This is a genomic window from Micromonospora reichwaldensis, assembly GCF_031845925.1.
Lineage (GTDB): Bacteria > Actinomycetota > Actinomycetes > Mycobacteriales > Micromonosporaceae > Micromonospora > Micromonospora reichwaldensis.
Map to the genome: position 1 here is coordinate 1 of NZ_JAVRFL010000012.1, position 57,671 is coordinate 57,671.

The following is a 57,671-nucleotide window of genomic DNA, read 5'->3' on the forward strand; positions in this document are numbered from 1 at the left end:
GGCGAGGGCGGTGGTGACGGGGCCGGCGATGGCGCCGCCGGTGAAGGCGAGCCCGGCAGCGGTCAGGGCGGTCTTACGCAGGATGTCGGTACGCATGATGGCAGCACCTTTCGATCGGGGGTACGCGGGACGCGCGGGGGAGCGGCGTGCCGCGAGGGGGGAGTCAGAACGGATCGCTCCGGCGGTGGGGGGCCTGCTCGGGCGTCCGGGATGTCTCAACGACCCGGGTCGGCCAGTCATTCCGCCGGCCGCTCGGGCCACCGTGGCGCGGGGGAGCGCCGTGGGTATGCCATGTTCAACGACCCGCACCGGCCCACGATTCCGCCGCCGAGGTGGCGCCGGCCACGGGACGCACCGGACAGCGGCGACATCCAGGCACGGACCCGGACACCGCGAAGCGGACAAAACTCCCACGACTCCGAGCCCGCCGCAGTCCGCCGCAGTCCGCCGCAGTCGGTCGTCGAGTGCAGCATGGGGCGGCGGGCGCGTTGTCGAGCTGATGTCGTAGACGACTCACGCTGCCCCGACGACACGAACCGCGACTTCTTTCCGCGCCAATCTCCACGCCTCTCCGGCCTGGGACGGACGGCCACCGCTGAATCGTCTACGACATCAGCTCGACAGCGCCCGAGGAGCGCATCCGTCCGCCTGTCCGCGTGCCCGCCAGCAATGGGCACCACGGCAACCGGCGGTACCTGCCCTGCGTGACGCGTCAGGTGGAACCGCCTGACCCCGAGATCGAGAGGCATCCGCGACGGCGATGGCGACGGCCCGTGACCGTCACGGCACCCGTGACCGCCACGGTGTCCGCGACCGCGACCGCGACCGCGACCGCGACGGCAGCGGCGACCGCCACCGCCCCGTCCCTGCGCCGGGCACGGCGGGCCACACCCGTCGGTGCCCGCTCTCGCGTCCGTCCGCTGGGCTCCTACCGGAGATCTTGGTGAGAAACCGCCCCTCCAGGGGCCATCTCGTACCAAGATCTCCACCGGTGATCCGGTGATCCGGTGATCCGGTGATCCGGTGATCCGGTGATCCGGTGATCCGGTGATCCGGTGGACCCGTGAACCCGGGTGACCCGGTAACCGGGGTGAGCCAGTTGACCCGGTGACGACCGCGATGGCGGCGGCGACCGCCACCGCGGCGGGGATGGGGGCGTCGGGCGTGGGCGTCAGGCGGACGGGCCTGGCGCGGGGGCCTCCTCGGGACCGGTCTGGGTGGGGATGGCCGTTTGCGGCGCGCTGGGAGTCGGGTGGTCGGCCTGGGTGGGGATCGCCGCCTGCCGCTTTGTGGGAGTTGGCCGCTCGGCGGGCCAGGGGATCTCCGGCGAGCGGTGGAAGGCCATGCCGGCCGCGGCCCAGCGCGGGCCGTGGCCGGCCAGCCGGTCGCGGAACCCCGCCCAGTCGTGCGTCGCGCGGGGCGACCAGCCCAGCTCGGCGATCGCGGGCAGGCGCGGGAAGAGCATGAACTCGACCTCGGCCCGCGAGGTGACCGACTCGGTCCACAGCGGCGCCTCCACGCCGAGCACCGCGTCGGCCGGCACGCCGGCCACGTGGGTGCCGGGATCCCAGTCGTACGCCCGCCGCACGTCGATCATGCCGGCCCAGTCGTGCCCGATGGGGGTGTCCGGGGCGTACTTCATGTCGAGGTAGGCGTGGTTGCCGGGGGAGAGCACGAGTCGCGCCCCCCGGTGGACGGCGTCCGCCGTGACCGGGTCCTCGCCCTTGGTGCCCCACCACTGGAGCACCCGCCCCTCGGCGTGCGCGACCGGCGCGATCTGGTGCCAGCCCACCACCGTCTTGCCGGTTGCGGCGACGACGCGCTGGGTCCGCTCGACGAAGGCCGCGTACGCGTCGGGACGTACCTTGAACGCCTCGTCGCCCCCGATGTGCAGCCACGGCCCGGGGGTGAGCGCCGCGATCTCGCCCAGCACGTCGGCGACGAACTCGTACGTCCGCTCGTTGGTGGGGTCGACGTAGCTGAAGCCGACCTCGGTGCCGGTGTACGGCGGCGGCGCGACACCGTCCGGAGCCAGCTCGCCGTACGCGGTCAGCGCGGCGTTGGTGTGCCCCGGCAGATCGATCTCCGGCACCACGGTGACGTGCCGCTCGGCGGCGTAGGCGACGATCCGCCGGTAGTCGTCGCGCGTGTAGTGCCCGCCCGGGCCGCCGCCCACCTCGACCGCCCCGCCGACCTCCGCGAGCCGGGGCCAGGAGTCGATCGCGATCCGCCAGCCCTGGTCGTCGGTGAGGTGCAGGTGCAGGTGGTTGAGCTTGTAGCGGGCCAGGTGGTCGATCACCCGCAGCACGTCCGGTACGCCGAAGAAGTGCCGGGCCACGTCGAGCATCGCCCCCCGGTAGGAGAACCGGGGCCGGTCGGTGATCGAACCGCCGGGCAGCGCCCAGTGCTCGGCGACCGGCAGCGGACTCTCGATGGTGGCGGGCAGGAGCTGCCGCAGCGTCTGTACGCCGTGGAAGAGCCCGGCCGGGGTGGCGGCTTCGATCCGTACGCCGTCGGGCGTCACGTCGAGCCGGTAGCCCTCCGGCCCGTGGTCGGCGGAGGCGGCCAGCGTCAGGGTGATGCCGCCGGCCGGCTCCGGCCGGGTGGCGTCGGTCACCGGCAGCGGGTAGCCGGTGGCCGGACGGAGCAGGGCGGCCAGCTGACCGGCGACGGCGCGGGCGTCGTCGCCGCTCACCCGGATCGCCGCGTCGGGAGTGAGGACGAAGTCGGCGCCCGGGACCGGCGTGACCCGCTCCGGGGCGGGCACGACGTCGCCCAGCCGGACCCGGGCCGGCGGGACGGGCCGGTCGTCGGCGGCCCCGGACGGCGGGGCGGGCCGGTCGTCGCTGGCCCCGGACGGCGGGGCGAGCAGGTCGTCGGCGGCCCGGGTGGCCGCCCGGGCCAGCTCGGCGGCGGCCGGTTCGTGGACCGGCAGGGCGTGGTGGCCGGGCTCCCGCTCGTCCACCCCGGCGGCGCGGGACGGGTCGAGCGGCTCCGGGGCGGCGGTGGGAACGGCTGGCACGGCGTCGGCTCCGAGGGGTGTATTTGCGGCGGTTATGGCAAAGGTGAGGTTCACCGAAAAGCGTGCGGCCAAGGATACGAGGCGGAGCCGGAAATGCGTGATCGTGCGCGTGGAAGCGTTCCCAAAAACCGGTACGAACGCGGATAGTCGGGATGGCTGTGCCTATTGTCACCGAACGGTCCCGAGCCCCTCGATGTTCGCTTAGCCTTCGCCCACCGGCCGGCTTGGCACCGGGATTGCCGGTGGCCCGTCCCGGGGTATGAGAGCGACTGAACCTTCGTTAAGTGTCGGACCGGCGCGCGTGGGAGGGCTCTGGTGGCAAAGCAGGAGACGGTGGAACACAAGTACGTGTACGCCTTCGCCGAGGGCAACAAGGATCTCAAGGAACTGCTCGGTGGCAAGGGGGCCAACCTGGCCGAGATGACCAATCTCGGCCTGCCGGTCCCACCGGGCTTCACGATCACCACGGAGGCCTGCAAGGCGTACCTCGCCACGGGGGAGGAGCCGGACGGCCTGGCCGACCAGATCGCCGCGCACCTCGCGTCGCTGGAGCAGGCGATGGGCAAGCGCCTCGGTGACCCGGAGGACCCGCTGCTGGTGTCCGTCCGCTCCGGCGCCAAGTTCTCCATGCCCGGCATGATGGAGACCGTCCTCAACGTCGGCCTCAACGACCGCAGCGTCCAGGGGCTCGCGCGACAGGCCAGCGGCGCGGACGCGCAGACCTCCGGCGGCGCGGACCGGTTCGCCTGGGACTCCTACCGCCGCCTGATCCAGATGTTCGGCAAGACGGTGTGCGAGGTGCCGGGCGAGGAGTTCGAGCACGCGCTCGACGACGCCAAGCGGGCCAAGGGCACCCACGACGACCTCGACCTCGACGCCGACGACCTGCGGGGGCTGGTCGACGCGTACAAGAAGATCTTCTTCAAGCACACCGGGCGGGAGTTCCCGCAGGAGCCGCGCGAGCAGCTCGACCTGGCCATCCGCGCGGTCTTCGAGTCGTGGAACGCCGAGCGCGCGGTGCTCTACCGCCGCCAGGAGCGGATCCCGGCCGACCTGGGCACGGCGGTCAACGTGGTGGCGATGGTCTTCGGCAACCTCGGCCCGGACTCCGGCACCGGCGTCGCGTTCACCCGCGACCCCGCCAGCGGCGCCCAGGGCATCTACGGCGACTACCTGGCCAACGCCCAGGGCGAGGACGTGGTCGCGGGCATCCGCAACACCGTGCCGTTGCAGGAGCTGGAGCGGCTGGACAAGAAGTCCTACGACGAACTGCTCGGCATCATGGCCCGGCTGGAGGGCCACTACAAGGACCTCTGCGACATCGAGTTCACCATCGAGCGCGGCAAGCTCTGGATGCTCCAGACCCGCGTCGGCAAGCGCACCGCCGCCGCGGCGTTCGTCATCGCCGGACAGCTCGTCGACGAGGGCCTGATCGACCTCGACGAGGCGCTGCACCGGGTCAACGGCGCGCAGCTCGCCCAGCTGATGTTCCCCCGGTTCCGGCTCGACCACGAGTTCCAGCCGGTGGCGAAGGGCATCGGGGCGTCGCCGGGCGCGGCGTCGGGCAAGGTGGTCTTCACCTCCGCGCGCGCGGTCGAACTGGCCGCCGAGGGCGAGTCGGTGATCCTGGTCCGGCGCGAGACCAACCCCGACGACCTCAACGGCATGATCGCCGCCCAGGGCATCCTCACCTCGCGTGGCGGCAAGACCAGCCACGCCGCCGTGGTGGCGCGGGGGATGGGCAAGACCTGTGTCTCCGGCGCCGACGAGATCGAGGTCAACGTCCCGCAGCGCCGGTTCGTCGTCGGCGGGCAGACCGTCGTCGAGGGCGACGTCGTCTCGATCGACGGCACCACCGGCAAGGTCTACCTCGGCGAGGTGCCGGTCATGCCGTCGGAGGTGGTGCAGTACTTCGAGGGCAGCCTCGACCCCGAGCACGTCGACAATCCGCTGGTGCGGGCCGTACACCGGATCATGTCGCACGCCGACGGCAGGCGGCGGCTGGCCGTCCGCACGAACGCCGACACCGGCGCGGACGCCGCCCGGGCCCGGCGCTTCGGCGCGGAGGGCATCGGCCTGTGCCGCACCGAGCACATGTTCCTCGGCGACCGGCGCGAGCTGGTCGAGCGGCTGATCCTGGCCCGGGACAACACCGAGCGGGAGGCCGCGCTGGCCGCGCTGCTCCCGTTGCAGCGCGCCGACTTCGAGGAGATCTTCCGGGAGATGGACGGGATGCCCGTCACCGTCCGGCTGATCGACCCGCCGCTGCACGAGTTCCTGCCCCCGCTGGAGCAGCTCGCGGTCAACGTGGCGGTCGCCCAGGAACGCGGCGAGGACGTGGCGCAGGAGGAGGCGCTGCTCGCCGCCGTCCGGCGGATGCACGAGGAGAACCCGATGCTGGGCCTGCGTGGCGTCCGCCTCGGCCTGGTCATCCCCGGTCTGTTCGCCATGCAGGTCCGGGCGATCGCGGAGGCCGCGGTCACCGTCACCCGCAGCGGCGCGGTGGCCCGGCCGGAGATCATGGTCCCGCTGGTCGGCGCGGTGCAGGAGCTGGAGACGGTCCGCGCCGAGGCCGAGAAGATCATCGCCGAGGTGGTCGGGGACAGCGGCGTCGAGGTGCTGATCGGCACGATGATCGAGGTGCCCCGGGCGGCGCTGACCGCCGGCCAGATCGCCGAGGCGGCGCAGTTCTTCTCCTTCGGCACCAACGACCTGACCCAGATGGGCTGGGGGTTCTCCCGCGACGACGTCGAGGGCGCGTTCTTCTGGCGCTACCTGGAACTGGGCATCTTCGGCATCTCGCCGTTCGAGTCGATCGACCGCGACGGCGTGGGCCGGCTGGTGCGCATCGCCGCGGAGGAGGGCCGGGCGGCCCGGCCGGAGCTGAAGCTCGGCGTCTGCGGGGAGCACGGGGGCGACCCGGAGTCGGTGCACTTCTTCCACGAGGTCGGCCTGGACTACGTGTCCTGCTCGCCCTTCCGGGTGCCCGTCGCCCGGTTGGAGGCCGGCCGCGCGGCGGTGGAGACGGACGGCTCCGACAGCCGCTGACGCGCGAGGACGACAGGCCGGCGGCGGACCCGGGGGAGCGGATCCGCCGCCGCTGCCGTGCGGGCGGCCCGTGCCGGCGCGACCGCACCGTGGGTCGGGAGGCGGTCGTGGACCGACTCCCGGGGGTTGCTCAGACCGGCGGGCGGCGCCAGGTGTGGGGGGTGACGCGCCGGGGCAGCCTGCCGCCCGAGGTGCGGGCCGAGAGCCGGGCGTGCGCCTCGGGCACCGTCGCCGCCCCGATCAGGCGGCTGGTGTCCAGCACCGAGCCGGTGCGCCGGGCCACCGCCCGCGCGTCGGCGTGCAGCTCGTCCAGGTCGGCGCTGGCGTCGGCGACCAGCGTCAACAGGGCGTTGCGCCCGGCGGGATAGGTGACGACGGCGCCGGTCGACGTGCGGACCACCGATTCCCGGAACTCGCCGTGCCGCACGGTGTCGGCCACCCGGTGGCCGAGGCCGAAGCTGGCCGCCGCGAGCGCGGCCAGGTGGGTGGCGTCCGTCGTCGGCAGGTCGCTGGAGATCAGCAGGCCGTCGGTGCCGGCCAGCACCGTGCCCGCCACCTCCGGGCGGCGCCGGCGCAACTCCGACAGTTCCGTTCCCATCATCGTGTCCGCGTTCACGGGCGTCTCCCCACCGTCGGGCCCTCAGTCTGGTCACGTTCCGCGCTGGGAACGCTACCGCCGGCCATGCCGGACCGCGATCCCGTAACCGTCGGCGATCGGCCGACAACTCTCGCCTGTTCGGAGGTTGCGTAGCCGTCGGGCGCGCGCCGGCGGCGCGCCGTTCGCGGCGCGCGGGCGTAACCTGATCGGCATGAGCAGCGCCTGGGAGAGCCTGACCGTCGACGCCCGGGACCCCGCCCGGCTCGCCCGCTGGTGGGCTGAGGCGCTGGGCTACCAGGTGGTCACCGAGCAGCCGGACGAGGTGGAGATCCGCCGGTCCGCCGACCGGCTGCCGGGCATCGTCTTCGTACCGGTGACCGACGAGAAGACGACCAAGAACCGGCTGCACATCGACCTGCGTCCCGACGACCGGGAGGCCGAGGTCGAGCGGCTGGTCGACATGGGGGCCCGGCACGTCGACGTGGGACAGGGCGACAGCGGGTGGACCGTGCTGGCCGATCCGGAGGGCAACGAGTTCTGCGTGCTGCGGCAGCGTGAGGACTGAGCCTGCCGGGCCGGACGATCCGGACGTCGCCCGCTGGGTCGAGGAGCCGCCGAAGGACACCGGTCACGGGCGGTCGGCGTACGAGCGGGACCGCGCCCGGGTGCTGCACTCGGCGGCGTTCCGGCGGCTGGCCGCGAAGACCCAGGTGCACACGGCCGGCACGGACGACTTCCTGCGTACCCGGCTGACCCACTCGCTGGAGGTCGCGCAGATCGCCCGCGAGATGGGGGCCCGGCTGGGCTGCGACCCGGACGTGGTCGACACCGCGGGGCTCGCCCACGACCTCGGTCACCCGCCGTTCGGGCACAACGGCGAGGACGCGCTGGACGACCTCGCGGCCGGGTGCGGCGGCTTCGAGGGCAACGCGCAGACGCTGCGGGTGCTGACCCGCCTGGAGGCCAAGGTGGTGGCCCCGGACGGGAGGTCCGCCGGCCTCAACCTGACCCGGGCCTCGCTCGACGCGGTCAGCAAGTACCCGTGGACCCGCCGCCGGGAGCAGCGCAAGTTCGGGGTGTACGACGACGACCTCCCGCTCTTCGCCTGGCTGCGCACGGCCGGCCCGGGTGACGACCGGCGCTGCCTGGAGGCGCAGGTGATGGACTGGGCGGACGACGTCGCGTACTCGGTGCACGACGTCGAGGACGGCATCCACGGCGGGTACGTGACGCTGCGTACGCTGCTGCGCGACCCCGACGAGCGGGCCGCACTCTGCGCCGACGTCGCCGCCACGTACTCCGGCGAGTCCCCGGCCGACCTCGGTGACGTGCTGCTGGAACTGCTCGACGACCCGGTGCTCGCCCCGCTGGCCGGGTACGACGGCAGCCACCGCGCGCAGGCGGCGCTGAAGGCCACCACCAGCGTGCTGACCGGCCGCTTCGTCTCGACGGTGGTGGCGGCCACGCAGGAGCGGTACGGTCCCCGGCCGCTCCGCCGCTACGCCGCCGACCTGGTGGTGCCCCGGCGGATCCGGGCGCAGTGCGCGCTGCTCAAGGGCATCGCCCTGCGGTACGTGATGCGTCGACCCGGCGCGGGGGACCGCTACCGGCGGCAGCGGGAGGTGCTGGCGGAGCTGGTGCACGCGCTGGCCGACCGGGCGCCGGACGGGCTGGATCCCGTCTTCGCCCCGCTCTGGTCGGCCGCGCCGGACGACGCGGCCCGGCTCCGGGTGGTGGTCGACCAGGTGGCCTCGCTGACCGACCCGGCGGCTGTCGCCTGGCACGAGCGGGTGGTGCGCGGTGGGCGCGGGCACCCGCCGACGGCGGATCAGGGATGGGCAGGCGCGCGGACTTAGGCTAGCCTAACCGGCATGACGGAGCGCCCCATCAAGGTCACCACCGCCCGGGTACTGCGCACCGAGCGGCCCACCCCCCACGTCGTCCGGCTGGTGCTCGGGGGTGAGGAGCTGGCCGGCCTGCCGGTGGGCGAGTTCACCGACCACTACATCAAGATCGTCTTCCCGGCGCCGGGGACGGGGTACCCGATCCCGGCGGATCTCAACGCGCTCCGCCGTGACCTGCCCCGGGAGCAGTGGCCCCGGCTGCGCGCGTACACGGTGCGGGCCTGGGACGCGTCGGTCGGCGAGCTGACCGTCGACATCGTGCACCACGGTGACGTCGGGCTGGGCGGGCCGTGGGCGGCCGCGCTGCGCCCCGGCGACCCGGTGCCCTTCGTCGGCCCCGGCGGGGAGTACGCCCCCAGCCCCGACGCCGACTGGCACCTGCTGGTGGGCGACGAGAGCGCGCTGCCGGCCATCGCCGCCGCCCTGGAGCGGCTGCCCGCCGGCGCCCCGGCCACCGTCTTCGTCGAGGTCGCCGACCCGACCGAGGAGCAGCCGCTGGCCAGCCCGGGCGCGGTGCGCCTGACCTGGCTGCACCGGGGCGACCGCCCGGTCGGGGAGGCCCTGGTCGCGGCCGTCCGCGCCCTGGAGTTCCCGCCCGGCGACGTGCAGGCCTTCGTGCACGGCGAGGCCACCTTCGTCAAGGAGTTGCGCCGCCTGCTCCGCGTCGAGCGCGCCGTGCCCCGCGGGCGGCTCTCCATCTCCGGCTACTGGCGCCGGGGCATGGACGACGAGGGCTGGCGCGCCAGCAAGCCCGACTGGAAGCGGCAGGTGGAGGCCGAGGAGGCCGCCGCCGTCCCGGCCTGACCGACCCCTGCCGGGCAGGTTCGCCCGATATCGCCGTGTGCCGCCCTCCTGCCCAGCAGGATGGGCAGGGGGTGGCGCATGAGCGGGCAGGTACGGGACCAGGCCGTGGGCGGGATCGACCGCACGGTGCTGACGCTCAGCGTCGGCGGCGTACTGGCCGTGGTGGCGTGGGGCGTGCTGGCCCGGGGCTCCCTGGCCGGCTTCGGCGAGTCCGGGCTGGCCTGGGTCATCGACACCTTCGGCTGGTTCTTCGTGGTGGCCGCCGACGCCTTCCTGGTGCTCTCGGTGATCATCGCGGCGACGAAGTTCGGCCGGATCCGGCTCGGCGCCGACGACGACGAGCCGGAGTTCAGCACGCTGGCCTGGGTGGCCATGATGTTCAGCGCCGGCATGGGGATCGGCCTGGTCTTCTTCGCCGTAGCCGAACCCATCCAGCACTACGCCGCGCCTCCGCCGGCCACCGGCGTCGCACCGCAGACCGGCGCGGCCGGCGCGACGGCGATGCAGTACACCCTCTTCCACTGGACGCTGCACCCCTGGGGGATCTACGCGGTCGTGGCGCTCGCGCTGGCGTACTCGACCTTCCGCAAGGGCCGGGAGAACCGGATCTCGGCGGCCTTCCATCCCGTGCTCGGGGATCGTGCCGACGGCGCGGCCGGGCGCGCGATCGACCTGCTGGCCGTCTTCGCCACCGTGTTCGGCTCGGCGACCAGCCTCGGCCTCGGCGCGCTCCAGGTCGCCGCCGGCCTCGACCTGGTGGCGGGGATTCCGGACACGACCGCGGTGGAGCTGGTGGTGATCGGCGCGCTCACCCTGGCCTTCGTCATCTCCGCCTTCTCCGGGCTGCACCGGGGCATCAAGTGGCTCTCCACCACCAACGTGCTGTTGGCGGTGCTGCTGATGCTCTTCGTCTTCGCGGTCGGGCCGACCATCTACACGCTGGAGGTCCTGCCGGCCTCGGTCGGCGACTACCTGAGCAACCTGGTCTTCATGTCCACCCGCACCGGGGCCTTCTCCGATCCGTCCTGGCTCGGCTCCTGGACGATCTTCTACTGGGCGTGGTGGATCTCCTGGGCGCCCTTCGTGGGCACCTTCATCGCCCGCATCTCCCGGGGCCGCACGGTCCGGCAGTTCGTCGTCGGGGTGCTGCTGGTGCCGAGCGGGGCCAGCGCGGTCTGGTTCGCCGTGATGGGCGGGAGCGGGCTGCGGGCGCAGGCCACCGGAGCCCGGGACCTGGTCGCCGACGTCGGGGCGGGCACCGAGCAGGCTCTCTTCGGCCTGCTGGACGCGCTGCCGCTGGCGACGTTGACCAGCGTGCTGGCCATGGTGCTGATCGCGCTGTACTTCGTCACCAGCGCCGACTCGGCGTCCCTGGTGCTCGGCTCGCTGACCTCCCGGGGCGCGCTGCGCCCGCACCGCGTGCTGGTGGTGGTCTGGGGCGTGCTGATCGGCGCGGTCGCCGCCGTACTGCTGCTGGTGGGCGGGCTGGACGCGCTGCAACAGGCGACCATCCTCGTCGCCCTGCCCTTCGTCGTGGTGATGCTCGGCCTGGCCGTCGCGCTGGTCCGGGACATGGCCCGGGACCCGGCGGTCAACCCGCCGCCGCGGGTCCGCCGCTCCGGCCTGGCCGCGGCCGTCCGGGCGGCCCGGTCGTACGACGAGGAGGACCCGCCGCCGGTGCGGCGCTACCTGCGGCGCCCGCGCTGAGCCGGCGCAGCGCCGCGCCGGGCGGCCGTGACCCGGCCGGGCGGGGGCGGCCGTCGCGGGCGCGAGCGCCGAGGTGACGGCGGTGGTCGCCACACGCGGCGTCCCCCGGCGGCACGGCGTCGGTGCGGCAGGGCAGGATGTACGCCGAGGGGGTGGCGGACATGGCTGGGCGGATCCGGGACGAGGACATCGCGCTGGTCCGGGAACGCAGCTCGATCGCCGACGTCATCTCCGAGACGGTGACCCTGAGGTCGGCCGGCAGCGGCAACCTCAAGGGGCTGTGCCCGTTCCACGACGAGAAGAGCCCGTCGTTCAACGTCTCGCCCGCCCGCAACGTCTGGTACTGCTTCGGCTGCGGCGCCGGCGGCGACGCGATCAAGTTCCTGATGGACGCCGAGCACCTCAGCTTCGTCGAGTCGGTCGAGCGGCTCGCCGACCGCGCCGGCCTCCAGCTGCGCTACGTCGAGAACGACTCCGCCGCGCCGCGCCCGCGCCCGCAGCAGGGGCAGCGGCAGCGTCTCGTCGCCGCGCACGCCGCCGCCGTCGAGTTCTACCGCGGCCAGCTCACCACCGCCGGCGCGCGTCCGGCCCGGGAGTTCCTGGCCCGGCGCGGCTTCGACCGGGCCGCCGCCGAGCGTTACGGCTGCGGCTTCGCACCCGACGCCTGGGACCTGCTCACCAAGCACCTGCGCCAGCAGGGCTTCAGCCACGACGAGCTGGTCACCGCCGGGCTGTCCCGCCCGTCGCGCTCCGGCACGCTGATCGACCGGTTCCGCCGCCGGCTGATGTGGCCGATCCGCGACCTGACCGGCGACGTGATCGGCTTCGGCGCCCGCAAGCTCTTCGACGACGACGACGGCCCGAAGTACCTGAACACCCCCGAGACGCCGATCTACAAGAAGTCGCACGTCCTCTACGGGATCGACCAGGCCAAGCGGGAGATCGCCAAGCAGGGCAAGGTGGTGGTGGTCGAGGGCTACACCGACGTGATGGCCTGCCACCTGGCCGGGGTCCCGACGGCTGTGGCGACCTGCGGCACGGCGTTCGGCGGGGACCACATCGGGGTGCTGCGCCGGCTGCTGATGGACACCGACGACGTGGCCGGCGAGATCATCTTCACCTTCGACGGGGACGCCGCCGGCCAGAAGGCCGCCCTGCGCGCCTTCGAGGACGACCAGCGCTTCGTCGGGCGTACCTTCATCGCGGTCAGCCCCGACAACATGGATCCCTGCGACCTGCGGCTGGCCAAGGGCGACCTGGCCGTCCGCGACCTGGTGGCCCGCCGCGAGCCGCTTGTCGACTTCGCGCTGCGGCACGTGATCAACCGCTTCGACCTCGACACCGTCGACGGCCGGGTCGAGGCGATGCGCCGGGCCGCGCCGCTGGTCGCCAAGCTCAAGGACCGGGAGAAGCGCCCGGAGTACGTGCGCAAGCTCGCCGGTGACCTCGGCATGGAGATCGAGCCGGTGCAGCGGGCCGTGCTCGCCGCCGCGTCGCCCACCCCCGGCCGGGAGGCCGCGCCGGCGCCCCGACCCGCCCGGCCGGAGCCGGTCGTCGACAACCCGCACTCGATGGTCGAGCGGGAGGCGCTGAAGCTCGCCCTCCAGGAGCCGGTGCTGGCCGGGCCGATGTTCGACGCGGTCGAGGCGTCGGAGTACCGGCACCCCGTGCACGTGGCGGTGCGGGCGGCCGTCGCGGCGGTCGGCGGGGTCGCCACGGCCACCGGCGGCGCGGTCTGGATCGAGTCGGTCCGCGACGCCTGCGAGGACCTGGCCGCCCGGGCGCTCGTCGGCGAGCTGGCCGTGGAGCCGCTGCGCATCGACGGCGAGCCCGACCCGCGCTACGTCTCGGTCACCATGGCCCGGTTGCAGTGGGGCTCGGTGACCAGCCGGATCAGGGACCTGAAGTCCCGGATCCAGCGGATCAACCCGGTCAACAACAAGGACGAGTACTTCGCCGCCTTCGGGGAGCTGCTGTCGCTGGAACAGCACGCCCGGGCGTTGCGCGAGCAGGCCGCGGGAGGACTGTAGATGGGACTGTTCCGCCGCAAGCCGAAGCTGCCCGCGGCCCAGCGGCCGCCGCTCGCCGCCGAGGAGCGGGTGCTCGCCTGGGCCGCCGTCGGCGACGGCCAGGGCGACGGGGTCGTCGTGGCCAGCAACCTCGGCCTATGGCTGCCCGGCCGGGCGGAGAGGCTGGGCTGGCACGACATCCTCAAGGCGGTCTGGTCCGGCCGGCAGCTCACGGTGACCCCGGCCGAGGTGTCCGCCGAGCGCGACGGCTACCTGGTGGTGGCCGACGGCCCGGCCGAGAGCCACCTGCTGCTCGACCCAGGGGAGCTGCCGCACCAGGTGCGGGAGCGGGTCACCCGGTCGGTGGCGTACACGCAGCACCGCCCGGTGCCCGGCGGCGCCGGCCGGGTCGCGGCGCGCCGGGTGCCCGGGGTGGACGGCCTGACGTGGACGGTCCGTCTCGACCCCGGCACCCCGGCCGACGACCCCGAGGTGCTCGCCGAGACCGACCGCCTCGTGGCGGAGGCCCGCGCCGCCACCGCCCCGGCGGACGTCTGACCGGCGCGGGTCACCCGCGCTGGTAGAACCGCGCGGCCCCGGGGTGCAGCGGGATCGGGTCGGTGCCCGAGGCGCTCTGCTGGGTGAAGTTGCCGGCCTCGGGGTGCACCTTGACCAGGTCGGCCTGGTAGGCGAAGAGCAGCCGGGTCAGGTCGTACGCCAGCTGTTCGGGCATGTCGGCGCTGACCAGGATGACGTTCGCCACCGTGACCGTCGGCGTGCCGCTCCTCGTCTTGTAGACCTCCTTCGGCAGCTCCGCCGTGGTGTAGACCGAGCCGTGGCGCGCGGTGAGCGGCTCCATCAGGTCGACGATCGGCAGCAGCGCGTACCTGCCGGGTGCGCTGGCCAGCAGGTCGGCGATGCCCGGCGTGGGCAGGCCACCCGAGAAGAACATCGCGTCGAGCGTGCCGGCCCGCATCCGCTTCACGGTCTCCGGCAGGGAGAGCGTGGCCCGGACGACGTCCCGGTCCGGGTCGAGGCCGGCGGCGGTCAGCAGACGCCCGGCGATGATGTCCGTGCCGGACTTCGGCGAGCCGGTGGAGACCCGCTTCCCGCGCAGTCCCGACAGCCTGGTGACCTTCGCGTCGGCGCGGACGATGACGTGGGTGTAGTTGCTGTAGACCCGGGCCAACGCCCGCACCGGCTGGGGCTGGCCGTCGAAGGCCCCGCGCCCCGCGGCGGCGTCGGCCGCCGTGTCGGCGAGGCTGAAGGCGATCTCCATGTCGCCGCTGGCCAGGCGGTTGATGTTCTCCACCGACGCGCCGGTCGGCTCGGCCCGTGCCTCGTAGCCGGGCAGGTGCCGGCTGATCACGTCCGCGTAGCCGCCGCCGAGCTGGTAGTAGACGCCGGTGGTGTTGCCGGTGGCGAGGAAGATCCGGCCACCGTGCCAGGGCTGCGGCCCGGCCTCGGTCGCGCCGCAACCGGCGACGAGCACGGCCGCCAGCAGGGCCGCCAGCAACCGGGAGGACCGTCCGATCACGCCCGGACCGCCGGCTCCAGGGCCTCCGCCACCCGCTGGACCAGCATGGCGGTCTCGTAGCCGATCTGGCCGAGGTCGCAGCCGGGCGCGGCGAGCACCCCGACGAGCGCGCGCTCGCCGACCGCCATCACCAGCATCACCCCGCCGTCCATGTCGACGATCTGCTGGCGTACGCGGCCCGCCGACATCAGCCGGGCGGCACCGACGGTCAGGCTGGCCAGGCCGCTGATCACGGCGGAGAGCTGGTCCACCTGGTCGGGCGCGAGGTGGGGTGAGGCCGCCAGCCGCAGCCCGTCGCCGGAGACCGCGAGGGCGTGCGACACGTCCGGCACCTGTTCGGCGAAGTTGGCCAGGAGCCAGTCCAGGCCGGCGCTCACGGATGGGGTCATGGGATTCTCCTGGGGGGTGTCGTCTGGGTACGTCGGGTCGCCGCGGCCACTCCCTCGGCGAGCGAGGACAGCCGGGACCGCACGACCTCGGGGTCGAGCAGGTCGCCCGCCGGCCGCGCCGTCGGGGCCTCGTGCAGCGCGGCCGGCAGCTGGCCGCCCCGGGTGCGGCGTGGCAGCCCGGCCCCGGTGAGCGGGGGCGGCGCGGGCGGGGCCGACGCGGGACGGGACGGCGGCATCGCGGCGCCGCCACCCGACCCGGTCGGGCGCGCGCCGAGCACCGGGAGCGTGATCGTCGGCGCGTGGTGGACGCTGGTCAGGTCGGGCAGGGTGGCGGGACCGCCGGCCCCGGTCCGGGGCCGGAACCAGGCCGTCTGGGCGGGGACGACCGGCGCCTGCGTACGCACGGGCGGCGGCGCCTGCGCGGGCACCGTCCGGACGGGTGGCGCCGGCGCGCGCACCTGCGGGGCGGCCTGCGCGGGGGCCCGTACCTCCGGGGCGGTACGCGGGGCGACGTCCTCGACGCGGGTCAGTGCCGACTCCGGGATCTCCACCTGCGCGACGGTGCCCGCGCCGCTGTTGCGCAGCTGCACCCGCACCCCGTGCCGGGCCGCCAGGTGGGCCACCACGTGCAGGCCCATGCTGCCGGCGGAGGCGCTGGAGAGCATCGCGGGGGCGAGCAACCGCTCGTTGATCGAGGCGAGGCGGCTGTCGCTGATGCCGATGCCCTGGTCGTGCACGCGCAGCGTGAGGCCGTCGATCGTGCGCCGGCCATCGACGTGCACCGGGGAGTTCGGCGGGGAGTAGACGGTGGCGTTCTCCAGCAGCTCGGCGAGGAGGTGGACCAGGTTGCCCACGGCGGCCCCGTGCACCGCGGCGGTCGGCACGTCGACCTCCACCCGCGGGTAGTCCTCGATCTCGGAGGCGGCCGCCCGCACCACGTCGGCGAGCAGGTGGGCGCCGTCGTGCGTACGGCCGGGCTCGCCACCCGCGAGCACCAGCAGGTTCTCGCCGTTGCGCCGCATGCGGGCGGCGAGGTGGTCCAGCGCGAAGAGCCGGGCCAGCGCGTCCGGGTCGGTCTCCTCGCGTTCGAACTCGTCGAGCAGCCGCAGCTGCCGGGTGATCAGGGTACGGATGCGCCGGGCCAGGGCCTCGGCCATCCGGGTCACGTCCATCCGCACCTCGGCCTGTTCACCGGCCAGGCGCAGAGCGGCCCGGTTCACCGTGTCGAAGGCCTGGGCGACCTGGGCGATCTCGTCCCGGCCCTGCCCGATGCCGGCGGTCAACCGGGTGGCCGCGCCGTCGGTCGGCGCGCCGTCACCGGAGGCGATGGCGGTGATCCGCTCCGGCAGCTCGCGGTGCGCCATGGCGAGCGCCGCGACCCGCAGCCGGCGCAGGCGACGGCTGGTGCGGACGGCGAGCAGCACGGCGGCGGTCAACGACGCCAGCGCGACGGCGGTGGTCGCGCCACCGGTGACCAGGGCCCGCCGCTGGGCGTCGCGGGCCAGCCCGGCGGCCTTGCGGTCGAGTTCCTCGGAGAGTTCCCGGCCGAGCAGGTTGTAGCGCCGGATGGCCCCGCTCTGGGCCACGTACCAGGCGTCGCCGTCGGTCCTCAGCCCGGCGGGCTCGGACTCCACGTTGAGCGCGCTGTCGCGCATCCGGCGGGCGGTGGAGACGTCGGTCCCGGCCACCAGCCGGGTGTACGCGTCCGCCGCCGGCCGGCCCGCGATCCGGGAGAACTCGGCCTGACGCTGCTCCTGCGCGCCCCGCAACTGGCCGAGGCGGACCAGTTCCCCGTTCACCAGCGCGCCCCGCACGAAGACGGCGCGGAGCAGGTCGCGTTCCACGGCGGCGAGGTGTTCCTGGGCGGCCACGGCCGCCACCTCCCGGGCCCCGTTGGCCAGCTCCCGGTCGCGCAGCTGGGCGGGCAGCGCGTCGGCGACGGCGAGCAGCGACTCGACAAGCGAGAGGTAGGCCGGGTCGGCGGTGGTGCCGCCCAGCGCGGACCCGCGGGCCGGTTCGAGCTGGCCGAGCTGCGCGTCGGCGCCGTCGAGCACCTGGCGCAGGTCGGGGGCGGCGCGGCGGGCGTCCCGGCTGGCGCCGCGGTAGCGCTCGACGGACGCGTCGACCCGCCGTCGCTGCGCGTCGACGAGGGGCCGTCCGCTGCTGCCGCCCCGCTGGCGCAGGGCCGCCGTCTCGCCGAGTTCCCGTTCCAGCTCGTGCACGAGGCGCACGGTGGCCGTCGCGGTGCCGGCCAGCACCCGGGCGCGGTCCGCGTCGTCGGAGGCGTCCAGGGCGGTGGCGGTCTGGGCCGCCCCCAGCACCACCAGGCCGACCGTGGCCACCAGGATGGGCGCGAGCAGCTGGGTGCGTACCGACCACAGCCGGTCGGTGTGGTCGGCGGGCCGGTGGTGCCGGCGTACGCGGCCGGGGGTGGGGAGCGACACTCGGGCCCTCCGGGGTCAGGTTCGGGGGCGCCGGGCCCGGGCGCGAGGCCCGGACCCGGCGCCGGGGATCAGCGTGCGCCGAGGTCCTGCAACGCCTTGTCCGCGCCGCGGTGCAGCGGTACGGGGTCGGTCTTGCGGGCGTTGTCCAGGCTGATGCCCTTGGCGGCCGGGTTCGCCTGGGCCAGGGCGTCCTTCTTGTCGAACACCGTCCGGGTGATCGCGCAGGCCACGTTCGCGTTGAGGTCCTTGCGGACCAGCAGCACGTTCGGCACCACGATGGTCGGGGTGTCCGCGGCGGTCTTGTAGACGTCCGCGCGGATGGTCCCGGCCTGGTACGCCGGGTTGAGCTCGGTCATCTTGGGCAGCAGCGGGGTGATGTCGATGAACTTCACCTTGTCCCCGGCGGTGGTGAACAGGTCGGTCAGCCCGCCCGTGGGCACCCCGCCCGACCAGAACAGCCCGTCGACGCTGCCGTCCTTGACGCCCTCGACGCTCTTGGTCAGGTCGAGCCGCTGCGCCTGGACGTCCTTGGCCGGGTCGAGGCCGGCGGCCTCCAGCAGCCGGTTGGCGATGACCTCGGTGCCGGACTTCGGGGAGCCGGTGGAGATCTTCTTGCCCTTCATGTCGGCGACCGAGTTGATCCCCGAGTCGGCCCGGACGACGACCTGCGTGTAGTTGTCGTAGATCCGGGCGAGCGCCTCGACCGGCTGCGGGGCCGTGAAGCTGCCCTTGCCCTGCACCGCGTTGACCGCCGTGTCGAACAGCGAGAAGGCGACGTCGTACTGTCCGCCGACGAGCTGTTCGATGTTCTGCACCGAGGCGCCGGTCTCGGCGGCGGTGCCGGTCAGCTTGCCCTCGGTCGCCCCGGAGAGCTGACCGGCCAGGGCGTTGCCGACCACGTAGTAGACGCCGGTGGCGTTGCCGGTGGCGATGCCGACGCGGGTGCTGTCGGTGACCTTGCAGGTGATCTCACTGGCGGCGTCGTCCTTGGTCGCGCCGTCCTGACGGCCTCCGCAGCCGGCGGTGCCCGCGGCGACGAGGGCCAGCGCGCCAACCCCCGCGGCGAGCCGCATGTTGATCCGTCTCACTGTTTTTCCTCCCCATGGTTCACCGTTGGTACTGCTGACGGCCCGCCGTTCCGGCCGGCGGATCCGCGTCTGACGAGCACGCCCGCCACCATGACGGCGGCCAGGGCGGCGCCGATCGCGACGGGCACGGGTTCGAGCCAGAGCAGCGTGAGCCCGGCGAGCGCGCCGACGATCCGCTCCGGCGTGCCGGCCGGGCCGACGCCGGGCAGCCAGCCGCCCGCCGCGACCGCGAGCACGGCGACGCTGAGGGCGGCGACCGTCGCGGCGACGGCTATCCGCTGCGGGCCCCCGATGCCGAGCAGCCCGAGGCCGGTCGGGGTGACCACGAAGGCGAGCGGGATGAGGTAGGCCGGCAGGGCGTACCGCAGGGTCTGCCACATGGTCGGCACCAGCCGGCCGCCGGTCACCGCGGCGGCGGCGACCGCGGCGAGCGCGGTCGGCGGGGACGCCTCGGACAGCACCGCGAAGTAGAAGACGAACATCGCCGCGGCGGGCGCGGTGACGCCCAGGTCCAGCAGGGCCGGGCCGATGATCACCCAGCCGATCACGAACGACGCGGTGACCGGCACGGCCAGGCCGAGCAGGGTGAGGGCGACGGCGGCGAGCAGCGCGGTGAGCGCCAGCACCACGGCCGGCTCGGAGCTGACGGCCTGGGCGCCGCTGACCAGCAGCGCCGCCGCCTGGGGGCCGAGGCCGGTCTTGGTGGTGGTGGCGGTGATGATGCCCGCGGCGGCGCAGACCGCGCTCACCGCGAGGACCCCGCGCACCCCGGCGCTGAGCGCGGCGAGCAGGCGGGGCGGGGTGAGCCGGTGCCGACGGTCGAGGAAGGACAGCACGGCGGCCAGGATGGTGGCCAGCACCACGGCCTTCGTCGCGGAGAAGCCGACGGCCAGCAGCCCGACGATCGCGAAGAGCGAGAGGAAGTGGTAGCCGAACCGGGCCAGCAGCCGGCCGGCGGAGGTCGTGTCGATCACCACCGGCCGCACGCCCGAGCGCCGGGCGTCGATCTCGACCGCGAGGAGGATGCCGAGGTAGTAGAGCACCGTCGGGACGGTCGCCCAGCCGAGCACCTGGAGGTACGACACGCCGAGGTACTCGGCGATGATGAAGGCCGCCGCGCCGAGGGTGGGCGGGGAGAGGATCGCCCCGACGCCGGCCGCGGCGAGCATGCCGCCCGCCCGCTCCGGCGGGTAGCCGGCGCGGCGCAGCACGGGCCAGGTGACCGCGCCGATGCTGACGGTCGTCGCCGCGCCGGAGCCGGAGACGGTGCCGAGCAGGAACCCGGAGGCGACGGCGGTGCGCCCGGCGGCCGTGCGCGAGCGCCGGAAGGCGGCGGCGGAGAGCTCCACGAAGAACCGGCCGGCCCCGGAGAGGTCCAGCACCGCGCCGTAGATGGTGAACAGCACGATGTACGTCGCCGCGACGTCGAGCGGGGTGCCGTAGAAGCCGCTGTCGGAGTTGTAGAGGCCGTCGACGATCTGCCCGAAGTCGAGGCCGGCGTGGGCCACCGGCCAGGACTGGGGCAGCAGCCCGCCGTAGTAGCCGTAGCCGAGGAAGACCACGCAGACGGCCGGCAGGATCCAGCCGGTGGTGCGCCGGCACGCCTCCAGCAGCAGGATCAGCAGGACGGTGCCCATCGCCACGTCCACGCCGACGAGCAGGCCCTGCCGGTCGAGGAAGGCGTCGTACCCGCCGCCGCCGTCGCCCAGGTCGACGGGCAGCACCGGGTAGAGGCAGCTGACCAGCGCCGCGCCGGCCAGGATCCAGTCCGGCAGGGTGGGGCCCCGGCGCGTGGGGCGCTCCGCCGGTACCGCGTCGCCCGGCCCGGTCGCGTCCGTGCGGCGCAGCCGCCGGGGCAGGCGCAGATCCGCCGGGTAGGCCAGGAAGACCATCGGCAGGATGCCGGCCAGGAAGATGACCAGGTAGAACTTGCTCCCCTGCGGCAGCGGGTAGAACACCTGCCAGAGGGCGAGCAGCGCGATCGCCAACGTCGTTCCGGTGACCAGCACGCCGATCGGCCCGGCGAGTTGCCGCCCGGGCTTTTCGTCCTCGAACTGCGCGGCGAGTTCCCGTGGATCGGGCGCGGCACCGTCTGGATCGGACCGATTGTCCGTCTCGGGCGGCAACGGAACCGGACCGCCATCCGGGGTGGACTCGGGGCCCACGGTGGACGGCTGCGGGGCGGGTTCGCCGGAGGAACGCACTGGTGGCACGAGGGGGCACGATACGCGAATTAGATACCGGGCGGAACATTGCTGATCATGATTGCAGCCAGTAATTAATTGGGACTCATGATTACGCAGAGAGACTGTAATTGGGTCCAGATATGCGGCAGGATGCACGCCCTGATTGGTAAGAATGCGGCAAGCCGGGAGCGGGGCGTATCCGATGCGTCCACTCTGGTCCGGTAGCGGCGCGTTTCCGGCCCACCTCCGCGCGGCCGTCGCCGCGCCGTCGGCATCGCATGAGGCCATGACGCAGGGTAGTTTTCGTCGCTCTCCGTTGCCGGATGGGCCCTGACCAGGGCGCCTGTACCCCTACCGCCCCGGCCCCTATCACCCCGGCGACGGACCCGCCCGGACCCGGTGGGGGTGTCGGAGCCGTCCGGTGGGGGGTGTCGGATCCGGAGGTTAGGGTCGGGCGATGACCACGGCTCCACCACTCATCCAGGCGCGGGCGCTGGTGAAGCGGTTCGGCGACTTCACCGCCGTCGACGGCATCGACGTCGAGGTGCGGGCCGGCGAGGCGTTCGGCTTCCTCGGGCCCAATGGCGCCGGCAAGTCCTCCACCATGCGGATGATCGGCTGCACCTCCCCGCCCAGCGGGGGCGAGCTGCGCATCCTCGGCATGGATCCGGTGCGCGACGGGCCGGCGATCCGGGCCCGCCTGGGCGTCTGCCCGCAGCTCGACAACCTGGATCCCGAGCTGACCGTCCAGGAGAACCTCACCACCTACGCGCGCTACTTCGGCATCTCCCGCCGGGTGGCCCGGGCGCGGGCCGCCGAGCTGCTCGACTTCGTCCAGCTCATCGAGCGGGCCGACAGCAGGGTGGAGCCGCTCTCGGGCGGCATGAAGCGGCGGCTGACCATCGCCCGCGCGCTGGTCAACGAGCCCGAGATCGTCCTGCTCGACGAGCCGACGACCGGCCTGGACCCGCAGGCCCGGCACCTGGTGTGGGAGCGGCTGTTCCGGCTCAAGCAGCAGGGCGTCACGTTGGTCCTCACCACGCACTACATGGACGAGGCGGAGCAGCTCTGCGACCGCCTGGTGGTGATGGACGGCGGGCGGATCGTCGCCGAGGGCTCGCCCCGGGCGCTGATCGACCGGCACTCCACCCGGGAGGTCGTCGAGCTGCGGTTCGCCGCCGAGTCCCAGGAGGCGTTCGCCGGCAAGCTCGACGGGCTGGGGGAGCGGGTCGAGGTGCTGCCCGACCGGATCCTGCTCTACGTGCCCGACGGCGACGCGGCCGTCGCCGAGGTCGGCGAGCGGGGGCTGCACCCGGCCAACGTGCTGGTCCGGCGCAGCAGCCTGGAGGACGTCTTCCTCCACCTCACCGGCCGCACCCTGGTCGACTGACAGCGCGTCCGGTCGCTGGTCGTCGGTCGTTCGCGATCCGGTGCCGGTCGCCCGGCGCCACCGGGTGGGTGCGGCGGCGCCGGCCGTTACGTAGCATCGGCGGGCCGGCGGCACGTCGACCGCCCGCCGACGCACACGGGGGTGTCATGTCGGAGTTGGAGTTCCAGTCCCGCCGCCAGGCCGGGCTCGCCGCGCTCTATCTGGGCGTCTTCGCGACGATCTGGTTCAGCGTGCCGGCCGCCGAGCAGCCGCTGCGCGCCCTGCTGGTGGTCGCGAGCGGCGCGGCCCTGGTCACGGCGGTGATCGGCGCCGTCGTCGTGGCCCGCAGCCGGGGAGCCGGGGGCGTCGCGCACGACCGCGCCGCCGATCGCCGCTACCTCCTGATCGTCCTGGCCGAGTTCGCCGCCGCCGGGCTCGGCGCCGTCGTGCTCGCCCTCGTCGGCTGGTCGGAGTTCATCCCGGTGCTGGTCGGCGCCGTCGTGGGGCTGCACTTCTTCCCCCTCGTCCCGGTACTGCGCGACCCGCTGCTGTGGCCGCTCGGGGTGGCGGTGTGCGCCGTCGCCGTGGCCGGGCTGGTCACCGCGCTCGTCTCGGCGGTGCCGGCGGGGCTCGTCGTCGGCACCGGCACCGGGCTGCTGCTGCTCGCCTACGCGGTGCAGGCGCTGCTGCGCGCGGCCCGTAAGCGCTGACGGGGCGACGGAGTCGCCGGCCTGTCGTACCCGCGAGGTAGGAAGGCCGTGGTGGACGCGGAGCGAGACGGGGGTGGTCGCGTGAGCGTGGCGCAGTCGGCGCGGGAACGCGCGCGCCCGAGATTGCCGCGGGTGCCGGCGCTCGCGGTGCTGGCGCACCATCTCGTCGGCTACCGGCGCACCTGGCGGGCGGGGATCTTCTCGTCGTTCCTGCTGCCGGTGCTGACCGTCCTCGGCTTCGGCGTCGGCGTCGGCTCCTACATCGACCAGGGCATCGACGGGGTGAGCTACCTCGACTGGATCGTGCCCGGCCTGATCGCGTCGACCGCGTTGCAGACGGCCGTCAGCGAGTCGACGTGGCCCGTGTTCGGCAACTTCCAGTGGGTCAGGACCTACGTCGCGCAGAGCGCGGCGCCGCTGCGGGTGGGCGACATCCTCGGCGGGCACCTGGCCTTCGTGGTGTTCCGGGTGGTCACCACCGTCGCGGCGTTCCTGCTGGTGACGGCCCTGTTCGGGGCGCTGCGCTCGCCGTGGGCGCTCGCCGCGCTGCCGGTGACGGCGCTGCTCGGGCTGGCGGTCGCCGCGCCGACCTTCGCGTACGCGTCGGTGGTCTCCGTCGACAGTTGGCTCGCGATGCTGCTCCGCTTCGCGGTGATCCCGATGACGCTCTTCGCCGGCGTGTTCTTCCCCGTCGAGTCGCTGCCCCTGGCGCTGCGCTGGCTGGCGTACGCCACCCCGCTCTGGCACGGCGTCGACCTGTGCCGGGCGGCGGCGCTCGGCGTCGCTCCGCAGTGGTCGGTCGCCGGGCACCTGCTCTACCTCGCGGCCTGGGCGGTCGGCGGCTGGCTGCTGGCCCGGCGCGCGTTCCGTCGCAGGCTGGTCGTCTAGGAGGAGTCGCAGTGGTCGCTCTCGTCCTGCCCCGGCTGGCCGCCGCGTCCCGCCGGTCGGTCTCCGTGGCCGAGCGCAACGTCGCGGCCCTGAAGGCCGTCTACTGGCTGCTGCTCGTCTCCGGGTTCGTGGAGCCGCTGCTCTACCTGCTCTCCATCGGTGTCGGGGTCGGCACGCTGGTCGGCGACCTCACGCTGCCCGGCGGCGAGGTCGTCACCTACGCGGCGTTCGTCGCGCCGGCCATGCTCGCGTCGTCGGCCATGTCCGGCGCGCTGTCGGAGACGACCTTCAACTTCTTCGGCAAGATGAAGCAGATGAAGCTGTACGACGGGGTGATCGCCACCCCGGTGCAGCCGTTCGAGATCGCGCTGGGGGAGCTGCTCTGGGCGATGCTGCGCGGCAGCGCATACTCGGCCGCCTTCCTGGTGGTGATGGTGGTGATGGAGTTGACCACCGCCGCGCGGGCGCTGGTCGCCTTTCCGGCGGCCGTGCTGGTCGGCTTCGCCTTCGGCGCGCTGGGCATGGCGATCACCACCTTCATGCGCAGCTGGCACGACTTCGACCTGATGTCGGCGGCCCAGTTCACCCTCTTCCTCTTCTCCGGCACGTTCGTCCCCGCCGAGGCCTACCCGGCCGCGCTGCGCTGGGCGGTGGAGGTGACGCCGCTCTACCGCGCGGTGCACCTCATCCGCGGCGTCTCGGTGGGCGCGGCCGGCTGGGAGTGGGTGCTCGACGTGCTCTACCTGCTCGCGGCGATGGTCCTGGGGCTGCTGGTCGCCTCGCGCCGGATGAGCAGGTTGCTCTACGGCTAGGGGTTAACGGTGGCCGCTGCCTGGGCATGTCGAGGAGGACTGACACCGACCACGAGGAGGGGCGATGGCCTCCGACGAGTCCTCCACCCGAAGCGGACGCGACCGCGACGATTCCGGGGCGGCGGCCGGCCGGGTGGGCGACCGCCGGACGGGCCGCGCGGACCGGGGATCCGACCCCGTTCGTGCCGAGCGGCACCGCCCGGGTCGTGGCCCGGTCGGGCCCGACGAGGGTCCCGACAGCCCGACCGAGCTGCCGGGCGCCGGTTGGAAGGCCGCGCTGCGCCGCACGGTGCGGGAGTTCCAGGACGACAGCCTGACCGACTGGGCGGCGGCCCTGACGTACTACGGGGTGCTCTCGATCTTCCCCGGCCTGCTGGTGCTGGTCTCGATCCTCGGCCTGCTCGGCCCGCGGGCCACGGAGGGCGTCAAGGAGACGGTCAACGACGTCGTCCCGCAGGACAGCATCCGGCAGATCGTCGAGGGGGCGATCGACCAGGCGCAGCAGAGCGGCGGCTTCGCCGGCTTCGCCGCGATCCTCGGTCTGCTCGCCGCGTTCTGGTCGGCGTCGGGTTACGTCGCCGCGTTCATGCGCGCCTCCAACACCATCTACGACGTGCCGGAGGGGCGGCCGATCTGGAAGACGCTGCCGATCCGCGTCGGGGTGACCGCGGTGATCGGCGTGATGCTGCTGGCCAGCGCGGTGATCGTGGTCTTCACCGGCGGCCTGGCCGAGCAGGTCGGGGAGGCGATCGGGCTGGGCTCCACGGCGGTGACCGTGTGGAACATCGCCAAGTGGCCGGTGCTGCTGCTCCTGGTGAGCCTGATGTTCGCGATCCTCTACTGGGCGTCGCCCAACGCGCGGCACGGCGGCTTCCGCTGGGTCAGCCCCGGAGGCGTGCTGGCGGTGGTCATCTGGTTGGTGATCTCGGGCCTGTTCGCGCTCTACGTCAGCAACTTCGGCTCGTACAACAAGACGTACGGGGCGCTCGCCGGTGTGATCGTCTTCCTGATCTGGCTGTGGCTGAGCAACATCGCGATCCTCCTCGGCGCGGAGTTCGACGCCGAGCTGGAGCGCAGCCGCGCCATCGAGGCGGGCCACTCCCCGGACGAGGAGCCGTACGTCGAGCTGCGCGACGACCGCAAGCTCAAGAAGAAGCGCAACGCCGCCAACCGCAGCTGACCGCGTCGCCCGTCCGCACCCGCCGACGCCCCGCCACCCGTCACCGGTGGCGGGGCGTCGGCGCGCTTCCGCCCGCTCCGGGCCCTGCGCTTTTCCCGATCCTCCCGATGCTTTTGCTCGATCGGACAAAAGTTCGCGTCAAATCGGCCGAAGCTCTGGACACGTGACACGGAACACTCCTACTGTGTCGGCACGACACCTCGGCATCACGTCGATGTGAACGAGCCCGCGAAGAGGTGAGTCCGGTGCGGACGGTCGACCCCCTGCACGTACGGCTGCTGCGGCTGCTCCGTGACGAGGGGGCGGTGTCCCGGGCCGAGCTGGGCGACCGGTTGCAGATGCCCCGTCCCCGGCTGCTGGCGGAGCTGGAACGGCTCGTCGCCCTCGGCTACGTCGCCGAGGCGGGGCTGGCCGCCTCCCGGGGCGGTCGCCGTTCCACCCTGGTCGAGCTGAGCCCGCGCCTGCGCTTCGCCGCCGTCGACCTCGGCGCCAGCTCCATCGACGTCGAGGTGGTCAACGGCCGGCTGGAGCCGGTCGCCGCGTACGCCGAGGCGGCCGACATCCGCACCGGCCCGAAGGTGATCCTCCAGCGGGTCAACGAGCTGCTGCACAAGGCCCGGGTGGACGGCGCCTACGAGCGGCTCGACGCCGTCGGCATCGGGGTGCCCGGCCCGGTCAGCTTCCGCGACGGCGTGCCGGTCTCCCCGCCGATCATGCCGGGGTGGGACCGGTTCCCGGTGCGCGAGCTGCTCACCCGCGAGCACGGCTGCCCGGCGGTGGTCGACAACGACGTCAACATCATGGCCATCGGGGAGCGGCACGGCGGGGTCGCCCACTCTGTGGACGACTTCCTCTTCGTGAAGATCGGCACCGGAATAGGGTGCGGGATCTACCTCAGCGGCGAGGTCTACCGGGGCACCGACGGCTGCGCCGGGGACATCGGCCACATCCAGGTCGACGCGCAGGGCCCCATGTGCTCCTGCGGCAACGTCGGCTGCCTGGAGGCCCTGTTCAGCGGGGCCGCGCTGGCCAAGGACGCGACCGCCGCCGCGCGCAGCGGGGTGTCGCCGGCGCTGGCCGAACGCCTCGCCGCACACGGCGCGGTGACCGCCCTCGACGTCGCCGGGGGCGCCGTCGAGGGGGACGTGACGTGCATCCAGCTGATCCGCGACGGGGGTCGGCGGGTGGGTGGGGTCCTGGCCGGGCTGGTCAGCTTCACCAACCCGTCGATGATCGTGATCGGCGGCGGGCTCGCCCAGCTCGGGCACATCCTCCTCGCCGAGATCCGCAGCGTCGTCTACCGCCGGTCGCTGCCGCTGGCCACCGGCAACCTGCCCGTCGTCCTGTCCGAGCTGGGCCCGCGCGCCGGCGTCGCCGGTGCCGCCGTGCTGGCCAGCGACGTGGCCTTCGCGGAGGCATCATGAGTGAGCAACTGGTCGAGACGCCCGCCGACGCCGTCGCGGGCGAGGTGGTGCTGCGCCTCACCGACGTGGTCAAGACCTTCCCGGGCGTACGGGCCCTGGACGGGGTGCAGCTGGAGGTGCGCGCCGGCGAGGTGCACTGCCTGCTAGGGCAGAACGGCGCCGGCAAGTCCACCCTGATCAAGGTGCTCGCCGGGGTGCACCGGCCCGACTCGGGGCTCGTCGAGTGGCGGGGCGCACCGACCACCTTCGCCAACCCGCAGGCCGCCATGCGCGCCGGCATCGCCACCATCTACCAGGAACTCGACCTGGTCGAGGACCTCTCGGTCGCGGAGAACGCCTTCCTCGGCCACGAGCCGCGCCGGCTCGGCTTCGTCCGGCGGGGCGCCATGGCCCGGCACACCCGGCAGATCCTCGGCCGGCTCGGTCACGCCGAGATCCCGCCCGGGCGGATGGTGCGCGCGCTGCCCGCCGCCGGCAAGCAGATCGTCAGCATGGCCCGCGCGCTCTCCCACGAGGCCCGGCTGATCATCATGGACGAGCCGAGCGCCGTGCTGGCCCACGACGAGGTGGGCAACCTGTTCCGGATCATCCGGGAGCTGACCGCGCAGGGCATCGCCGTCATCTACATCTCGCACCGGCTGGAGGAGATCCGCGAGATCGGCGACCGGGTCACCGTACTCAAGGACGGCCGGACCACCGCGGCGAACCTGTCGGCCCGCGACACCCCGACCCGCGACCTGGTCAGCCGGATGACCGGCCGCACCATCGAGTACGTCTTCCCGGACCGCCCGGCCGGCGCGGCGGGCGGCGCGGAGCTGCTCACGGTCGAGGGGTTGACCCGGGCCGGCGAGTTCGCCGACGTCTCGCTCGGCGTGCGGGCCGGCGAGATCGTCGGCATCGCCGGGCTGGTCGGCTCGGGCCGTTCCGAGCTGCTGGAGACCATCTACGGCGCGCGCCGTGCCGACGCCGGCTCGGTGCGGATGGCCGGCCGGGCGCTGCGCCCCGGCAGCGTCGGCGCGGCGGTGCGGGCCGGCATGGGGATGGCCCCCGAGGAGCGCAAGAGCCAGGCGTTGCTGCTGGGCGAGCCGATCTACCGCAACGTGACCCTGGCGACCTTCGCCCGCTACGCCCGCGCCGGGTTCACCGACGCCGGGCGGGAACGGGCCGAGGCGGACCGGATCGCCGAGAGCCTGGAGCTGCGCCCCCGCGACGTACGCCGGCCGGTGCGCACCCTCTCCGGCGGCAACCAGCAGAAGGTGGTGGTCGGCCGCTGGCTGCTCGGCGACACCCGGCTGCTGCTGCTCGACGAGCCGACCCGGGGCGTCGACGTCGGCGCCCGGGCGGAGCTCTACCAGGTGATCCGGGGGCTGGCCGCGCGCGGCGTCGGGGTGCTGCTGGTCTCCAGCGAGGTCCCCGAGGTGCTCGGCCTGGCCGACCGGGTGCTGGTGATGCGGGAGGGGCGGGTCGTCCACGAGGCCCCGGCCCGCGAACTCGACGAGAACACCGTGCTCGACCTCGTCATGGCGGGGTCCCTGATGGAAGGCGCACCGGCATGACCGAGGGTCCTACTCCCACCGCGGCGCCGGAGCGGGCGGCGCAACTGCCGGCGCAGTCGCCGCCGGTGGACCCGGCGCAGACCGCGGCGGCCGTCGACAAGGTGGCGGCACCGGGCCGGATCTCCTGGTGGCGGGGGGACGGCGGCGAGGGCGCCCGCCGCAACCTCGGCCTGATCGGGGTGCTGGCCGTGCTCGTCGTGATCGGCGCCCTCACCCGCTCCGACCTGTACTCCGATCCCGACTGGGTGTGGGACAACGTCCTGAGCATCCTCAAGCTGGCGGCCGTGGTCGGCGTGGTCACCGTCGGCATGACCTTCGTCATCATCGGCGGCGGCATCGACCTCTCCGTCGGCGCGATCGTCGCGCTGGCCGGCGTCTGGTGCACCACGGTGGCCACCCAGAGCTACGGCGCCGGCGGCATGATCTTCAGCGCGCTCACCGTCGGGCTGGCGGTCGGCCTGGTCAACGGGCTGCTCATCTCGTACGGCCGGCTGGTGCCGTTCATCGCGACCCTCGCCATGCTGGTGGCGGCGCGGGGCCTGGCCGCCGAGATCTCCGACAAGCAGACCCAGGTGTCGGACAACGGCTTCATCAACGGCCTCGCCAGCAACAGCCTGCTGGGCATCCCGCTGCTGGTCTACATCCTCGCCGCCGTGGTGGCCGCCGGCTGGGTGCTGCTCAACCGCACCACCTTCGGCCGGCGTACGGTCGCCGTCGGCGGCAACCCGGAGGCCGCCCGGCTCGCCGGGATCAACGTCCGGCGGCACACCGTGCTGCTCTACGCGCTCTCCGGGCTCTGCTGCGGGATCGCCGCCATCATGCTCACCGCCCAGGCCAACTCGGCGCAGGCGGCGATGGCGAACCTCTACGAGCTGGACGCGATCGCCGCCGCGATCATCGGCGGCACGCTGCTCAGCGGCGGGCGGGGCACCATCATCGGTTCCCTGCTCGGGGTGGTCATCTTCGCCACCATCACCAACCTCTTCGCCATCAACGGCCTCTCCACGGAGGCCCAGAACATGGTCAAGGGCGGCATCATCGTCGCCGCCGTCCTGGTCCAGCAGGTCCAGTTCCGCAGCCTCACCCAGTTCCTGGGCCGCAACCGGCTCACCACCACCTGACCCGCACCGCACCGACCGCGCGGCATCCGGGCCACCTGAGCGACGGTGGCCGGGCACCGCACGCGTTCTTCCGTCCCGCACCGCGAGATTTCCTCCACCACCGTCAACCCAGGAGGTCGTCATGACCCAGCACAGTCGCGACATGTCGCGCCGCCGGCTGCTCTTCGGCGGGGCCGCCGTCGGCGCCGGCGTGCTGCTCGCCGGCTGCACCAGCAACGAGACCAAGCCGACCGAGGCGCAGACCAAGGCGGCGGCCGCGCCGGGCGGCAACAACGAGCCCGGCAAGCGGGTCGTCATCGGCTTCTCCGCGCCGGCCGCCGACCACGGCTGGATCGCCGCCATCACCAACAACGCCAAGGCGCAGGCCGGGGCGTACTCCGACGTGGAGTTCAAGTCGGTCGAGGCCGGCGCGGACGCGGCGGCCCAGCGGGCGGCGCTGTCCACGCTGATCTCGCAGAAGCCGGACGTGATCGTGCTGCTGCCGCACGACGGCAAGGAGCTCAACGCGTTCGGGCTGGAGGCGATGAAGGCCGGGGTCCCGGTGGTCAACCTGGACCGGGCCTTCCCCGACGCGCGGGCCTACCGGCTCCAGATCAAGGGCGACAACTACGGCATGGGCGTGGCCGCCGCCACCTACATGATCGAGCAGTTCAAGGCCAAGGGCGTCAGCAACCCGGTGATCGGCGAGATCGCGGGCATGGACGAGCTGGAGTTGACCCAGGAGCGGTCGAAGGGCTTCGTCGACACCCTGACGGCGAGCGGCTTCAAGGTCGCCAACCGCCGGGCGGCCCGCTTTACGGCCGACTCGGGGCAGCAGGAGGCGGCGCAGCTGCTCCAGGCCCTGCCGAAGATCGACGCGCTCTGGAACCACGACGACGACCAGGGCATCGGCGTGCTGGCCGCGGTCAACCAGAGCGGCCGCAAGGAGTTCTTCATGGTCGGCGGCGCCGGCTCGAAGAAGGCGATGGAGGACATCCAGGCGGACAACACGGTGCTGAAGGCGACGGTGACCTACAGCCCCTCGATGGCCTCCTCGGCCATCTCCCTGGCCCGGCTGATCGGCCAGGGCAGGGGCATGTCCGACCTGGTGGAACTCCAGGTGCCCAAGGAGATCATCCTCGCCTCCGAGACGATCACCAAGGAGAACGCGGGCAGCTACCTCAAGCTCGGGTTCTGATACACGGGGGGAGACCCACCTTGTCCACGACAGACAGAGAACTGCGGGTCGGCATGGTCGGCTACGCGTTCATGGGCGCCGCGCACTCGCAGGCGTGGCGCACCGTGAACCGGGTGTTCGACCTGCCGGCACGGGCCCGGATGTCGCTGATCTGCGGCCGGGACGCCGGGAAGGTGGCCGACGCCGCCGACCGGCTCGGCTGGGACGCGTACACGACCGACTGGCGCGACCTGATCGCCCGGGACGACATCGACGTGGTCGACGTCTGCACGCCCGGGGACAGCCACGCCGAGATCGCCCTCGCCGCGCTGGCCGCCGGCAAGCACGTGCTGTGCGAGAAGCCGTTGGCCAACACGGTCTCCGAGGCCCGGGCGATGGCCGCCGCGGCGGTCACCGCGCAGGCCGCCGGGGTGCGGTCGATGTGCGGGTTCAACTACCGGCGGGTGCCGGCGGTCGCGATGATGCGCCAGCTCGTCGCCGACGGGCGGCTCGGGGTGATCCGGCACGTCCGGGCGACGTACCTGCAGGACTGGATCGTGGACCCGCAGTTCCCCCTCGTGTGGCGGTTGCAGCGGGACAAGGCCGGCTCCGGCGCGCTCGGCGACATCGGCGCGCACATCATCGACCTGACCCAGTACGTCACCGGCCGGCGGATCACCGGGGTCAGCGCGGTCACCGAGACGTTCGTCAAGGAGCGGCCGCTGCCGGCCGGGTCGAGCGGGCTGGCGGCGACGGTGGACGGGGCGACGGCCGACGGCAACGGTGCCGACGGCCACCGCCCGGCCACCGGGGCGGTCACCGTCGACGACGCGGCGGTCTTCGTGGCCCGCCTCGACGGCGGAGTGCTGGCGACGTACGAGGCGAGCCGCTTCGCCACCGGACGCAAGAACGCCCTCCGGGTGGAGATCAACGGCTCGCTGGGCACGGTGGCCTTCGACCTGGAGCGCCTCAACGAGCTGGAGTTCTACGACGCGACGCGACCCGCCGCCGAGCAGGGGTTCAGCCGCATCCTGGTGACCGAGGGGGAGCACCCGTACATGTCCGCGTGGTGGCCGCCCGGCCACCTCATCGGCTACGAGCACTCCTTCACCCACCAGATGCGGGACTTCGTCGAGGCGGTCGCCACCGGCGTCGACCCGGCGCCCTCCTTCGTCGACGGGTTGCAGGTCCAGCTGGTGCTGGACGCGGTGACCCGGTCGGCGGAGCTCGGCTCCTCGTGGACCGAGGTGGAGCCGGCCCTGGCCACGGTCGCCGCCTGAGCCGACTCCGGCGCCGACCGGCGAGGGACCGGCCGCGGTTGCGCCCCGCGGCCGGGACGAGGTCGGAGCCGGAGGACGTGCGGCCGGGCCGGCGTGGCCCGGTGACGCACGAGCAGAACGGTCGTCCGGTGCGGCCGGACCGGGATTCCCCGGTCGCACCGGAGGACCGTCACCACCCGGCGACCGTTGCCGGGCCGTGTCACCCCACGACGTCCGGTCGGCGCGCGCCGTCGTCCCGACCGGCGGATGCGGGGGAGGCAGGGACGGGACGCCGACCGGCCCTGCCTGCCAGCCCCGTCCGTCCGTGCCCGCGCCGGGATCCGGGCCGGGGTCGTCGCCGCCGACGTCGACACCGGACCGGTGGGCTCCTCCCGGGGCGGCCGGCGGACGGGGCCCATCCGCATAGATGCGTATCTTTCCGAACAAACTTCTGATATCTATATAACTCAATGCACGGCTGGTTCCTCCTGATCGGGAAGGAGCACCATGCGTACGGGTGTCTGGCTGGTGGGAGCACGCGGCTCGGTCGCGACCACCAGCATCGTCGGGGCGCTCGCCCTGCGGTCCGGGCTCACCGGCCCGACCGGCTGCGTCACCGAGCTGCCCGACCTGCGCGGGCCCGCCCTGCCGGCCTTCACCGACCTGGTACTCGGCGGGCACGACGTCGTCACCACCCCGCTGGCGAAGCGGGCCGAGACCCTGGCCGCCGCCGGCGTGCTGCCCGGCCGACTGGTCGCCGCCCTCCCCGACGAGCTGGCCGCCGTCGAACGCGAGCTGCGTCCGGCCCCCGCCGGCGGCACCCAGGCGGACCGGGCCGCCGCGACCGTACGCGACCTCACCGACTTCCGCCGCCGGCACGGGCTGGACCGGGTGGTGGTGGTCAACGTCTCGGCCACCGAACCCGCCGCCCGCCCGCACCCGGGCCACGCAGACCCGGGCGCGCTGGCCGCCGCGCTCGCCGGCCCCGACGAGGTGCTGCCGCCCAGCTCCCTCTACGCGTACGCGGCGGTGCGGGCAGGCTGCCCGTACGTCGACTTCACCCCGTCCACCGGGCTGCGACTCCCGGCCCTGGTGGCGCTGGCCGCCGAGTGCGGGATCCCGTACGCCGGGCACGACGGCAAGACGGGGGAGACGCTGGTCAAGTCCGTGCTCGCGCCGATGTTCGCGATGCGGCACCTGGCGGTGCGCTCCTGGTCCGGGGTCAACCTGCTCGGCGGCGGCGACGGCGCCACCCTCGCCGATCCGGCGGCCAACGCGGCCAAGGTGGAGAGCAAGCAGCGGGTGCTCGGCGAGACCCTCGGCCACCTGCCGCAGGGCGGCACCCGGATCGAGTACGTCGAGGCGCTGGGCGACTTCAAGACCGCCTGGGACCTGATCACGTTCGCCGGGTTCCTCGGTACCGGGATGCGGATGGAGTTCACCTGGCACGGCTGCGACTCCGCCCTGGCCGCGCCCCTCGTGCTCGACCTGGCCCGACTCACCGCCGCCGCGCACGCCGCCGGCCACGCCGGCCCCCTGACCGACCTCGCCTTCTTCTTCAAGGACCCGCTCGGCACACCCACCCACTCGCTGGCCGACCAGTGGACCCGACTGTGCGGCTTCGCCCACCGGCTGCACGCGGGAGGCACCGATGCCGCGCCTCGCTGACCTCGCCGAACTGGTCCGGGCGCCGGCCGCGCTCTCGGTGCCCGGGGACGTGGTCGCCGGGGCGGCGGCCGCCGGCACGCTCGGGCGGCGTACGCCCGTGCTGGCCGCCGCGTCCGTCCTGCTCTACTGGGCGGGGATGGCCGCCAACGACTGGGCCGACCGCCGGCTGGACGCCGTCGAACGCCCCGAGCGGCCCATCCCCAGCGGCCGGGTGGCCCCCGGGGCCGCGCTCGGCCTCGCCGCCGGGCTCACCGCCGCCGGGGTCGCGCTGGCCACCGCCGCCGGGGGTCGGCGCGCCGCGACGGTCGCGGTCCCGCTCGCCGCCGCCGTCTGGGGGTACGACCTGGCGGCGAAGTCGACGGCCGCCGGCCCGGCCGTGATGGCCGCCTGCCGGGGGCTGGACGTGCTGCTCGGCGCCACCGGCGGACGGGCGCTGCGGGCGGTGCCGGCGGCGGTCACCGTGGCCGCGCACACGTGGACGGTCACCGCGCTCTCCCGCCGCGAGGTCACCGGCGCCGACGCCGCGCTGCCGCTGCGTACCCTCGCCGGCACCGCCCTGGTCGCTGCGGGCGCCGCCGCCCGGCCCCGCCACGAACGGGCCGCGCTGCCGGCGCTGCTGGCCGGCTGGTACGCGGCCCGCTACGGCGCGGCCCAGGCCCGGGCGGCGGCCGACCCCCGCGCCGGCCGGGTGCGGGCGGCGGTGGGAGCCGGGATCACCGGGCTGCCCGCGTTGCAGGGCGCCCTCACCGCACGCGCCGGGGCCGGGCTGCTGGGGCTGGCGGTGGCGGCGGCCGCGCCGCTCGGCGGCCGGCTCGCCCGAAGGATCTCCCCGACATGACCGCCCCGACCCGTCCCGCGCCGGACCCCCGTGGCACGGCGGTGGCCGGTGCGGCCGACGGCGACGGCGGGCTCCGGTTCGGCTACGGCACCAACGGGTTCGCCAACCACCGGCTGACCGACGCGCTCGCCGTCGTCGCCGACCTGGGCTACCAGGGCGTCGCGCTCACCCTGGACCACGACCACCTCGACCCGTTCGCGCCCGCGCTGGCCCGCCGGGTGGCGGCCGTCGCCCGTCGGCTCGCGGCGCTCGACCTCGCCGTGGTCGTCGAGACCGGCGCCCGCTACCTGCTCGACCCGTGGCACAAGCACGCCCCGACGCTGCTGCACGACGACCCGGCGCGGCGCGTCGAGTTCCTGCGCCGGGCCGTGCGGATCGGCGCCGACCTGGGCGCGGAGGCCGTCTCCCTCTGGTCCGGCGTACGCCCCGACGCTGTCGCACCGGAGACCGCCTGGGACCGGCTGGTCGCCGGCTGCGCGACGGTGGTCGACGCCGCCGAGGCGGCCGGCACGACCCTCGGTTTCGAGCCGGAACCGGGCATGCTGGTCGAGGACATCGCCGGCTGGCGCCGGCTGCGCGGCGCGCTCGGCGATCCGGCCCGCTTCGGCATCACCCTCGACATCGGGCACTGCCGCTGCCTGGAGCCGCGACCGGTCCCCGAGTGCGTACGCGAGGTCGGCCCGTACCTGGTCAACGTGCAGATCGACGACATGCGCCGGGGCGTGCACGAGCACCTGGAGTTCGGCGCGGGGGAGATCGACTTCCCGCCCGTGCTGCGGGCCCTGGGCGACGCCGGCTACCGGGGCCTGGTCGCCGTGGAGCTGCCCCGGCACTCGCACGCCGCCCCTGCCGTCGCGGCCCGCTCGCTCAACTTCCTGCGCGCCGCCGCGAAGGAGGCGGCGCGCCCGGGACCGGGTGCCACCGCGGAGGAGGCGGCACGCCGGCAACGGTGACGGGCCACGTCGGCAGCACGAGGGAGGAGACGGGATGACACCGGATTCACTGCGGGCCGCGCTGCGGGGCGTACCCGAACCCGACTGGCTGGACGGGGCGCTGCGGCGGGTGGCGGCCGAACCGGCGACGATCGACCGGTTCTTCCCGGCCGCCGGGCGGCGCTGCGGCCGGGCACCGCTGCCCGGGGCGCCCGGCTGGAGCGCCGACGAGGCGGCCCGGGCCCTGCTGCTGACCGCGCTGCCGACCGACCACGCGACCCACGCCGGGACCCGCTACCGGCAGGGCGACGCCGCCGAGAAGCGGGCCGTGCTCAAGGCCCTGCCGCTGCTGCCGGTCGGCGCGGCCGGGACGCCGCTGCTGCACGACGCGATCCGCACCAACGACACCCGGCTGTTGGCCGCCGCCCTCGGCCCGTACGCCCGGCACCTCGACCCGGCCGCCTGGCGCCAGGCGGTGCTCAAGTGCGTCTTCACCGGCGTGCCGCTGGCCGTGGTGCACGACCTCGACGCCCGCGCCGACGGCGAACTCGCCGCGATGCTCGCGTCGCTGGCCGCCGAGCGGCAGGCCGCCGGGCGCGCCATGCCGGCGGACGCGACCCACCTGCTCACCCGGCTGCGCGAAATCCAGGAGGCCTGATGCGCATCTTCGACCCGCACATCCACATGACCTCGCGGACCACCGACGACTACGAGCGGATGGCCGCCGCCGGCGTCCGGGCGGTGGTGGAGCCGGCGTTCTGGCTCGGCCAGCCCCGCACCAGCCCCGCCTCCTTCGCCGACTACTTCGACTCGCTGGTCGGCTGGGAGCCGTTCCGGGCCGGGCAGTGCGGGATCCGCCACCACGCCACGGTCGCGCTGAACCCGAAGGAGGCCAACGACCCGCGCTGCCGCCCGGTGCTCGACCTGCTGCCGCGCTACCTCGACAAGGACGCCGTGGTGGCGGTCGGCGAGATCGGCTACGACTCGATGACGCCGGAGGAGGACGAGGCGTTCGCCGCCCAGCTCGCCCTGGCCGTGGCCCACGACCTGCCGGCCCTGGTGCACACCCCGCACCGGGACAAGGCCCGGGGCGTCGAACGCAGCCTCGCCGTCGTCGCCGAGTCCGGCGTCGCGCCGGGCCGGGTGGTGCTCGACCACCTCAACGAGGTGACGGTGGGGCTGGTCCGTGACACCGGCTGCTGGCTGGGCTTCTCCATCTACCCCGACACCAAGATGTCGCCGCCGCGCATGGTGGAGCTGCTGCGGGCGTACGGGACCGAGCGGGTGCTGGTCAACTCGGCGGCCGACTGGGGGCGCTCGGACCCGCTGCTCACCCGGGCCACCGGGGAGGCGATGCTGCTGGCCGGTTTCACCGACGACGACGTGGACCGGGTGCTGTGGCGCAACCCGGTCGAGTTCTACGGCCAGTCCGGGCGGCTCGACCTGACGGACCTGGAGCACGCGGCCGCCGACCCGCCGACCGGCACCTGGGCGGGCAACTCGATCCTGCGCGGCGGCAGCTGATGCGGCTGCGGCACGCCGGCGGCGACACCGTCCACCTCGGCTACTGCACCAACGTGCACCCCGCCGAGGACCTCGCCGGCATTCTGCGCCAACTGGACACCCACGCCGTGCCCGTACGCGAGGCGCTCGGCGCCGACCTGCTCGGCCTCGGGCTGTGGCTGGCCGCCCCGGTCGCCGCCGAGCTGGCCGCCGACCCGGCCGCCCGCCGCCGGCTGCGGGCCGCGCTGACCGCCCGGGGGCTGGAGGTGGTCACGCTCAACGGCTTCCCGTACGCGGCCTTCCAGGCTCCCGTGGTCAAGGGCGACGTCTACCACCCGGACTGGACGACGCCCGCTCGGCTCGCGTACACCCTGGACCTGGCCCGGGTGCTCGCCGACCTGCTGCCCGACGACGCGGCCCGGGGCTCGGTCTCCACCCTGCCGCTGGCCTGGCGGCGGCCCTGGGACGCCGCCAGTGCCGACGGCGCCCGGCGCCGGCTCGACCAGCTCGCGGCCGGTCTCGCGGCCGTCGAGCGGGCAACCGGCCGCAGCGTCCGGGTCGGGTTCGAGCCGGAGCCGGGCTGCGTGGTGGAGAGCAGCGGCCAGGCCGTCGCGGCCCTGTCCGGCGTGGACACCGACCGGCTCGGCGTCTGCCTGGACCTGGCCCACCTCGCCTGCGCCTGGGAGGCGCCGGCCGAGGCGCTGGGCCGGCTGCGCACGGCCGGGCTGCCGGTGGTGAAGGTGCAGGTCTCGGCCGCCATCGAGGCGCCCGCCGGGGCGACGCCGGCGCTGCGCCGCTGGGTGGAGCCGCGCTTCCTGCACCAGACCCGCGCGGCCGGCTGCGCGGGCGCGGCCGACCCCGCCGACCCCGCCCACGCCGCCGACGACCTGGACGCCGCCCTGGCCGCGCGGCTGCCCGGGCCGTGGCGGGTGCACTACCACGTGCCGCTGCACGCCCCGCCCGAGCCGCCGCTGGGCTCGACCCTGCCGGTGCTGCGCGCCGCGCTGGCCGCGCTCTACGCCGGGCCGGAGGCGGGCTGCGACCACCTCGACGTCGAGACGTACACCTGGGGGGTGCTGCCGGCCGCGCGGCGCCCGCGCACCGACGCGGAGCTGGCCGCCGGCATCGCCGCGGAGCTGGCCTTCGCCCGCGCCGAGCTGCTCGCCCTGGGCCTGGCGCCGGCGGGCCGGGCGACCCCGGCGACGGCGGAGGTACGGCGATGAGCGGGCGGCAGCGAGCGGACCGTCGACACGGCGCGGGGGTGCCGGCATGAGCCGGCGGCTGGTGGTGCTGGACGTGGTGGGGCTGACCCCGCGCCTGCTGGCGCACATGCCCCGGCTGCGCGCGGTCGCCGACGCCGGCTTCCGCGCGGAGCTGGGCACCGTGCTGCCCGCGCTGACCTGCCCGGTGCAGTCGACCTTCCTCACCGGGGAACTCCCGGCCGGGCACGGGATCGTCGGCAACGGCTGGTACTTCCGGGACCTCGGCGAGGTGCTGCTCTGGCGGCAGCACCACGCCCTGGTCGGCGGCGAGAAGCTGTGGCAGGCGGCCCGCCGGGTCGAGCCGGGCTGGACGGTCGCCAACGTCTGCTGGTGGTACGCCATGGGCGCCGACGTGGACTGGACGGTCACCCCCCGCCCCGTCTACCGCGCGGACGGGCGCAAGGAGCCGGACTGCTACACCGACCCGCCGGAGCTGCACGACGCCCTCACCGACCGGCTCGGCACCTTCCCGCTGTTCAGCTACTGGGGGCCGGGCGCCGGGCTGGCGTCGTCGGCGTGGATCTGCCGGGCCGCCGAGCGGATCCTCGCCGACCACGCGCCGGACCTGACCCTGGTCTACGTCCCGCACCTCGACTACGACCTGCAACGCTTCGGCCCCTCGTCGCCCCGGGCCGCCGCGGCGGCGGCCGAGCTGGACGGGGTGCTCGGGCCGCTGCTGGACGCCGCCCGCGCCCGCGACGCGACCGTGGTGGTGCTCTCCGAGTACGGCATCACCGACGTCTCCCGGCCGGTCGACGTCAACCGGCTGCTGCGCGCCGAGGGGCTGCTGCGGGTGCACACCCAGGCCGGCATGGAATACCTCGACCCGTGGACCTCGCGGGCCTTCGCGGTGGCCGACCACCAGGTGGCGCACGTCCACGTCCGCGACCCGGCGGACGTGCCGGCGGTGGCGGCGCTCTGCGCGGGGCTGCCCGGGGTGGCCGAGGTGCTCGACGCCGACGGCCGGGCGGCGCACGGGCTGGACCACCCGCGCGCCGGGGAGCTGGTCCTCGTCGCCGAGCCGGACGCCTGGTTCACCTACTACTACTGGCTCGACGACGCCCGCGCGCCCGACTTCGCCCGGCTGGTGGAGATCCACCGGAAGCCGGGTTACGACCCCGCCGAGCTGTTCTTCGACCCGGCCGCGCCGGGTGCGGCGAAGCGGCGGGCCGCCGTGGCGCTGGCCCGCAAGAAGCTCGGGATGCGCTACCTGATGAGCGTGGTGGGGCTGGACGCCGGCGCCCGGGCGGTGCGCGGGTCGCACGGCCGGCTCCCGGCCGACCCCACCGACGGGCCGGTGCTGCTCTGCTCCGATCCGTCCGCCGCCCGGGACCGGGTCGCCGCGACCGAGGTCAAGGCGCTCCTGCTGGAGCTGGCGGGGCTGACGCCGCCGGCGAGCCCCGGCACGGTCCCGCCGCCGCGTCGCGCCGGGCCGGCGTCGGCCGCGCCGCCCACCCCGCCGTCGGCCGCGCCGCCCGGGGAGGAGGCGTGACCGCCGTCGTCGCCCCGACCGACACGAGCGGGCTGCGGGCCCGGTTCGACGCCGCGCTCGCCGCCTTCCTCGACAGGCAGGGCCGGGACTGGCCGGACGGTGCGCCCCGGGGCGTCTTCACCGCGCTGCACCGGTTCGTGCTGGCCGGCGGCAAGCGGCTGCGCCCGCTCTTCTGCTACCAGGGCTGGCGGGGCGCGGGCGGCCCCGACGGCACACCGATCGTGACGGCCGCCGCCGCGTTGGAGCTGTTCCACGCGTTCGCGCTGATCCACGACGACATCCTGGACGGCAGCGACCGCCGCCGGGGCGGGCCGTCGGTGCACCGGCTCTTCGCCGACCTGCACGCCCGCTCGTCCTGGCGCGGCGACCCCGAGGCGTACGGGCGCAACACCGCGCTGCTCTGCGGCGACCTCTGCGCCGCCTGGTCCGACCAGATGTTCCACGAGTGCGGCCTGGACGTCGGGCGGGTGCACCGGGGGTACGCGGTCTACGCGCTGATGCGCACCGAGGTGATCGCGGGGGAGTACCTGGACCTGGTCTCGGGGGTGGGCGACGGGTCGGTGGCGAGCGCGCTGACGGTGGTCCGGATGAAGGCGGCCCGCTACACGGTCACCCGGCCGTTGCAGATCGGGGCGACGCTGGCCGGGGCCGGGCCGGAGCTGCTCGCCGCGCTGGCCGAGTTCGGCGACCCGCTGGGCGACGCGTTCCAACTGCGCGACGACGTGCTGGGGGTCTTCGGTGACCCGACGGTCACCGGCAAGTCGGTCCTGGACGACCTGCGGGAGGGCAAGCCGACGGTGATGATGGCGCTGGCCCGGGGCGCCGCCGACCGGGCGCAGGCCGCGCGGCTGCGGGAGCTGTTCGGCAACCCGGCGCTCGACGGCGACGGCGCCGCCGAGCTGCGGAAGATCATCGAGGGCACCGGGGCCCGCGAGCGGATCGAGGAGATGATCCGGGTACGTGCGGAGGCCGCCCTGGCGGCCCTGGGGTCCACCCCGGTGACCGCCGAGGCCCGTGCCGCCCTGACCGCCCTCGCCGCCCAGGCCGTCGACCGTCCCCGTTGAGTCGCGGCTCCGCGTGGGCGGCGACTTTTGACGGGATCGACAAAAGTTGGTGCCGAATCGGCGGAAGGTATGGACACATCGATGCTCGCCATTTAATGTCGGGCCATCGCGAAAGTGTTTCGTCGAGGTGAACCGGCGGCGCGGGAACCCATCGACTGGTGACCTCCGATCGATGGGGTCCACTCCATCCCTCGTAGGTCGCGGCCGGCCGGGCACGGCACCCCGGCGGGCCGACCGCATCCCCCGCTACGGCATCCGGCGCGACGGCGCGCGCCCGCCCTGGCAGTCACTCGTCAGGAAGGGACGGCACACCAATGTCCACCCAGGACGTCCCCACCCCACGGCTCCGACGACGGTTCTCCGCCGCCTCGGCGCTGCTGCTGGTCGCCACCGCCGGCACGGTCGCCCTCGGCGCCGGCCCGGCCACGCTGGGCGGCCCAGGCCCGGCCCAGGCCCACCCCATCGTCGGCACCGACTTCCAGCAGGTCACTCTCGCCAAGGGCGTCGCCGAGGTGGGCGAGCCCATGACGATCGCGGTGCTGCCGGACCGGTCGGTCCTGCACACCGCCCGCAACGGCACCGTCCGGCGTACGGACTCCGCCGGCACCACCTCCGTGATCGGCACGCTGCCGGTCTACACCCACGACGAGGAGGGGTTGCAGGGCGTCGGGGCCGACCCGAACTTCGCCAGCAACCGGCACATCTACCTCTACTACGCGCCGCCGCTGGCCACCCCGGCCGGCGACGCGCCGGCGACCGGCACCGACTTCTCGGCCTGGCAGGGCGTCAACCGCCTCTCCCGGTTCACCCTCAACGCCGACTTCACGATCAACACCGGCAGCAAGGTCGACATCCTCGACGTGCCCGCCGACCGGGGCATGTGCTGCCACGTCGGCGGCGACATCGACTTCGACGCCGCCGGCAACCTCTACCTCTCCACCGGCGACGACACCAACCCGTTCGACTCGGCCGGGTACGCGCCCATCGACGAGCGCACCAACCGCAACCCCGCGTACGACGCGCAGCGCAGCGCGGCCAACACCAACGACCTGCGCGGCAAGATCCTGCGGATCAAGGTGAACGCCAACGGCACGTACTCGATCCCGGCGGGCAACATGTTCGTCGACTCGGACGCGCGGACCCGCCCCGAGATCTACGCCATGGGCTTCCGCAACCCGTTCCGGATGAGCGTGGACCGGGCCACCGGCATCGTCTACGTGGGCGACTACGGCCCGGACGCCGGCACCACCAGCGCCCGGGGGCCGAGCGGCCAGGTGGAGTTCAACCGGGTCACCGGGCCCGGCAACTACGGCTGGCCGTACTGCACCGGCACCAACACCGCCACCGAGACGTACGCCGAGTGGGACTTCGCCGCCGGGACCGGTGGCGCGAAGTACAACTGCTCCGGTGGGCCGACCAACAACTCGTTCCGCAACACCGGCCTGCCCACCCTGCCCGGCGCGAAGCCGGCCTGGATCCGGTACGCCGGCGACGCCGGCACCCCGCCCGAGTTCGGCGGCGGCTCCGAGTCGCCGATGGGCGGCCCCGTCTACCGCTACGACGCCGCGCTGAACTCCACCACCAAGTTCCCGCAGTCCTTCGACGGGCAGTTCTTCGCCGGCGAACTCGGCCGGGGCTGGGTCAAGCCGATCCACCTCAACGCCGACGGCAGCCCGGGCGGCATCGACACGTTCCCGTGGAACGGCAAGCAGATCATGGACATGGCGTTCGGGCCCGAGGGCGCGCTCTACATCCTCGACTACGGCACCGGGTACTTCAACGGCGACGCCAACTCGGCGCTCTACCGCTACGACTACATCGCCGGCGGCAACCGGGCGCCGACCGCCGTCGCCGCGGCCGACAAGACCTCCGGCGCGGCCCCGCTGACCGTGAACTTCTCCTCGGCCGGGTCCAGCGACCCGGAGGGCGGGGCGCTCACGTACTCCTGGGCGTTCGGCGACGGCACCACCTCGACGGCGGCCAACCCCAGCAAGACGTACACCGCCAACGGCACCTACCAGGTCACCCTGACCGTACGCGACCCGCAGGGCGCCACCGGCACGGCGAACGTGCAGATCGGCGTCGGCAACACCGCGCCCACGGTCACCATCACCAGCCCGGCCAACGGCAAGCTGTTCAGCTACGGCGACACCGTGCCGTTCAGCATCACGGTGACCGACCCGGAGGACCCCGCCATCGACTGCACCAAGGTCAAGATGACGTACGTGCTGGGCCACGACAACCACGGCCACCAGATCACCTCGAAGAACGGCTGCTCCGGCTCGATCACCATCCCCGTCGACGGTGAACACGACGACGCGGCGAACATCTTCGCCGTCTTCGACGCCGAGTACACCGACGCGGGCGGGCTGACCACGCACAAGCAGCACACCCTCCAGCCGCGCAAGCGTCAGGCGGAGCACTTCAAGACCTCCTCCGGCGTCGGCACCTTCGACAAGGGCACCGCCGAGGGCGGCCGGACCGTCGGCGACATCAACAACGGCGACTGGATCGCGTTCGAGCCGTACCGGATCGACAACGCGACCTCGTTCAGCGCGCGGGTCTCCTCGGCCGGCGCCGGCGGCACCCTCCAGGTGCGGGTCGGCTCGCCCACGGGCACCGTGCTCGGCTCCGCGACCGTGCCGGTCACCGGCGCCTGGGACGCGTTCACCACGGTCAGCGGCAGCATCTCCGGGGCGCCGGCCAGCACCGGCACGCTCTACCTCACGTTCGCCGGCACGGGCACCGGCGCGCTCTACGACGTGGACACGTTCGCCTTCACCACCGGCTCGGCGGGGGTCCGCACCGGCCCGGTCGTCGGGCTCGGCGGCAAGTGCCTGGACGTCCGCAACGCGGCCACCGCCGACGGCACCCAGATCCAGATCTACGGCTGCAACGGGTCCGCGGCGCAGACGTGGACGGTGACGCCCAACTCGACGGTGAAGGCGCTGGGCAAGTGCCTGGACATCTCCGGCGGCGCGTCCGCCGACGGCACGAAGATCCAGCTGTACGGCTGCAACGGCACCGGCGCGCAGAACTGGTCGGCCCAGGCGGACGGCACCCTGAAGAACCCGCAGACCGGCAAGTGCCTGGACGTCTCGGGCAACACCCCGACCGACGGCCAGGCCGTGCACCTGTGGACCTGCCACACCGGCGCCAACCAGAAGTGGACCCTGCCCTGATTTGAAAGGAAGGGCCCCCTACTAACGCCTGGTGCACTAGAAGGGGCCCTTCCTAACACCTGTTGGGAGAGCGACATGCACAGACTCCTCCGACCCCTCCTCGGCGCGGCCACCGCCGTCCTCGCCGTCCTCGCCTGCACCACCCCGGCCACGCCGGCCAGCGCCGCCGACGCCCCGTACGACGTGCTGGTCTTCTCCAAGACGGCCGGCTTCCGGCACGACTCCATCGCGGTCGGCACCCAGGCGATCCGCGACCTCGGCGCGGCCAACAACTTCACCGTCACCGCCACCGAGGACGCCGCCCAGTTCACGACCGCCAACCTGTCCCGCTTCGAGGCGGTGGTCTTCCTCAACACCACCGGCGACGTGCTCGACGGCACGCAGCAGAGCGCCTTCGAGTCGTACATCGGTGCCGGCGGCGGGTACGTCGGCGTGCACGCCGCCGCCGACACCGAGTACGGCTGGTCCTTCTACGGCAACCTGGTCGGGGCGTACTTCGCCTCGCACCCGCACATCCAGCCGGCGAACGTGAAGGCGGAGAACCGGGCGCACCCGGCGACCGCGCACCTGCCGCAGACCTGGAACCGCACCGACGAGTGGTACAACTACCAGACCAACGCCCGGTCCACGGCCCGGGTGCTGGCCACCCTCGACGAGTCCTCCTACACGGGCGGCTCGATGGGCGCCGACCATCCGCACTCCTGGTGCAAGACCTACAGCGGCGGCCGGTCCTTCTACACGGGCGGCGGGCACACCCAGGCGTCGTACGCCGAGCCGGCCTTCCGCGCCCACCTGCTCGGCGGCATCCGGTACGCGGCCGGCCGGGCCAAGGCCGACTGCCGGCCCGAGACCGGCTACACGCCGCTCTACAACGGCTCCACCACCGGCTGGTCCCAGGCCGGGCCGGGCAGCTTCAGCAACGCCGACGCCACCCTCACCTCGGTCGGCGGGATGGGCCTGTACTGGTACAGCGCGAAGCAGTTCACCAACTACTCGCTGAAGCTGGACTGGCGGCTGGCCGGCGACGACAACTCGGGTGTCTTCATCGGCTTCCCGGCCTCCAGCGACCCCTGGTCGGCCGTCAACAACGGCTACGAGGTGCAGATCGACGCCACGGACGCGGCCGACCGGACGACCGGCGCCGTCTACACCTTCAAGTCCGCCGACATCGCCGCCCGGGACGCGGCGCTGAACCCGCCGGGGGAGTGGAACACCTATGAGCTGCTCGTCGAGGGCGAGCGCCTCCAGGTCTTCCTGAACGGCGTGAAGATCAACGACTTCACCAACACCGACCCGGTCCGCTCGCTCGCCGGCCACATCGGGCTCCAGAACCACGGCACCGGCGACGACGCCTCGTTCCGCAACATCCGGATCAAGGAACTCGGCGTCAACCCGCCGGTCGGGAACACCGTCCAGGCCGAGGCGTTCAGCTCGGCCTCCGGGGTCTCGCCGTTCACCAAGGCCGGCGCGAACGGCGGGCAGACCCTCGGCCACATCGACCCGGGCGACTGGGCCGCGTACGCCGGGCTCGACCTGACCGGCACGACGTCGCTGCGGGCGCGGGTGGTCTCCGGCGGGCCGGGCGGCACCATCCAGGTGCGTACGGGCTCCGCGACCGGCACCGTCCTCGGCTCGGTGGCGGTGCCCAACACCGGCGGCTGGAACACCTTCGCCGACGTCACGGCCGCCCTCTCCGGTGTGCCGTCCGGCACCGGCACGCTCTACCTGACCTTCACCGGCTCGGGCACCGGGCTCTTCGACGTGGACGACCTCACGCTGGTCAGGTCCGGCGGCAGCGGCGGCGTCGGCCCGATCCGCGGCCTGGGCGGCAAGTGCCTGGACGTACGCAACGGCGCCACGGCCGACGGCACCCAGATCCAGATCCACGGCTGCAACGGGTCCACGGCGCAGACGTGGACGGTGACGCCGAACTCGACGGTGAAGGCGCTGGGCAAGTGCCTGGACGTCTCCGGCGGCGGGTCCGCCGACGGTACGAAGATCCAGTTGTGGACGTGCAACGGCACGGGCGCGCAGAACTGGTCGGCCCAGGCGGACGGGACGCTGAAGAACCCGCAGACCGGCAAGTGCCTGGACGTCTCGGGCAACACCCCGGCCGACGGTCAGGCCGTGCACCTGTGGACCTGCCACACCGGCGCCAACCAGAAGTGGACCCTGCCCTGATCCGCTGACCCTCCCGCCCCTCCCCGCGATCCCGCGGTCCGTCCCCGGCACGGTGTGCGTACCGGGGACGGGCAAGCCGCAGGATCGCGGGGAGGGGCGGGGGCTTTCGTAGGGGGCCCGGCGGTCCTAGAGTGGGGGCGGCGACCGTGGCGGTTGCCGGTGACCGGCGGGAGGCGCAACCCGGCGGGTCCAGGTGCGCCCCGCACCCACCGGTGTCCCGCCGTGGCCCGCCGCCGCACCGGCCCGGCCGGTCGCCCTCGCCCCGGTCACGCACCCACGGAATCCCCCATCAACACAGGGGAGAAGCACCATGGCGCGACCCATCACGCTCTTCACCGGCCAGTGGGCCGATCTTCCGTTCGACGAGGTCTGCCGCCTCGCCTCCGAGTGGGGCTACGACGGGCTGGAGATCGCCTGCTGGGGCGACCACTTCGAGGTCGACAGGGCACTCGCGGACGACTCGTACGTCGAGCGGAAGCGCGAGACGCTGGCGAAGCACAACCTGAAGGTCTTCGCGATCTCCAACCACCTGGTCGGCCAGGCCGTCTGCGACCACCCGATCGACGAGCGGCACCAGGGCATCCTGCCCGCCCGGATCTGGGGCGACGGCGAGCCCGAGGGCGTACGCCGCCGCGCCGCCGAGGAGATCAAGGACACCGCCCGGGCGGCGGCGAAGCTCGGGGTGGACACCGTCGTCGGCTTCACCGGCTCGTCGATCTGGCACACGCTGGCGATGTTCCCGCCGGTGCCGCCGTCGATGATCGAGCGCGGCTACCAGGACTTCGCCGACCGGTGGAACCCGATCCTGGACGTCTTCGACGAGGTGGGCGTGCGCTTCGCCCACGAGGTGCACCCGAGCGAGATCGCGTACGACTACTGGACGACGAAGCGGGCGCTGGAGGCGGTCGGGCACCGGCCCGCGTTCGGGCTGAACTGGGACCCGTCGCACTTCGTCTGGCAGGAGCTGGACCCGGTGAACTTCATCTTCGACTTCGCCGACCGGATCTACCACGTCGACTGCAAGGACGCGAAGGTGCGCACCGGGGACGGGCGGCGGGGCCGGCTCGCCTCGCACCTGCCGTGGGCGGACATGCGGCGCGGCTGGGACTTCGTCTCCACCGGCCACGGCGATGTGCCCTGGGAGGACTGCTTCCGGGCCCTGAACGCGATCGGCTACGCCGGCCCGATCTCGATCGAGTGGGAGGACGCCGGGATGGACCGCCTCGTCGGCGCCCCGGAGGCGTTGCAGTTCGTCCGCCGGCTCGCCTTCGACGCCCCGGCCGCGGCCTTCGACGCCGCGTTCACCAGCAAGGACTGACCGCCCCGGCCGCGGCCTTCGACGCCGCGTTCATTAGCAAGGACTGACCGCCCCCGGGTCGCACCCGAGCGGGCCGGCGTCGGGGGCCCGCACACGAACGGGCCGGTCGCCCGGAGGCGACCGGCCCGCGCGAAGGTGCGATCAGAGGGTGCTGCCGTTGGTGCCCGAGCTGGACGGCTTGCTACGGGGCGTGGCGGTGGTCGACGTCGACCCGGAGGCCGAGGCCGTGCTCGACGACCCGGTGGAGCTCTTCGCGCCGACCGTGGCCGGCGTGCCGGCGAACGCGTCGTCGGCGGCGGTCAGCTCCTGCTTGTGGCCGTTGCTGCTGAGCTTCTCGCCCAGCTTCGACTGGCCGAGCTTGTCCTTGCCCTCGCTGTAGAGGCGGGTCGCCTGGGCCTGCGCGACACCGGCCGCCTCCTGGACGGTCGGGTGGTCGAGCACCTTGCGGCCCCGGATCACCAACTCCTCGTACTTCTCCCGACCGGCACGGGCGCCCAGGACGAATCCCGCAGCCAGCCCGCCAAGGAACATCATCTTTCCGCGCATGGCGGCTCCTTCCGTACCTGACGCGCCGTCGACCGACGGTTACCCCGCCGGAGGCGACCAAATCGCGCCTGCCTTCTCTGTCTGCAGCTAACTACCCATCCTGCTCTCCGCTCATACCTCCTTGTGCCGGGATGACGATTTGTCCGGGTTTATTGTCGTGTGCGCGGGCGCCGATCGAAGCGGTAACCCCCTGGACCAACACCCCCCGGAATCCTGTACTCTTGTGCCGTCGCACGGCGCAGCGAGATCGGCGCCGGACGACGCAACGGTCCCCCGTAGCTCAATTGGCAGAGCAGCCGGCTGTTAACCGGCAGGTTTTTGGTTCGAGTCCAAACGGGGGAGCTTCCACACCAGACGCCCGTCGGCCACGCCGGCGGGCGTTCGCCATTCCCTCACCGCCCGCCGCCCGTCGTGGTGGGGATCGTGCCCGCCAGGTGCGGGACGACCTGTTTCGCCCACTTCGGGGCCGCGCGCCCGGCAGGATGGTCGCTGTCGACGTGGACTCCCGCTGCGTCGATTCATGCGTCGATTCGTGGGTAGGTGTTGAGTGGCCGGGCCGGCTGTCCCGGACGGACGGAGAGCGGGAGGTGCGCGATGCTCGCCGAGACCGATGTCGTCGTGGTCGGCGGCGGCCTGGCCGGGCTCGCCGCGGCCCGGCGGCTGCACCGCGCGGGTGTGCCGTGGCGGCTGCTGGAGGCCGGCGGCCGGCTCGGCGGCCGGGTCGCCACCGACGCGGTCGACGGCTACCTGCTGGATTGGGGCTTCCAGGTGCTCAACACCGCGTACCCCCGGATCGGCGCACTGCTCGACGTCGACCGGCTGCGCCTCGGACACTTCACCTCCGGCGTGCTGGTGCGCAGGGGCGACCGGCTGGCCCGCCTGGTGAACCCGCTGCGCGAACCCACCGGCGCGCCCGGCACCGCGCTGGCCGGCGTGGGCTCCCTGCTCGACCGGCTACGGTTCGCCGCGCTCGCCATGGGCTGCGCCACCCTGCCGAAGGAACGGCTGCTCGCCGCCCCGGAGACCACCACCGAGGCCGCGCTGCGTCGCGCCGGCCTCTCCGACACGATCGTCGAGGAACTGCTGCGGCCGTTCCTGTCCGGGGTCCTCGTCGACCGCGAGCTGGAGACCTCCAGCCACGTGCTCGCGATGGTGCTGCGCTCCTTCGCCCGGGGCCGGATCGGCCTGCCCGCCGAGGGGATGGCCGCGCTGCCCCGCGCTGTCGCCGACCCGCTCCCGGCGGGGCTGATCGACCTGGACACCCCCGTCGCCGAGGTCGCGCCTGGCCGGGTCCGCACCCAGGCCGGCGACCTCCGCTGCCGCGCCGTCGTGGTCGCCGTGGACCCGCCGGCGGCGGCCACGCTGCTGCCGGGCCTGCCGGCGGTACGCATGCACAGCTACACGACCTACTACCACAGCGCTGCGGAGGCACCGCTTGACGAGCCGATCCTGCTCCTCGACGGCGACCGGCGCGAGATCGTCGCCAACACGGTGGTGGTCAGCAGGGCCGCGCCCACGTACGCGCCGGCAGGGCGGCACCTGGTCGCCACCTCGGTGGTCGGCCCGTCGGCCCCGCCCGAGCCGACGGTACGGGCGGAACTCACCCGGCTCTACGGCCGGTCCACGGCGGACTGGACCCACCTGACCACGGTGTCCATCCCCGACGCGCTGCCCGCCGCGCCCCCGCCGCAGGGGCGGCTGCGCAAGCCGGTGGCGCTGGGGGAGGGCCTGTTCGTGGCCGGGGACCACCGGGACAGCCCCTCCATCCAGGGTGCCCTCGCCAGCGGCTGGCGGGCCGCCGGAGCCGTCCTGTCGGAGCTGCGTACCGGCTGAACGGACGGTCACGCCCCGTTGAAGATCACTTATGCTCCTCGCCATGCCCGCACCCCTTCCGCCGCCCGACCTCGACGTCGCGGCGGCGTACCCCCAGGTCGGTCAGGTGCGCGCGGCCCTCGCGGCGCGCGACTGGCCGGCCCTGAGCGCGCTCGTCGACGGGCAGGACCCGCAGGGCCGGACCTTCCTCGTCGGCGAGGCCGGCGAGGCCGAGGACATCGAGGAGTTCCTGCGTGAGGTGCTGGCGCAGCGGCCCGACGACGCGCTCGCCGGCGCCCTGCTGGGGTCGCACCTGATCCGCGCCGGCTGGCGGATCCGCTCGTCCTACCGCGCCCAGCACGTCAGCCGGGAGCAGTTCGCCCAGTTCCACGCCCACCTGCGGCGCGCCGAGCAGGTGCTGATCGACGTCACCGCCCGGCACCCGGACGACGCGGCGGCCTGGACGCAGCGGATCACCAACGCGCGCGGGCTGGAGCTCGGCCAGGCGGAGGCCCGCCGCCGCTACGACCAGCTCGCCAAGCACCACCCGCACCACCTGCCGGCCCAGGCCTCGCTGCTGCAACAGTTCTGTCCCAAGTGGAGTGGCACCTGGGAGCGGGCACACGGCTTCGCCCGGGAGTGCGCCGACGCCGCCCCGCCCGGCGCCCCGAACGCGGTGCTGGTGGTCGAGGCCCACCTGGAGGAGGCGCTCGACCACGACGACCTCCGCGAGGCGGGCGCCCACCTGCGCGGCGCGCACGTGCAGCGCGAGATCCACCAGGCGGCGCAGCAGTCGGTCTGGCACCCCGGGTTCCGCAACGACTGGGGCTGGGTCTGGGTGCGCAGCGTCTTCGCGATGGCCTTCTGCCTGATGGACGAGTACCCGGCGGCGGCACAGCAGTTCGCGGCCATGGGGCCGCTCGGTGACGAGGCGATGTTCGGCTACATCGACGGCGACGCGACCAGGCAGTTCCAGCGGTTCCGCGACAAGGCGTACGCGAAGGGTGGGCGGTCATGATCCAGGAACTGGACGTGGACGGGGTGCCCACGCTGCTCGCCCCCACCGGCGGGCCGATGCGCGCCGGGCTGACCTTCCGGGTCGGCACGGCCGACGAGACGCTCGCCCACAGCGGCATCACCCACCTGCTGGAACACCTCGCGCTGGCCCCCCTCGGGCTGGCCGACTACCACGTCAACGGCGCCACCGCGCCGGTGTTCACCACGTTCCACATGCAGGGCTCCGCGCAGGACATCGCCACCTTCCTCACCTCGGTCTGCGCCAACCTGACCGAGCTGCCGACCGGCCGCCTCGACGTGGAGAAGGAGATCCTGCGCACCGAGTACAGCAGCCGGGGCACGGCCGCCGTCGACGACATCCCGCTGTGGCGTCACGGCGCCCGCGACTTCGGCATCACCAGCTACCCGGAGTGGGGGCTGGGCGCGCTCACCGCCGACGCCCTGCGGCAGTGGGCGGCCCGCTGGTTCACCCGGGAGAACGCGGTGCTCTGGATCGCCGGGAAGGCCGTCCCCGCCGGGCTGCGCCTGACGCTGCCCCAGGGCGTACGGCAGCCGGTGCCGGCGGCGTCGTCGGCGCTGCCGCAGACCCCCGCGTACTTCGTCGGCGGGTCGCGGGCGGTGGTGCTGGACGCCGTCGTGCGGCGCCGGACCGCCGCGAGCGTCTTCGCCGGGGTGCTGGAGCGCGAGCTGTACCGGGCGCTACGCCAGGACGGCGGGCTCTCCTACCAGACGACGGCGGGCTACGAGCCGCGCGGCGACGGCCACGCGACGCTGCGGGCGCTGGCCGACGCGCTGCCGGAGAAGCAGGACGCGGTACTCGGCGGCTTCGTCGACACGCTCGCCAAGCTCCGGGTCGGCCGGATCGAACAGGCCGACCTCGACGCCGTCGTGGCGAAGCGGCAGGACTTCCTCGGCACCGCCGAGGTGGACGCGGCGCGGCTGCCGTCGTACGCCTTCAACGTGCTCACCGGGGAGCGCAACCTCACGGTCGACGAGCACCGCGCCGAGCTGAAGGACGTCAGCACGGACGACGTGCACGAGGTGGCCCGCGAGGCGCTGGCCGGGGCGCTGCTGATGGTGCCCGAGGGGCACCGGGCCGACTGGGCCGGCTTCGTCGCAGCGCCCACCCGCTCGGCCGACACGGTCGCCGGCACCCCCTACCGGGAGAAGGAGGGCGACGGCGAGCTGCACGTCGGCGTGGACGGGGTGAGCTGGCTCGGCCGGGGCGGCCCGCTCACCGTGCGGTACGCCGAATGCGCCCTCATGCTGGCCTGGCCCGACGGCGCCCGGCAGCTCATCGGCGACGACGCCATCTCGATGCGGATCGAACCGACCATGTTCGACCTGCACCCCGGGGCGATCCGGGTGATCGACTCCCAGGTGCCGACCGACCGGCAGGTGGTCATGCCGGCCCGCGACCCGGACCGCATCCCACAGCCACGGGCCGCTGCCGGCACCGAACGGCGGGAGCCGGTGAAGCGCTCCTGGTGGGAGATCCCGCTGATGGTCGTCAGCGGCCTCGCCGCGCTGGCCATCGGCGGGGGGACCTTCCTGCTGACCCTCGGCATGTTCATCACCGAGACGGCCGAGAGCGACGAGGGCTGGCTGTGGGGCGTCATCGCGGTGGGATGGCTGCTCACTGTTATCCTCGCGTTGCCCATCGTGCTGCTACGCCGGCGACGCCGATGAGCGACGGCGCCGTTTCGTGCTGGCCGGTGATCCACCGGGCGGGATAAGATCCGGCGCGGTAATGGGGCGGTAGCTCAGCCGGTTAGAGCAGGGGACTCATAATCCCTCGGTCGCGGGTTCGAGTCCCGCCCGCCCCACCACGCAAACGCCCTGCGCAGCCATGCTGACGACGACCCGGGCGGACCGCGTCGACCCTCGGGTTCCTGGCGCCATCCGGTCGCTTTGACGATCCGGTCAATCCACACAGCCTGGTTGTAGAGGGGTTGGCCGTACAGCCATCGGTGCAGCCGAGCTCATCCGCTCACCCCGGCATTGGCCGACAGCAACGGACGGGCTCGCCCAGGGGAGCAACCACCTGACCAGCCATCCGCAATCATTTCTGATCCCCAAGGCCAGAGGTTCGACCCCGGCCACCCCGGCGCCTGTAGGGCTACTGCCTACTGCGTTGCCGTTCGATCGCCGCCTGCCCGTCTTCGCCAGCGAAGCCAACCTGGGTCATGACGCTCAGAGTCGCGGCATTCTCATTGGCGATCGTCGCCTCCACGCGCTCGACCAGGGCTGTGAAGGCTGCGGCGTCGTCCAGATCGGTGTACACGCCGGTCCGTGTGAGGAAGTAGATCCTCTCGTGCCCCAGAGTCTGCTCCGTCGACCGGTAATTCTTCCACTGCTCCCGATAGCGGAACACACTCTCCAACGACACCGCCCCGGCCACGATCAGACTCACGACGGTGGTCACCGCCTGGGCGTAGGGGAAGTCGAGGTTGACGAGGACCGGAACCAGGGAACCCCCGACTACGGCAGCGGTGCGGGTTCGAAGGTGGGTAGCCTTTGCCTTCACCGCCTTCTTGTCGTACCAGGACTGGTACTGGGCAAGTCGCTCGGTGAGGTATTCCTTCGCCGAGAGCCCGGGGCTTGACCCCTGCCCGGGGACGTCCTCGGGCGGAGGGACCTGGGCGCTATCCACCACGGCGATTAGTAGAGCCGGTGCGCCAACGGTCGTCAAGGCCATGCGCCAGCGCGGCGGGCGTGAGTCCGCATCTAGTCCGCAAGAGGTCGCGGGACGGCGGGGGAATGATGTGTGACGTCGCGAGGTGTCTCCGCTGGTAGGACTTCATTCGCCCTGCTCGCCGGGTCGCACATCCTGATCTCATGATCCCTCAAATGGTGTGCGGGCCGCTGTGCCGCTGCGGCGGGTTCCCCGGGCACAGGCTGCTCTTCACCTACTGGCCGGGTGCGAGCCTACGGAGATCGGCGTAAGAGATGATCTGCGCAGCGAGGACGCCTACTGCGGCGATCTCGACGACGGACGTGGCGATGAGCACGGTCTCTCGTGAACCGTACGTCAAGAAGATCGCAACCGCGGCCAGCGGCGGGGCGCAGAAAGTCGACACGTCGACAACCAACTGCAGCCATTTCCGGCTGCGCCGCCGGTGATCGGACCGGTGAGTGAACTCCCACCGGAAGACAGGTTCGCCTCCGCCGGTGAGGTGCGCCAGGCGAGGTGCCAGGTCTTCCCGGATGTACGAACCGATCGCCGAGATTTTCTCGTCGTTCACCAGGTAGGTCCAACCCAGCAGCACCGATACCGGCGGAAGGAGTAACAAAAGATCGGCGTGATTCTTCGAACTTAGCGTGGCGGCGACCACTGCGGCCATCGAGGCGAGCGTGGCGTAGACGAGATTGTCTCGGAAAGTAACCCGGTTCTTCTGCTCGTCCTTCAGGTGCTGATATTCGAGCAGCAGCAAGTCTGCAACCGTGACCTCGCGTCCGGGCATTCTTCCTCCCTGAGGTGCGTGCGTGTCGCCCGTCGTTGATGGTAAATCATCGAGGCAAGGCCCTCAAATAACCGGCATCGATCCTGATCGTTGATACTGATTCATTCAGTGAGGCGTAATTGTCTAAATGTGACGGTATGCGCAAAGACGCGCTACAGTGCGAATCTCCCTGGTTGTGAGGCGGAGTCCGCCTGTGCCAACATCGCGTGTATCGACGCCAATTCCTGAGGTGCCTCCCGCTATTACTCACACCTCCCGCGCTGATGCCATCGATACCGTGAACTGGGGGGCGAAAGTGGATCGACACAAAGTATCCCCGATCCGTTGTGATGTCGTCGTTGTCGGTGCCGGCCCTGCGGGGTTGGGCGCGCTGGCTTCGTTGGAGGGAACCGGTCTCGAGGTGCTGGTGATCGAGTCAGGCCCTGATCTCGACGAGCGGGATGCCGCAGTACCGGAACACCGGGCAAAGGGCGTGGGTGGAGCGGGACTGTTCTCCGACGGCAAGTTCTCGTTCCACCCGTCGGCGAGCGCGTTGTGGAGTGTGCGCCCTGCAGTCGAGCTCAGGCAGTCCTACGCAGCGATCTGCGCGATCCTGCGGGAGGGAGGGCTGCGCGCACCGGCCTTCCCGCAGGAGGCACCTCCCGTGATCGAGAGCGAAGCGGCCCATTTTAGTGCCAAACGCTACGAGTCCGGCTATCTGTCACTTGGCGCCCGATACGCCTTGACGCGTGAACTCGCTACTCGTCTCTCGGGCCGCGCGATCCGTGGTGCGGCAACCAGCATCACCACGAACGGGCTGGACGGCCTGGACGTCACCGTGCGCACCGGGTCCGGCGACGCAGTCATCCAGTCCAAGGCTGTCATCTACGCTGCCGGTCGTTTTGGTCCCCTGTCGTGCAGGATGGGGGTGAAAGGGCTGAGCACAATATACCGACGGGTTGAGATCGGCATCCGGATCGAGCAGCCGTCCGAGACGTTCTTCTTGCGTTCAGACCCTGCCGTGGACTCGAAGTACCTCTGCTCGAGCGAGTTTGCCGGTATCGGCTGGCGTACGTTCTGCTGCTGCCGGGACGGGAAAGTCGTCGTTACCGACTTTGATGACTGGCGGACGCTGTCGGGTCGGGCGGACTGCCCGCCGACGGGACTGTCGAACGTCGGATTCAACCTCCGGATCACATCTCCGGATCTCGGGAACGACGTGTGGCACGCGGTGACGGCGAATGTCCGGGGCGCCAAGCGGGTGATGCAGATTCCACTGGCCGACGTCGTCCGCCCCGGGTCCGCCGCTAACGGTGGCGGCCTGGACGCACTGTACGGGGACAGGGGTGCGGACGCGTTGATTTCCGGCTTGCGGCAGTTGGTCCATGACTTCGGGTCACGCCGCTTGCAGGACGCAGTCGTCCATGGGCCCTGCATCGAGGGAGTGGGTTCATATATTCGCCTTGGCGATGATCTCCGGGCCGCCGGCGGTGCTCCGATCTGGTTCGCCGGCGACTCCAGCGGAATCTTTCGTGGCTTGACTGCGGCCCTCGTTAGCGGATATTATGTCGGGCTTCGGGCATTGACGCACCTTCGGGCGCGCTGAGAGGTCTGGAGATGCAGGTTGGATATCACAGAGCGGATCTTGGCGGTCTACACGGCGCATTCGAAGTTGACCTTCTACTGTCGGGACGTTATTTCCGAGTTCGTGCTTCGGAACAATGCGGTCCCGCTCAACCCGTTTCGCGTATTCGACTACTTCCTCGGTGACCGGGTGGACCGGGACCTCGTCCGGCGCGGAAACAATAACCTTGTCGCTATCACGGACGAGACGTGGGTGTTCGGCGACATAGCGAACGGCGTGTACGCCGAAATTGAGCTGGCGCACAAACTCGGTAAGCCGGTGAGGTACTTCTCGATTTCCACGCGGGTCGCCGAAATCAAAGAGATCCAGCCGGGCGAGGTGCGTTTCGAGGACGAGGTGCTGGCGGAGACCGGCATGCCGGTGTCGCAGCTCTCCGCAGTGCTCACACGCACGTCTGGGGGGCGAAGCTCCGGTGCGGTCGCCGTCTGACCCGGTGCCGTTCGCCGGAGGTTTCAGGCCGATCTACCTTCACTTTCTCGACCGAGAGTTGTCGCAGTCCGCCAACTTCCAGATCACCGGGGCCCTTCTCGAGGGCGTGCTCAAGAGACTGGTTCTGGGCTCCGCCGCATCGCTGTACTGCGGTATCTCGCTCCTCTGGGAGAACACCGCCCTCGGCGAGGGGTCGCGAATCCTGCTCTCCCAACTGGTGCAGTCAGGCACCCTCCAGCCGGTGTCCTACAACGCGACCGTGGACGAGTTCATCAGATCCCGGCAACGTCTCTACCAGCACGATGCCGCCAGGTACCCCCTCTACTTCACCGACGGCGTCGACAGGCTGCGGCTCATCACGCCGATCGTCTACAAGCCTGACGACACGACCGACTATCTGGAGGAATACCTGGGCGCGTGGTCGGCAACTGGCGGGCGATCCGGGGCAAGCTCGGACGAAACCTTGGCGCGAAGGCTGACGTTCAGTGCCCTTGGCACCCGGGACGTCCAGGCGTTGACCTACAGTTACTTCTCACCGTTTGTCCGGGCCAAAGAGGAGAACCAGCCCGCAGAGTGGGCCATCCGGAGAAAGATATCCCTCGGCTACGCGGGCCACTACCTCCAGTTCGGAGACGGGGACATCGCTACCGGGATTCCCGGGCTCGCGTTCTATGACGCCCTGCTGTCGCGGAACTTCCCGATGGGGGACGTCGCCCTGCTCGGGAGCTGGCTGGACATGGTCGGCCTCGGCTACCTGCTGTCTGCGCCGTGGCAGACCAACGAAGACGAGTGGGACGGCTTGCTGCAGATCCGGGGTGAGGGTTCACACGGTCGCCTGGTGCGGCTCTTCCGAGTCCTCATCCACGCGGTCACCTCGGTTCTCGCGGCGGACTCCGGCAAGGTGACGCAGTTCGTCGTACGTAACCATGCGCGGACGATGATCGATCAACTTGTGGTCGGTTCCGGTGCCGAACACGGCTGGAACCGTGGCGGCCCGGTAGCAGACCGGATCCATGCGGCCGAAATGACTGCTGAGGCAATGATTGCAAGGCTGGGCCGGAGTCACCGGCTCGCCCAGGCTGTGGAGCAGGGAAGAGCGTTGTATCTGAACGAACGCACCGACGTCCT

The 57,671-nt window shown here is 73.1% G+C and carries 44 protein-coding genes and 2 tRNA genes (1 of these 46 running past the window's edge); 36 read left to right on the top strand and 10 right to left on the bottom strand.

Translation table 11 applies throughout. The features are described 5' to 3' along the window. Positions 1-1,171: 1,171 nt before the first annotated feature. Positions 1,172-3,022, bottom strand: coding sequence for a beta-N-acetylhexosaminidase (locus RM555_RS12085; RefSeq protein ID WP_396888743.1), 1,851 nt, complete (start codon positions 3,020-3,022; stop codon positions 1,172-1,174). Positions 3,023-3,337: 315 nt separating this feature from the next. Here RM555_RS12085 and ppdK point away from each other — a divergent pair, with 315 nt between their 5' ends. Next, positions 3,338-6,070: a pyruvate, phosphate dikinase gene (gene ppdK / locus RM555_RS12090; RefSeq protein WP_311411825.1), complete on the top strand. Its 2,733-nt coding sequence runs from the start codon at positions 3,338-3,340 to the stop codon at positions 6,068-6,070. 130 nt (positions 6,071-6,200) lie between these two features. Here ppdK and RM555_RS12095 read toward each other — a convergent pair whose 3' ends face one another. After that, complete coding sequence (locus RM555_RS12095) at positions 6,201-6,686, bottom strand: roadblock/LC7 domain-containing protein (RefSeq protein ID WP_311411826.1); 486 nt, start codon at positions 6,684-6,686, stop codon at positions 6,201-6,203. A gap of 193 nt (positions 6,687-6,879) precedes the next feature. Here RM555_RS12095 and RM555_RS12100 point away from each other — a divergent pair, with 193 nt between their 5' ends. The 6 genes from RM555_RS12100 (at position 6,880) to RM555_RS12125 (ending at position 13,650) form a co-directional block, all read left to right on the top strand. Then, a complete protein-coding gene (locus tag RM555_RS12100; RefSeq protein WP_311411827.1) occupies positions 6,880-7,233 on the top strand; it encodes a VOC family protein in 354 nt (117 codons plus the stop codon). Next, positions 7,223-8,524, top strand: coding sequence for a deoxyguanosinetriphosphate triphosphohydrolase (locus RM555_RS12105; RefSeq protein ID WP_311411828.1), 1,302 nt, complete (start codon positions 7,223-7,225; stop codon positions 8,522-8,524). The genes RM555_RS12100 and RM555_RS12105 overlap by 11 nt, the downstream gene beginning before the upstream one ends. Before the next feature lie 15 nt (positions 8,525-8,539). Further along, on the top strand, positions 8,540-9,376 hold the full coding sequence (locus tag RM555_RS12110) for a siderophore-interacting protein (RefSeq protein WP_311411829.1): 837 nt from the start codon (positions 8,540-8,542) through the stop codon (positions 9,374-9,376). A gap of 78 nt (positions 9,377-9,454) precedes the next feature. Then, positions 9,455-11,083 carry a BCCT family transporter gene (locus RM555_RS12115; RefSeq protein ID WP_311411830.1) on the top strand — a complete coding sequence of 543 codons (1,629 nt, stop codon included), beginning with the start codon at positions 9,455-9,457 and terminating at the stop codon, positions 11,081-11,083. Between the two features lie 137 nt (positions 11,084-11,220). Beyond that, on the top strand, positions 11,221-13,113 hold the full coding sequence (dnaG, locus tag RM555_RS12120; protein WP_311411958.1) for a DNA primase: 1,893 nt from the start codon (positions 11,221-11,223) through the stop codon (positions 13,111-13,113). Continuing rightward, a complete protein-coding gene (locus tag RM555_RS12125) occupies positions 13,114-13,650 on the top strand; it encodes a hypothetical protein (RefSeq protein WP_311411831.1) in 537 nt (178 codons plus the stop codon). It abuts the gene before it with no gap. 10 nt (positions 13,651-13,660) lie between these two features. Here the strand turns inward: RM555_RS12125 and RM555_RS12130 are convergent, their stop codons facing one another. The 5 genes from RM555_RS12130 to RM555_RS12150 form a co-directional block, all read right to left on the bottom strand. Further along, complete coding sequence (locus tag RM555_RS12130) at positions 13,661-14,629, bottom strand: TAXI family TRAP transporter solute-binding subunit (protein WP_311411832.1); 969 nt, start codon at positions 14,627-14,629, stop codon at positions 13,661-13,663. After that, positions 14,626-15,018: a roadblock/LC7 domain-containing protein gene (locus RM555_RS12135; protein ID WP_121400267.1), complete on the bottom strand. Its 393-nt coding sequence runs from the start codon at positions 15,016-15,018 to the stop codon at positions 14,626-14,628. Before RM555_RS12135 ends, RM555_RS12130 begins: the two co-directional genes overlap by 4 nt. Beyond that, a complete protein-coding gene (locus RM555_RS12140) occupies positions 15,015-17,462 on the bottom strand; it encodes a nitrate- and nitrite sensing domain-containing protein (protein WP_311411833.1) in 2,448 nt (815 codons plus the stop codon). Before RM555_RS12140 ends, RM555_RS12135 begins: the two co-directional genes overlap by 4 nt. Positions 17,463-17,530: 68 nt before the next feature. Then, a complete protein-coding gene (locus tag RM555_RS12145) occupies positions 17,531-18,550 on the bottom strand; it encodes a TAXI family TRAP transporter solute-binding subunit (protein ID WP_311411834.1) in 1,020 nt (339 codons plus the stop codon). Further along, a complete protein-coding gene (locus tag RM555_RS12150; RefSeq protein ID WP_396888744.1) occupies positions 18,547-20,763 on the bottom strand; it encodes a TRAP transporter permease in 2,217 nt (738 codons plus the stop codon). The genes RM555_RS12145 and RM555_RS12150 overlap by 4 nt, the downstream gene beginning before the upstream one ends. A gap of 430 nt (positions 20,764-21,193) precedes the next feature. Between RM555_RS12150 and RM555_RS12155 the strand changes: the two genes are divergently transcribed. The 21 genes from RM555_RS12155 to RM555_RS12255 all read left to right on the top strand — a co-directional run bounded on the left by RM555_RS12155 (position 21,194) and on the right by RM555_RS12255 (position 47,651). After that, positions 21,194-22,126, top strand: a complete 933-nt coding sequence (locus RM555_RS12155; RefSeq protein WP_311411835.1) for an ABC transporter ATP-binding protein — start codon at positions 21,194-21,196, stop codon at positions 22,124-22,126. A gap of 146 nt (positions 22,127-22,272) precedes the next feature. Continuing rightward, positions 22,273-22,815, top strand: coding sequence for a hypothetical protein (locus RM555_RS12160; protein WP_311411836.1), 543 nt, complete (start codon positions 22,273-22,275; stop codon positions 22,813-22,815). 87 nt (positions 22,816-22,902) lie between these two features. Next, complete coding sequence (locus RM555_RS12165) at positions 22,903-23,703, top strand: ABC transporter permease (RefSeq protein WP_311411960.1); 801 nt, start codon at positions 22,903-22,905, stop codon at positions 23,701-23,703. 11 nt (positions 23,704-23,714) lie between these two features. After that, positions 23,715-24,515, top strand: coding sequence for an ABC transporter permease (locus tag RM555_RS12170; RefSeq protein ID WP_311411837.1), 801 nt, complete (start codon positions 23,715-23,717; stop codon positions 24,513-24,515). Positions 24,516-24,579: 64 nt separating this feature from the next. Beyond that, complete coding sequence (locus RM555_RS12175) at positions 24,580-25,695, top strand: YihY/virulence factor BrkB family protein (protein ID WP_311411838.1); 1,116 nt, start codon at positions 24,580-24,582, stop codon at positions 25,693-25,695. 245 nt (positions 25,696-25,940) lie between these two features. Beyond that, positions 25,941-27,119, top strand: coding sequence for an ROK family protein (locus RM555_RS12180; RefSeq protein WP_132236960.1), 1,179 nt, complete (start codon positions 25,941-25,943; stop codon positions 27,117-27,119). Further along, complete coding sequence (locus RM555_RS12185) at positions 27,116-28,675, top strand: sugar ABC transporter ATP-binding protein (RefSeq protein WP_311411839.1); 1,560 nt, start codon at positions 27,116-27,118, stop codon at positions 28,673-28,675. The genes RM555_RS12180 and RM555_RS12185 overlap by 4 nt, the downstream gene beginning before the upstream one ends. Then, positions 28,672-29,796, top strand: a complete 1,125-nt coding sequence (locus tag RM555_RS12190) for an ABC transporter permease (RefSeq protein WP_311411840.1) — start codon at positions 28,672-28,674, stop codon at positions 29,794-29,796. The genes RM555_RS12185 and RM555_RS12190 overlap by 4 nt, the downstream gene beginning before the upstream one ends. A 121-nt stretch (positions 29,797-29,917) precedes the next feature. Then, positions 29,918-30,973, top strand: a complete 1,056-nt coding sequence (locus RM555_RS12195) for a substrate-binding domain-containing protein (protein ID WP_132236966.1) — start codon at positions 29,918-29,920, stop codon at positions 30,971-30,973. A gap of 53 nt (positions 30,974-31,026) precedes the next feature. Then, positions 31,027-32,232: a Gfo/Idh/MocA family protein gene (locus RM555_RS12200; RefSeq protein ID WP_393165336.1), complete on the top strand. Its 1,206-nt coding sequence runs from the start codon at positions 31,027-31,029 to the stop codon at positions 32,230-32,232. 486 nt (positions 32,233-32,718) lie between these two features. After that, the gene (locus RM555_RS12205) at positions 32,719-33,879 is read left to right on the top strand and encodes an inositol-3-phosphate synthase (RefSeq protein ID WP_311411842.1); all 1,161 of its coding nucleotides are present in this window, start codon (positions 32,719-32,721) and stop codon (positions 33,877-33,879) included. Next, on the top strand, positions 33,863-34,717 hold the full coding sequence (locus RM555_RS12210) for an SCO3242 family prenyltransferase (RefSeq protein ID WP_311411843.1): 855 nt from the start codon (positions 33,863-33,865) through the stop codon (positions 34,715-34,717). Before RM555_RS12205 ends, RM555_RS12210 begins: the two co-directional genes overlap by 17 nt. Further along, on the top strand, positions 34,714-35,670 hold the full coding sequence (locus RM555_RS12215) for a sugar phosphate isomerase/epimerase family protein (protein ID WP_311411844.1): 957 nt from the start codon (positions 34,714-34,716) through the stop codon (positions 35,668-35,670). The genes RM555_RS12210 and RM555_RS12215 overlap by 4 nt, the downstream gene beginning before the upstream one ends. 34 nt (positions 35,671-35,704) lie before the next feature. Next, positions 35,705-36,307, top strand: coding sequence for an EboA domain-containing protein (locus RM555_RS12220; protein ID WP_311411845.1), 603 nt, complete (start codon positions 35,705-35,707; stop codon positions 36,305-36,307). Continuing rightward, positions 36,307-37,173 carry a TatD family hydrolase gene (locus RM555_RS12225; RefSeq protein ID WP_311411846.1) on the top strand — a complete coding sequence of 289 codons (867 nt, stop codon included), beginning with the start codon at positions 36,307-36,309 and terminating at the stop codon, positions 37,171-37,173. The genes RM555_RS12220 and RM555_RS12225 overlap by 1 nt, the downstream gene beginning before the upstream one ends. Continuing rightward, on the top strand, positions 37,173-38,375 hold the full coding sequence (gene eboE / locus RM555_RS12230) for a metabolite traffic protein EboE (RefSeq protein ID WP_311411847.1): 1,203 nt from the start codon (positions 37,173-37,175) through the stop codon (positions 38,373-38,375). Before RM555_RS12225 ends, eboE begins: the two co-directional genes overlap by 1 nt. A gap of 46 nt (positions 38,376-38,421) precedes the next feature. Continuing rightward, entirely contained in the window at positions 38,422-39,906 is a 1,485-nt protein-coding gene (locus tag RM555_RS12235; protein WP_311411848.1) for an alkaline phosphatase family protein, read from the top strand. Continuing rightward, positions 39,903-40,970, top strand: a complete 1,068-nt coding sequence (locus RM555_RS12240) for a polyprenyl synthetase family protein (RefSeq protein WP_311411849.1) — start codon at positions 39,903-39,905, stop codon at positions 40,968-40,970. Before RM555_RS12235 ends, RM555_RS12240 begins: the two co-directional genes overlap by 4 nt. Before the next feature lie 314 nt (positions 40,971-41,284). After that, positions 41,285-44,152: a PQQ-dependent sugar dehydrogenase gene (locus RM555_RS12245; protein ID WP_311411850.1), complete on the top strand. Its 2,868-nt coding sequence runs from the start codon at positions 41,285-41,287 to the stop codon at positions 44,150-44,152. A gap of 75 nt (positions 44,153-44,227) precedes the next feature. Continuing rightward, positions 44,228-46,333 (top strand): ThuA domain-containing protein, encoded by a 2,106-nt coding sequence (locus RM555_RS12250; protein ID WP_311411851.1) that lies wholly within the window; start codon positions 44,228-44,230, stop codon positions 46,331-46,333. Between the two features lie 310 nt (positions 46,334-46,643). Continuing rightward, positions 46,644-47,651: a sugar phosphate isomerase/epimerase family protein gene (locus RM555_RS12255; RefSeq protein WP_151455397.1), complete on the top strand. Its 1,008-nt coding sequence runs from the start codon at positions 46,644-46,646 to the stop codon at positions 47,649-47,651. 141 nt (positions 47,652-47,792) lie between these two features. Here RM555_RS12255 and RM555_RS12260 read toward each other — a convergent pair whose 3' ends face one another. Further along, positions 47,793-48,197, bottom strand: a complete 405-nt coding sequence (locus RM555_RS12260; RefSeq protein ID WP_311411852.1) for a hypothetical protein — start codon at positions 48,195-48,197, stop codon at positions 47,793-47,795. Between the two features lie 269 nt (positions 48,198-48,466). Here RM555_RS12260 and RM555_RS12265 point away from each other — a divergent pair. From RM555_RS12265 to RM555_RS12285, 5 genes are all read left to right on the top strand, one after another. Further along, positions 48,467-48,539: transfer RNA gene (locus RM555_RS12265), tRNA-Asn, on the top strand. 252 nt (positions 48,540-48,791) lie between these two features. Next, positions 48,792-50,030: an NAD(P)/FAD-dependent oxidoreductase gene (locus RM555_RS12270; RefSeq protein WP_311411853.1), complete on the top strand. Its 1,239-nt coding sequence runs from the start codon at positions 48,792-48,794 to the stop codon at positions 50,028-50,030. A gap of 43 nt (positions 50,031-50,073) precedes the next feature. Next, entirely contained in the window at positions 50,074-51,027 is a 954-nt protein-coding gene (locus RM555_RS12275) for a tetratricopeptide repeat protein (protein ID WP_311411854.1), read from the top strand. After that, a complete protein-coding gene (locus RM555_RS12280) occupies positions 51,024-52,715 on the top strand; it encodes a M16 family metallopeptidase (protein ID WP_311411855.1) in 1,692 nt (563 codons plus the stop codon). The genes RM555_RS12275 and RM555_RS12280 overlap by 4 nt, the downstream gene beginning before the upstream one ends. A 63-nt stretch (positions 52,716-52,778) precedes the next feature. Continuing rightward, positions 52,779-52,855, top strand: a tRNA-Ile gene (locus RM555_RS12285). A 290-nt stretch (positions 52,856-53,145) separates the two neighbouring features. Here the strand turns inward: RM555_RS12285 and RM555_RS12290 are convergent. Then, positions 53,146-53,682: a DUF4231 domain-containing protein gene (locus tag RM555_RS12290; RefSeq protein WP_311411856.1), complete on the bottom strand. Its 537-nt coding sequence runs from the start codon at positions 53,680-53,682 to the stop codon at positions 53,146-53,148. A 253-nt stretch (positions 53,683-53,935) separates the two neighbouring features. Next, on the bottom strand, positions 53,936-54,490 hold the full coding sequence (locus tag RM555_RS12295; RefSeq protein ID WP_311411857.1) for a hypothetical protein: 555 nt from the start codon (positions 54,488-54,490) through the stop codon (positions 53,936-53,938). 400 nt (positions 54,491-54,890) lie between these two features. On the opposite strand from RM555_RS12295, the gene RM555_RS12300 reads away from it, so the two are divergent. The 3 genes in view from RM555_RS12300 to RM555_RS12310 are tightly spaced (at most 18 nt apart) and all read left to right on the top strand, a layout consistent with a single transcriptional unit that may run on beyond the window. After that, positions 54,891-56,075, top strand: coding sequence for a hypothetical protein (locus RM555_RS12300; protein ID WP_311411858.1), 1,185 nt, complete (start codon positions 54,891-54,893; stop codon positions 56,073-56,075). Positions 56,076-56,093: 18 nt separating this feature from the next. Beyond that, positions 56,094-56,543 (top strand): DUF7768 domain-containing protein, encoded by a 450-nt coding sequence (locus RM555_RS12305; RefSeq protein WP_311411859.1) that lies wholly within the window; start codon positions 56,094-56,096, stop codon positions 56,541-56,543. Positions 56,544-56,547: 4 nt separating this feature from the next. Next, positions 56,548-57,671 carry the 5' portion of a 5'-methylthioadenosine/S-adenosylhomocysteine nucleosidase family protein gene (locus RM555_RS12310; protein ID WP_311411860.1) on the top strand. Its footprint extends 727 nt past the window's final position, so 1,124 of the gene's 1,851 nt are visible here — the first part of the coding sequence; its start codon is at positions 56,548-56,550; its stop codon lies off the right edge, out of view.

Coding starts and splice junctions, on each gene's coding strand:
- RM555_RS12100 (WP_311411827.1), top strand. CDS start 6,880: ATGAGCAGCGCCTGGGAGAGCCTGACCGTCGACGCCCGGGACCCCGCC.
- RM555_RS12110 (WP_311411829.1), top strand. CDS start 8,540: ATGACGGAGCGCCCCATCAAGGTCACCACCGCCCGGGTACTGCGCACC.
- RM555_RS12115 (WP_311411830.1), top strand. CDS start 9,455: ATGAGCGGGCAGGTACGGGACCAGGCCGTGGGCGGGATCGACCGCACG.
- dnaG (WP_311411958.1), top strand. CDS start 11,221: ATGTACGCCGAGGGGGTGGCGGACATGGCTGGGCGGATCCGGGACGAG.
- RM555_RS12125 (WP_311411831.1), top strand. CDS start 13,114: ATGGGACTGTTCCGCCGCAAGCCGAAGCTGCCCGCGGCCCAGCGGCCG.
- RM555_RS12135 (WP_121400267.1), bottom strand. CDS start 15,018: ATGACCCCATCCGTGAGCGCCGGCCTGGACTGGCTCCTGGCCAACTTC.
- RM555_RS12155 (WP_311411835.1), top strand. CDS start 21,194: ATGACCACGGCTCCACCACTCATCCAGGCGCGGGCGCTGGTGAAGCGG.
- RM555_RS12160 (WP_311411836.1), top strand. CDS start 22,273: ATGTCGGAGTTGGAGTTCCAGTCCCGCCGCCAGGCCGGGCTCGCCGCG.
- RM555_RS12175 (WP_311411838.1), top strand. CDS start 24,580: ATGGCCTCCGACGAGTCCTCCACCCGAAGCGGACGCGACCGCGACGAT.
- RM555_RS12185 (WP_311411839.1), top strand. CDS start 27,116: ATGAGTGAGCAACTGGTCGAGACGCCCGCCGACGCCGTCGCGGGCGAG.
- RM555_RS12190 (WP_311411840.1), top strand. CDS start 28,672: ATGACCGAGGGTCCTACTCCCACCGCGGCGCCGGAGCGGGCGGCGCAA.
- RM555_RS12195 (WP_132236966.1), top strand. CDS start 29,918: ATGACCCAGCACAGTCGCGACATGTCGCGCCGCCGGCTGCTCTTCGGC.
- RM555_RS12200 (WP_393165336.1), top strand. CDS start 31,027: ATGGTCGGCTACGCGTTCATGGGCGCCGCGCACTCGCAGGCGTGGCGC.
- RM555_RS12205 (WP_311411842.1), top strand. CDS start 32,719: ATGCGTACGGGTGTCTGGCTGGTGGGAGCACGCGGCTCGGTCGCGACC.
- RM555_RS12210 (WP_311411843.1), top strand. CDS start 33,863: ATGCCGCGCCTCGCTGACCTCGCCGAACTGGTCCGGGCGCCGGCCGCG.
- RM555_RS12215 (WP_311411844.1), top strand. CDS start 34,714: ATGACCGCCCCGACCCGTCCCGCGCCGGACCCCCGTGGCACGGCGGTG.
- RM555_RS12220 (WP_311411845.1), top strand. CDS start 35,705: ATGACACCGGATTCACTGCGGGCCGCGCTGCGGGGCGTACCCGAACCC.
- RM555_RS12225 (WP_311411846.1), top strand. CDS start 36,307: ATGCGCATCTTCGACCCGCACATCCACATGACCTCGCGGACCACCGAC.
- eboE (WP_311411847.1), top strand. CDS start 37,173: ATGCGGCTGCGGCACGCCGGCGGCGACACCGTCCACCTCGGCTACTGC.
- RM555_RS12235 (WP_311411848.1), top strand. CDS start 38,422: ATGAGCCGGCGGCTGGTGGTGCTGGACGTGGTGGGGCTGACCCCGCGC.
- RM555_RS12245 (WP_311411850.1), top strand. CDS start 41,285: ATGTCCACCCAGGACGTCCCCACCCCACGGCTCCGACGACGGTTCTCC.
- RM555_RS12250 (WP_311411851.1), top strand. CDS start 44,228: ATGCACAGACTCCTCCGACCCCTCCTCGGCGCGGCCACCGCCGTCCTC.
- RM555_RS12255 (WP_151455397.1), top strand. CDS start 46,644: ATGGCGCGACCCATCACGCTCTTCACCGGCCAGTGGGCCGATCTTCCG.
- RM555_RS12260 (WP_311411852.1), bottom strand. CDS start 48,197: ATGCGCGGAAAGATGATGTTCCTTGGCGGGCTGGCTGCGGGATTCGTC.
- RM555_RS12270 (WP_311411853.1), top strand. CDS start 48,792: ATGCTCGCCGAGACCGATGTCGTCGTGGTCGGCGGCGGCCTGGCCGGG.
- RM555_RS12275 (WP_311411854.1), top strand. CDS start 50,074: ATGCCCGCACCCCTTCCGCCGCCCGACCTCGACGTCGCGGCGGCGTAC.
- RM555_RS12280 (WP_311411855.1), top strand. CDS start 51,024: ATGATCCAGGAACTGGACGTGGACGGGGTGCCCACGCTGCTCGCCCCC.
- RM555_RS12295 (WP_311411857.1), bottom strand. CDS start 54,490: ATGCCCGGACGCGAGGTCACGGTTGCAGACTTGCTGCTGCTCGAATAT.